Annotated in this window: 40 protein-coding genes; 20 read left to right on the top strand and 20 right to left on the bottom strand. The window is 41.3% G+C overall.

Annotated elements, in window-relative coordinates:
- Nucleotides 1-48: 48 nt before the first annotated feature.
- Complete coding sequence (speA, locus tag VB732_RS19880) at nucleotides 49-2,067, bottom strand: biosynthetic arginine decarboxylase (protein WP_323232625.1); 2,019 nt, start codon at nucleotides 2,065-2,067, stop codon at nucleotides 49-51.
- 238 nt (nucleotides 2,068-2,305) lie between these two features.
- Here speA and ndk point away from each other — a divergent pair, with 238 nt between their 5' ends.
- A complete protein-coding gene (ndk, locus tag VB732_RS19885; RefSeq protein ID WP_323232626.1) occupies nucleotides 2,306-2,755 on the top strand; it encodes a nucleoside-diphosphate kinase in 450 nt (149 codons plus the stop codon).
- Nucleotides 2,756-2,929: 174 nt separating this feature from the next.
- On the opposite strand, the gene VB732_RS19890 is transcribed toward ndk, so the two are convergent.
- Together VB732_RS19890 and VB732_RS19895 are read right to left on the bottom strand one after the other, a co-directional pair.
- Nucleotides 2,930-3,652: a TerC family protein gene (locus VB732_RS19890; protein WP_323232627.1), complete on the bottom strand. Its 723-nt coding sequence runs from the start codon at nucleotides 3,650-3,652 to the stop codon at nucleotides 2,930-2,932.
- A gap of 291 nt (nucleotides 3,653-3,943) precedes the next feature.
- Nucleotides 3,944-4,069 carry a hypothetical protein gene (locus VB732_RS19895; RefSeq protein ID WP_323232628.1) on the bottom strand — a complete coding sequence of 42 codons (126 nt, stop codon included), beginning with the start codon at nucleotides 4,067-4,069 and terminating at the stop codon, nucleotides 3,944-3,946.
- Between the two features lie 161 nt (nucleotides 4,070-4,230).
- Here VB732_RS19895 and VB732_RS19900 point away from each other — a divergent pair, with 161 nt between their 5' ends.
- The 5 genes from VB732_RS19900 to VB732_RS19920 all read left to right on the top strand — a co-directional run bounded on the left by VB732_RS19900 (nucleotide 4,231) and on the right by VB732_RS19920 (nucleotide 8,771).
- Nucleotides 4,231-4,797, top strand: coding sequence for a ferric reductase-like transmembrane domain-containing protein (locus tag VB732_RS19900; RefSeq protein ID WP_323232629.1), 567 nt, complete (start codon nucleotides 4,231-4,233; stop codon nucleotides 4,795-4,797).
- Between the two features lie 126 nt (nucleotides 4,798-4,923).
- Entirely contained in the window at nucleotides 4,924-5,997 is a 1,074-nt protein-coding gene (locus VB732_RS19905; protein ID WP_323232630.1) for a WD40 repeat domain-containing protein, read from the top strand.
- A gap of 119 nt (nucleotides 5,998-6,116) precedes the next feature.
- The gene (locus VB732_RS19910) at nucleotides 6,117-7,733 is read left to right on the top strand and encodes a vanadium-dependent haloperoxidase (protein WP_323232631.1); all 1,617 of its coding nucleotides are present in this window, start codon (nucleotides 6,117-6,119) and stop codon (nucleotides 7,731-7,733) included.
- Between the two features lie 616 nt (nucleotides 7,734-8,349).
- Nucleotides 8,350-8,586, top strand: coding sequence for a DUF433 domain-containing protein (locus VB732_RS19915; protein ID WP_323232632.1), 237 nt, complete (start codon nucleotides 8,350-8,352; stop codon nucleotides 8,584-8,586).
- Complete coding sequence (locus tag VB732_RS19920; RefSeq protein WP_323232633.1) at nucleotides 8,583-8,771, top strand: hypothetical protein; 189 nt, start codon at nucleotides 8,583-8,585, stop codon at nucleotides 8,769-8,771. Before VB732_RS19915 ends, VB732_RS19920 begins: the two co-directional genes overlap by 4 nt.
- Nucleotides 8,772-8,777: 6 nt before the next feature.
- On the opposite strand, the gene VB732_RS19925 is transcribed toward VB732_RS19920, so the two are convergent.
- Genes VB732_RS19925 through VB732_RS19940 form a run of 4 tightly spaced genes read right to left on the bottom strand, consistent with a single transcriptional unit; the run spans nucleotide 8,778 to nucleotide 13,478 of the window.
- Entirely contained in the window at nucleotides 8,778-10,193 is a 1,416-nt protein-coding gene (locus VB732_RS19925) for an EH signature domain-containing protein (RefSeq protein ID WP_323232634.1), read from the bottom strand.
- Between the two features lie 13 nt (nucleotides 10,194-10,206).
- Nucleotides 10,207-10,857 carry an OmpA family protein gene (locus VB732_RS19930; RefSeq protein WP_323232635.1) on the bottom strand — a complete coding sequence of 217 codons (651 nt, stop codon included), beginning with the start codon at nucleotides 10,855-10,857 and terminating at the stop codon, nucleotides 10,207-10,209.
- The gene (locus tag VB732_RS19935) at nucleotides 10,850-13,141 is read right to left on the bottom strand and encodes a hypothetical protein (RefSeq protein ID WP_323232636.1); all 2,292 of its coding nucleotides are present in this window, start codon (nucleotides 13,139-13,141) and stop codon (nucleotides 10,850-10,852) included. The genes VB732_RS19930 and VB732_RS19935 overlap by 8 nt, the downstream gene beginning before the upstream one ends.
- 25 nt (nucleotides 13,142-13,166) lie before the next feature.
- Nucleotides 13,167-13,478, bottom strand: coding sequence for a hypothetical protein (locus VB732_RS19940; protein WP_323232667.1), 312 nt, complete (start codon nucleotides 13,476-13,478; stop codon nucleotides 13,167-13,169).
- A gap of 277 nt (nucleotides 13,479-13,755) precedes the next feature.
- Here VB732_RS19940 and VB732_RS36000 point away from each other — a divergent pair, with 277 nt between their 5' ends.
- On the top strand, nucleotides 13,756-13,851 hold the full coding sequence (locus tag VB732_RS36000; RefSeq protein WP_416235759.1) for a DUF6888 family protein: 96 nt from the start codon (nucleotides 13,756-13,758) through the stop codon (nucleotides 13,849-13,851).
- A 78-nt stretch (nucleotides 13,852-13,929) separates the two neighbouring features.
- Nucleotides 13,930-14,055 (top strand): DUF6887 family protein, encoded by a 126-nt coding sequence (locus tag VB732_RS19945; protein WP_323232637.1) that lies wholly within the window; start codon nucleotides 13,930-13,932, stop codon nucleotides 14,053-14,055.
- Between the two features lie 13 nt (nucleotides 14,056-14,068).
- Here the strand turns inward: VB732_RS19945 and VB732_RS19950 are convergent, their stop codons facing one another.
- The gene (locus VB732_RS19950; protein ID WP_323232638.1) at nucleotides 14,069-14,950 is read right to left on the bottom strand and encodes a hypothetical protein; all 882 of its coding nucleotides are present in this window, start codon (nucleotides 14,948-14,950) and stop codon (nucleotides 14,069-14,071) included.
- A gap of 303 nt (nucleotides 14,951-15,253) precedes the next feature.
- On the opposite strand from VB732_RS19950, the gene mnmA reads away from it, so the two are divergent.
- Nucleotides 15,254-16,309, top strand: a complete 1,056-nt coding sequence (gene mnmA, locus VB732_RS19955; RefSeq protein ID WP_323232639.1) for a tRNA 2-thiouridine(34) synthase MnmA — start codon at nucleotides 15,254-15,256, stop codon at nucleotides 16,307-16,309.
- A 188-nt stretch (nucleotides 16,310-16,497) separates the two neighbouring features.
- Here the strand turns inward: mnmA and VB732_RS19960 are convergent, their stop codons facing one another.
- From VB732_RS19960 to VB732_RS19975, 4 genes are read right to left on the bottom strand one after another with little or no spacing between them, the layout of a single operon-like run.
- Nucleotides 16,498-17,766: an MFS transporter gene (locus tag VB732_RS19960; RefSeq protein ID WP_323232640.1), complete on the bottom strand. Its 1,269-nt coding sequence runs from the start codon at nucleotides 17,764-17,766 to the stop codon at nucleotides 16,498-16,500.
- Nucleotides 17,732-18,205, bottom strand: a complete 474-nt coding sequence (locus tag VB732_RS19965; RefSeq protein WP_012410989.1) for a MarR family winged helix-turn-helix transcriptional regulator — start codon at nucleotides 18,203-18,205, stop codon at nucleotides 17,732-17,734. Before VB732_RS19965 ends, VB732_RS19960 begins: the two co-directional genes overlap by 35 nt.
- A 19-nt stretch (nucleotides 18,206-18,224) precedes the next feature.
- On the bottom strand, nucleotides 18,225-19,079 hold the full coding sequence (locus tag VB732_RS19970) for an ABC transporter permease (RefSeq protein WP_323232641.1): 855 nt from the start codon (nucleotides 19,077-19,079) through the stop codon (nucleotides 18,225-18,227).
- Nucleotides 19,036-19,887: an ABC transporter ATP-binding protein gene (locus VB732_RS19975; protein ID WP_323232642.1), complete on the bottom strand. Its 852-nt coding sequence runs from the start codon at nucleotides 19,885-19,887 to the stop codon at nucleotides 19,036-19,038. Before VB732_RS19975 ends, VB732_RS19970 begins: the two co-directional genes overlap by 44 nt.
- A 468-nt stretch (nucleotides 19,888-20,355) precedes the next feature.
- Here VB732_RS19975 and VB732_RS19980 point away from each other — a divergent pair, with 468 nt between their 5' ends.
- The gene (locus VB732_RS19980) at nucleotides 20,356-22,365 is read left to right on the top strand and encodes a hypothetical protein (RefSeq protein WP_323232643.1); all 2,010 of its coding nucleotides are present in this window, start codon (nucleotides 20,356-20,358) and stop codon (nucleotides 22,363-22,365) included.
- Between the two features lie 364 nt (nucleotides 22,366-22,729).
- The gene (locus tag VB732_RS19985) at nucleotides 22,730-23,155 is read left to right on the top strand and encodes a hypothetical protein (RefSeq protein WP_323232644.1); all 426 of its coding nucleotides are present in this window, start codon (nucleotides 22,730-22,732) and stop codon (nucleotides 23,153-23,155) included.
- On the opposite strand, the gene coaBC is transcribed toward VB732_RS19985, so the two are convergent.
- From coaBC to VB732_RS20000, 3 genes are all read right to left on the bottom strand, one after another.
- Nucleotides 23,148-24,353: a bifunctional phosphopantothenoylcysteine decarboxylase/phosphopantothenate--cysteine ligase CoaBC gene (gene coaBC / locus VB732_RS19990; protein ID WP_323232645.1), complete on the bottom strand. Its 1,206-nt coding sequence runs from the start codon at nucleotides 24,351-24,353 to the stop codon at nucleotides 23,148-23,150. The genes VB732_RS19985 and coaBC overlap by 8 nt on opposite strands.
- Nucleotides 24,354-24,465: 112 nt before the next feature.
- A complete protein-coding gene (locus VB732_RS19995) occupies nucleotides 24,466-24,678 on the bottom strand; it encodes a DUF2555 domain-containing protein (RefSeq protein WP_323232646.1) in 213 nt (70 codons plus the stop codon).
- A gap of 154 nt (nucleotides 24,679-24,832) precedes the next feature.
- Nucleotides 24,833-25,438 carry an alpha/beta hydrolase gene (locus tag VB732_RS20000; RefSeq protein ID WP_323232668.1) on the bottom strand — a complete coding sequence of 202 codons (606 nt, stop codon included), beginning with the start codon at nucleotides 25,436-25,438 and terminating at the stop codon, nucleotides 24,833-24,835.
- A gap of 180 nt (nucleotides 25,439-25,618) precedes the next feature.
- On the opposite strand from VB732_RS20000, the gene VB732_RS20005 reads away from it, so the two are divergent.
- Entirely contained in the window at nucleotides 25,619-26,338 is a 720-nt protein-coding gene (locus VB732_RS20005) for a DUF4079 domain-containing protein (RefSeq protein WP_323232647.1), read from the top strand.
- A gap of 291 nt (nucleotides 26,339-26,629) precedes the next feature.
- Here VB732_RS20005 and VB732_RS20010 read toward each other — a convergent pair whose 3' ends face one another.
- Nucleotides 26,630-27,043, bottom strand: coding sequence for a hypothetical protein (locus tag VB732_RS20010; RefSeq protein ID WP_323232648.1), 414 nt, complete (start codon nucleotides 27,041-27,043; stop codon nucleotides 26,630-26,632).
- 45 nt (nucleotides 27,044-27,088) lie between these two features.
- Nucleotides 27,089-27,664: a bifunctional adenosylcobinamide kinase/adenosylcobinamide-phosphate guanylyltransferase gene (cobU, locus tag VB732_RS20015; RefSeq protein WP_323232649.1), complete on the bottom strand. Its 576-nt coding sequence runs from the start codon at nucleotides 27,662-27,664 to the stop codon at nucleotides 27,089-27,091.
- 238 nt (nucleotides 27,665-27,902) lie between these two features.
- Between cobU and VB732_RS20020 the strand changes: the two genes are divergently transcribed.
- The 5 genes from VB732_RS20020 to hpsU all read left to right on the top strand — a co-directional run bounded on the left by VB732_RS20020 (nucleotide 27,903) and on the right by hpsU (nucleotide 31,562).
- Nucleotides 27,903-28,025, top strand: a complete 123-nt coding sequence (locus tag VB732_RS20020) for a hypothetical protein (RefSeq protein WP_323232650.1) — start codon at nucleotides 27,903-27,905, stop codon at nucleotides 28,023-28,025.
- A gap of 15 nt (nucleotides 28,026-28,040) precedes the next feature.
- Nucleotides 28,041-28,838, top strand: coding sequence for a hypothetical protein (locus VB732_RS20025; protein WP_323232651.1), 798 nt, complete (start codon nucleotides 28,041-28,043; stop codon nucleotides 28,836-28,838).
- 182 nt (nucleotides 28,839-29,020) lie between these two features.
- Complete coding sequence (locus tag VB732_RS20030) at nucleotides 29,021-29,953, top strand: glycosyltransferase (RefSeq protein WP_323232652.1); 933 nt, start codon at nucleotides 29,021-29,023, stop codon at nucleotides 29,951-29,953.
- Nucleotides 29,954-30,006: 53 nt separating this feature from the next.
- The gene (locus VB732_RS20035; RefSeq protein WP_323232653.1) at nucleotides 30,007-30,963 is read left to right on the top strand and encodes a glycosyltransferase family 2 protein; all 957 of its coding nucleotides are present in this window, start codon (nucleotides 30,007-30,009) and stop codon (nucleotides 30,961-30,963) included.
- A gap of 17 nt (nucleotides 30,964-30,980) precedes the next feature.
- Nucleotides 30,981-31,562: a hormogonium polysaccharide biosynthesis acetyltransferase HpsU gene (hpsU, locus tag VB732_RS20040; protein WP_323232654.1), complete on the top strand. Its 582-nt coding sequence runs from the start codon at nucleotides 30,981-30,983 to the stop codon at nucleotides 31,560-31,562.
- Nucleotides 31,563-31,910: 348 nt separating this feature from the next.
- Here the strand turns inward: hpsU and VB732_RS20045 are convergent, their stop codons facing one another.
- The 3 genes from VB732_RS20045 to VB732_RS20060 all read right to left on the bottom strand — a co-directional run bounded on the left by VB732_RS20045 (nucleotide 31,911) and on the right by VB732_RS20060 (nucleotide 35,716).
- Nucleotides 31,911-32,603 carry a manganese catalase family protein gene (locus VB732_RS20045; RefSeq protein WP_323232655.1) on the bottom strand — a complete coding sequence of 231 codons (693 nt, stop codon included), beginning with the start codon at nucleotides 32,601-32,603 and terminating at the stop codon, nucleotides 31,911-31,913.
- A gap of 969 nt (nucleotides 32,604-33,572) precedes the next feature.
- Entirely contained in the window at nucleotides 33,573-34,955 is a 1,383-nt protein-coding gene (gene hemN / locus VB732_RS20055) for an oxygen-independent coproporphyrinogen III oxidase (RefSeq protein ID WP_323232656.1), read from the bottom strand.
- A gap of 83 nt (nucleotides 34,956-35,038) precedes the next feature.
- Nucleotides 35,039-35,716, bottom strand: coding sequence for a heme oxygenase (biliverdin-producing) (locus VB732_RS20060; protein WP_323232657.1), 678 nt, complete (start codon nucleotides 35,714-35,716; stop codon nucleotides 35,039-35,041).
- Nucleotides 35,717-36,627: 911 nt separating this feature from the next.
- Here VB732_RS20060 and VB732_RS20065 point away from each other — a divergent pair.
- The 3 genes from VB732_RS20065 to VB732_RS20075 all read left to right on the top strand — a co-directional run bounded on the left by VB732_RS20065 (nucleotide 36,628) and on the right by VB732_RS20075 (nucleotide 40,523).
- Nucleotides 36,628-37,335 (top strand): hypothetical protein, encoded by a 708-nt coding sequence (locus VB732_RS20065; protein ID WP_323232658.1) that lies wholly within the window; start codon nucleotides 36,628-36,630, stop codon nucleotides 37,333-37,335.
- 677 nt (nucleotides 37,336-38,012) lie between these two features.
- A complete protein-coding gene (locus VB732_RS20070; protein WP_323232659.1) occupies nucleotides 38,013-40,250 on the top strand; it encodes a DUF1796 family putative cysteine peptidase in 2,238 nt (745 codons plus the stop codon).
- A 33-nt stretch (nucleotides 40,251-40,283) separates the two neighbouring features.
- Entirely contained in the window at nucleotides 40,284-40,523 is a 240-nt protein-coding gene (locus tag VB732_RS20075; RefSeq protein ID WP_323232660.1) for a hypothetical protein, read from the top strand.
- Nucleotides 40,524-40,710 lie beyond the last annotated feature (187 nt).

The following is a 40,710-nucleotide window of genomic DNA, read 5'->3' on the forward strand; positions in this document are numbered from 1 at the left end:
CCCAATTCCCAATTCCCAATTCCCAATTCCCAATTCCCAATTCCCAATCTAACTATTTAGATAAGTGTATCTTCTGAGGCTCTGCTCGTAGGTTTGCAGTAATCGCTGAGATTCTGCTAGGGTGATTCGCTTTTCTTCTAACGCTTTTTCGCAACGCTGGCGAATGTTTTCCACCATGTCTTCGGAGTCATACTGAACGTAGCTTACTACTTCGCTCATGGTGTCACCTTTAACAACGTGTTCAATCTGGTAGCCTTTGGGGGTTAATTGGATGTGAACGGCGTTAGTGTCGCCAAATAAGTTGTGCAAATTGCCCATGATTTCTTGGTAAGCTCCATTCAAGAACATCCCCAAATAATAGGGTTCTCCGGGCTTGTAGGTGTGCAACTCTAAAACAGATTTGACATCGCGCAGGTCAATAAAACGATCGATTTTACCATCACTATCACAGGTAAGGTCTGCTAAAATCCCTCGGCGGATTGGTTCTTCATCCAAGCGGTGGATTGGCATGATTGGGAATAGCTGGTCAATTGCCCAGCAATCTGGTGCTGATTGAAACACTGACATATTAACGTAGTAGATGGAAGCCATGATTTTTTCAAGGTCTTCTAGTTCATCAGGTACGTATTCTTGCTGCCTAGTGATGTTAAGTATTTTTTGGCAACAAGCCCAATATAGTCGTTCGGCCTTGGCTCGTTCTCTCAGGCGCAAAATTCCTAAGTTGAAGCGGCTGATGGCTTCTTCTTTGAATTGGGCAGCATCGTGGTAGAACTCTTGGTAGTTCTCTTGGTTGATGGATTGGTAAGTTTCCCAAAGGTAATTAATTATTGGCGATTCTCCCTCTTGTGGAGGTTCTGGTGAATCGAGAGGGACATCGCTGGTACTAAGAACATCAAAAATCAGCACCGACTGATGGGAAGCGATCGCTCGTCCACTTTCGCTAATCAGTGTTGGTACGGCAATCTGCCGCTCTGCACAGGTATCTTTTAACTCTGCCACGATATCGTTAGCATAGTTTTGCATGTTGTAATTTTTCGATGCATAAAAGTTGGTTTGGGAGCCATCATAATCTACGCCCAAGCCGCCACCAACATCAAGGTATTTCATATCCGCTCCCAGCATTGCCAATTCCACATAAATGCGGCTGGCTTCTTGGATGGCATCTTTAATCACATTAATGGCAGAGATTTGTGAGCCGATGTGGAAGTGCATCAGCTGCAAAGAATCGAGCAGGTTAGCATCCCGTAACTTGTCAACAGCCTCGATCACTTCAGGCATTGTCAAACCAAATTTAGCGCGATCGCCACTAGAGGTTCCCCAACGTCCCATACCTTGGGTACTGAGTTTGGCACGAACCCCTAATATCGGTTTAATACCTAACTGGCGATTGGCATCAATCACCAAATCAACCTCTTCAATCTGTTCTATGACGATGATTGGTGTTTGCCCTAGCCTTTGGGCTAACATTGCCGTTTCGATATATTCTCGGTCTTTGTAGCCATTGCAAACTAACAACGCTCCTGGTGTATCGAGGACAGCCAGAGCAATCATTAATTCTGGCTTGGAACCAGCTTCTAAACCAAATTGATGGGGTTTGCCAAATTTGACTAAATCCTCAATCAAATGCCGTTCTTGGTTGCACTTGACAGGAAACACGCCACGGTAGACACCAGGGTAGTTGTAGCGAGCGATCGCTTTGGCAAAACAAGCATTCAACCGCTCAATCCGGTCTTCCAAAATATCGGAAAAGCGAATCAACATAGGAAGTCCCAAGTTACGTTGTTTCATGGCGTTGACCAATTCAAACAAGTCAAGAGATCCCCCGCGATCGCCCTTTGGTGACACGGTGACATGACCAGCAGCGCTAATGGAAAAATAGGGTTGTCCCCAACCTTCAATACGGTACAACGCTTCGCTATCCTCAATTTTCCAGGAGCGAGGTAAAGTTCCTGCGGGAGTACTAGGTGGTAAAAGTTTCTTTTGTTTATGATTTTTCACTTCAGATTTTTGTCCATTGGACGGTACTTGTACCACCTCGTCAGGTGTAGCAGTTGACTCAGCACCCATTTCTTCCTAACCTCTGTTTTTCGCCCACGACTTAACAATTTAACGCATTCATTTGGGAACGTATATGCACCCAGGGATAATTTCTGAGATAAACTCTGATTGGTCATTAGTCATTAGTCATTGGTCATTGGTCATTGGTCATTGGTCATTGGTCATTAGTGCAAAATCCTTAGACTCAGGACAAATGACAATTGACAATTGACAAAATAAAAACTTTATTAAGCTTTGGGAGATCGTAATGGAACGTACATTCTTAGCAATTAAGCCTGACGGAGTACAACGGGGATTAGTGGGGGAAATTATCCGTCGCTTTGAAACTAAAGGTTTTACCCTAGTTGGTTTAAAGTTCTTGAAAGTCAGTAAGGAACTGGCTGAACAACACTATGGTGTTCACCGGCAACGTCCCTTTTTTGCCAGTCTAGTGGAATTTATCACTTCTAGCCCAGTGGTGGCGATGGTATGGGAAGGTGATGGCGTTGTTGCATCTGCCAGAAAGATTATTGGTGCGACGAACCCCTTAACAGCAGAGCCGGGAACAATTCGCGGTGATTTTGGCATAAATATTGGTCGCAACCTGATCCACGGTTCTGATGCTCCAGAAACCGCGAAGCAGGAAATAGCCCTATGGTTTAAAGATGAAGAATTAGTCAGTTGGCAACCACACATAACACCTTGGTTGCACGAGTAAAATATTAGGGGATTGGGGATTGGGGATTAGGAATTGGGAATTGGGAATTGAGAATTGGGAATTGGGTATGGATCAATAAATCAATAGTTCTTCCCCTGCTCCCTGCTCCCTGCTCCCTGCTCCCTGCTCCCTGCTCCCTGCTCCCTGCTCCCTGCCCCCTGCCCCCTGCTCTTGTTACTTAGATACTTCGCTCTTTTCTGGTTCTAATTGGGGCACTTCAGCGCTAACACGCTTGGAAAATCCCCAACCTAAAATCAGGAAGATAGCAGTAATCATGATCCATTCAGGTGGAACTAAATTATCGTTCACCACTTTTAAAAATAAGCGCAAGCCCACAAAAGCTACAGTTACATAGCCTGCGTCTTCTAAGTTTTCGTATTCGTCTAGCCAACGGATAAACAATCCCGCCATGAATCGCAGCGTGATAATACCAATTGTTGCACCCGTCAGCACAAGCCATTTTTCTTGAGAAACTGCGATCGCAGTTGTCACGCTATCCAAAGAAAATGCCAAATCTGTAAATGCAATCACAGGTATGGCTTGCAACAATGAATTAAAACGCGGCCCGTGATGGTGATCGTCCTTAGATTCTTCCGAGGTAAAGTGTTGAAATACCAACCACAGCAGATAAGCAGCGCCCAATAATTCAAATTGCCAGAATTGTTGTACCCAAGTGGCAGTGAGAATCAGGGAGATTCGCAGTACATAAGCAACGACTAAACCAAAGTTTAAAGCTCTACGCTCAAGTTCTTTGTCTTCCAGCCCGCGAGCAATCGCAGCCAGAGCGATCGCATTGTCGGCAGATAACAGCGCCTCTAAAAGCACCAGGATCAGCAGAACTATAAGGGCTTCAAGGCTGAAATGAAAGTCGAGGTAATCAAAAATTCGGTCTAGCATTCCGGGTTTCTCAAGCAGAAAAAATTAAAATTTGACAAGAACAGAGATTTGTATATTAAAAAGCGCAAAAAATTGTCTCTTTAATTCAGCTTAACGTGCTTATGGTGCATTTTAAAGAGGGTCGGATCGATGCTATCACAGTGGAATTAGGGTAATTTACGTATAAGCCAATACATCCGAAGTTTTAACATCTAGCTTAGTGCGATCGCAATAGTCCATGTTATGCAAAGCATTTCCGGTTCGTCTAGCCTCTTCATTAGAAGAAAGGTAGGTTACAAATATTAGACATTTTCAGAAATTAAATCCATAACTCTTGTAGAGAAGTAGCAGTGCTACGTCTTTATATTCCTTTTGACCAGATGCCTTTTTCTCGTAAGTAATTTTAGCAATAGTTGTAATTTCTTTTGACAATTGCATAAATTTTGAATTAGCCTCTGATAAATATATAGGCTTGCCTTTAACTTTACGGACTAAAATGCCTAGCTCATCTGCTAACTTCTGATGATGAGCGGAAGTTTCGCTTCACTATTTATACCTGTAGTTTCTATTGTCAAAAATCTTATTTTTAGGGATTGATTATGATTTCAATGGATGAACCATCCCTAGCTAATATTCTAGGATTTCTCGCATTGGCTAGTTATATAGCCACACTAATTCCCACGACTTTTAGAATTGTTCTTCCTCAAACTAAAGAGACTGGAATTCCCCAATTGCTACTAAAACACCGCCGGAACATTGGTCTTATAGCTTTCTTTTTAGCATTGGGTCATGGGTTCCTAATGGTTCAAAAGAGAAACTTTGATTTTTTTGACATCAATACATTTTGGATATATATCCAGGGTGTAAGCACTTTCATTATTTTTACACTCCTTTCTATAACTTCTAATAATTGGAGTGTAAAAAAGCTGAAAAAGAATTGGAAACAATTACATAAGCTTACTTATGTAGCTATGATCATTTTGATTTGGCATATCTGGGATAAAATGTCAGATCATTGGACATATTTAACACCAATTAGCCTTGTTGCTACTATCCTAATCACGGTTTTGTTTATCATCCGGCTTCGGATTGAACATCAGGATAAGCAACAAAGAAACGCCAAGAAATTAACTCAGCCAGATTTAGCAGGACAAAACAACAGATAGTTCCATTATTACAACATGGCAGAAGTAAATAATGAATTGAAAAAGCTAAAACAGGCTTCAATTTCTTCTGCCTGCTGTTTTCTCATACTATTTGTCGCTTAAATTGTGTCAATGGAGAGTCCCTCTGTGGTGTCAAATCCAATTATTAATAAAATTACAGCAGTAGTGGCAATTACGTCTACAGCAACCTTGGCTGGGTTTAGCTCTTATCGTTTACTATTACCATTCCAGATGGCCACGCCTGGGGCTATGTCCTTGCCAATGATTCAACCTTATCAAACCCTCAAAGGGCATTCAGTCTGGATTTATGCGATCGCTATCAGTCCAGATGGTAATACTTTGGCTAGTGGTAGCTATGATGGCACAATCAAGATTTGGAATTTACCCACTGGTAAGTTACTCCACACTTTTAAAGGTCATGCTGATGCAGTTGTATCCTTAGCAATTAGCAGCGATCGCCGTGTACTCGCTAGTGGCAGTTGGGATAATCGAATTAAACTGTGGAATCTGGAAACAGGAACTCTCATCCGTACCCTTGAAGGGCATAAAGACGATGTAGAAGCGATCGCTATAAGTCCCAACGGAAAATCACTTGCTAGTAGCAGTGCTGACAATACGATTAAGCTCTGGAATTTAGACACAGGCAAAGAACTCTTTACACTCCAGAATGTGGGCTGGGTAAAGTCTGTTGCTTTTAGCCCCGATAGCCAGAAGTTAGCCAGTGGTGGCAGAGATAACTCCATCAGAATTTGGCAGCTAAATACTGGCAATGCGGCACTAATACAGACTCTTACAGGGCATTCCCAAGGAGTATCTTCTGTTGCCTTCAGCCCTGATGGACAAACCCTCGCCAGTGGCAGTATGGATAAAACCATCAAACTGTGGGGGCTAGGCGATGGCAAATTGTTGCACACTTTAGCAGGTCATTCTCAATCTGTATGGTCTGTTGCCTTTAGTCCTAATGGACAAACCTTAGCCAGTGGTAGTTATGACAGAACAATCAAGCTCTGGGATTTACCTAGTGGCAAACTCTTTGCCAACTTTGCAGGACATAGCAAATCTGTATGGTCTGTAGCCTTCAGTCCTAACGGGAAAACCCTAGTAAGTGGCAGTAGTGACGAAACCATCAAACTTTGGTCTGTACCTAGCGATACCACTAAAGTTTCCAGGTTGGACTTCGGGAAAAACTCGTCTACGTAAAAACCGCTTTTTTATTTAGAAAAATCTGCCAGCTTTTCCGTAATCTTCAAACTGTAATCAGTAGATATATGTGTGACCAACACATACTAATTTCACTAAATTCACAAAAGGAATCTATTATGAATAAAGAGCGTCCTTCTCGCCAAGAATGCCAAGAACTTGGCCCTGAAAACAACAAACAACGTCGGAGATCATCTCGATCAATTCGTCGTGAAGCAGCACAAATTGCCTTTAATCGTGGTGCAGCCGATCATGTTTGCAATGGTGAACAACAAGACTATCGCGGCGCAGATGGAAATCCTAATTATATTGCCAATTTCTCTAAAGGTTTGCCTCATAATGAACTTGGAGAAGTTAAGCCAGAAGCTTACAAATCTCTACTCAAAGCCCTTGAAAGCGGCAAACCGGGTGACTTTGAAGCTATTAAGCTAGGTCTTGGTCACAAATCGACCAATCCTCAAGCAGGTTTAGGTTTTGATTTAGAAGGCCCCGACGGACATGCATTAGCTATTCCTCCAGCACCTCGTATCGACTCAGCCGAAAACTCTGGGGAAATGGTGGAACTTTACTGGATGGCACTGTTGCGAGATATCAATTTCACTGATTACACAAATAATCCTTTGATAGCGGAAGCGGCAGCAGATTTGTCCAAATTGTCTGACTTTCGCGGGGCAAAAGTTGGTGGATGTGTCACACCAGCTACCATTTTCCGAGGTATTCATGCAGGTGACTTAGTAGGCCCTTATATCTCCCAGTTCTTGCTCAAGGATATTCCTTACGGTTCCCTAACGATTTCTCAAAAGCAAAAAACTGTACAGTCAAATATCAATTATTTGACTGATTACGAAAGTTGGTTGAATATCCAAAATGGTGGCAAAGCCAAAGAAGATGCTTTTGATAGCACACCCCGCCATATCCGTAATCTGCGAGATATCGGTGAATATGTCCACGTTGATGCTCTCTACGAAGCTTACCTCAACGCCTGTTTGATTCTATTAGACCCGAAAGCGAAAGCTCCTGTAGATGAAGGAAACCCTTACAAAAATTCTAAAACTCAAATGGGGTTTGGGACTTTTGGCGATCCTCATGTTCTTAGTTTGGTGACTGAGGTAGCAACCAGAGCGCTAAAAGCTGTATGGTTCCAAAAGTGGTATGTACATCGCCGCCTACGTCCTGAAGCATTTGGTGGACTAATTCATAATCAACTGACTGGCCAAGCAAAATATCCAATTAATGATGAAGTTTTCCGCAGCAGCGCCCTCGAAAAAGTTCACAGCCGCTACGGTACTTATTTGTTACCAATAGCATTCCCAGAAGGTTCTCCCACCCACCCCGCCTACGGTGCTGGACACGCTACTGTTGCGGGTGCTTGCGTTACTATTCTAAAAGCTTGGTTTGATGAGTCTTGGGTGATTCCTAAACCAGTAGTTCCTAATGCTGAAGGTACGGAACTAGTTAAATATGATGGCGCTGATGTAGGCCAAATGACGGTTGGTGGAGAGTTAAATAAGGTTGCTGCCAATATTTCCATCGCTCGTAATGGTGCTGGTGTTCACTGGCGCAGTGATTACACGGAGTCTGTGAAACTGGGTGAGCAGATAGCAATTGGCCTGCTGCAAGAACAGTCACTTACCTATAACGAAGACTTTTTCTTTAATCTGACTAAATTTGATGGTCAGAAAATCAAAATTTCTCGTGATGAAGTGAAACACCTTATGGAAGAAAAGGACGATTAGTCATTAGTGACTATAGGCTTCTTAAGCTGTGACGCATTCAAACTGTGTATTAGACATATCCAGAAATTAATCTTGTTTTGTCACTTTTGGAAAACAATAATCGAAGCCAGATTCCGAAAAGTTGATTCAATCAAAATTCCAGGCTTTATTTTCTAATAGTAAATAAAAAATCTACCTAAAAAATAGAAAGTCAAGCTCCGAAAAGCTTTTAGGGTTTGAATTATACCAGAGTGACAAGACAGGATTAATGATGCGTTATTTAAAACCTTTGTAGAGACATCTAAGTATTATTGTAATTCTGATTGGGCGAACTTCTGATTTTTTACAAACTTTTGTACTTGTGTCATCATTGTAATTGTCTCCCAGAATGGGGTTTTACAGAAAGGCGATGTCTACGACGGGCTATAAGCCTACGCAGATTCTTGGCAGAGGGCGATCGCCTTTCTTATTTGTGCATTAAAGTATAATTTAATACATCTAAAGCTCTGAATTAAGAATAAATTAAAAATCAAAAGTATTTATTTGTAGCTACAATTATTTTTCTACTGTCGTTATTTAGCATCTAGAATTAAAATATGAGAACAAAAATATCGTAATAATTTATGAATATTTCTTTATGAATGACACACTTCTACAACGCATCACTCATAATCCAAATATCTGCCACGGTAAACCCTGCATTCGAGGACTTCGTTATCCAGTTGAGTTTATTTTGGAACTGCTCAGTTCTGGCATGACTACTGAGGAAATATTGGCAGATTATGACGATTTAGAATCTAAAGATGTTTTGGCTGTCTTGTTGTTTGCCGCTCGACTCAGCCAAGTCAAAAGCATTCATCGAATCGCCTCATGAAATTTCTTGTCGATGCTCAGTTAGCAGTTCGTCTTGCCCGTTTTCTCAAAACTTCAGGTTATGACAACCATAAAGATGATTATTTGATATTTTATCGCCCAATTGCAGATGGGATTGAAGTTGTACGGATAGTGACTGGCTATCGTGATTTAGAGACGCTGTTTTTAGATAATGATTTAAGTTAATAATTTTCACTCTATTAAAAAACAAATCTTCTTACAGTAGGCTTTAGCTTCCCGTTCTAGATAATCAATTTCTGTTTTCCATCGCTCAAGCTTGTTTTCTCGCTCTCGTAATTTCTTTGCTGTAGGGTTTCTGGAAGGCTGGGTATTTGGATTAGGCAGAATTCCATAATTTTTAAGCCAAGTGGGGGTAAATTCCTGCACCTGCCAAAGAAAGACATGATCGTGCTTATCGCCACCCAGACAGCGAATCCGTTTGACTGAAAGTGTTGATTCACCAAAAAGGATTTGCTCATTTGTGGAATTTTTCGGAAACAGGCGCGTCTCACCACCTCTTCCACGAAAGAACTCGACTACAAACCACTCACCAAAATCGAATATACACACCTCTGTCGGGTCGCTACCATCATCCTCTAATAAATCAACATCACCTTGGATTTGATACCCTATGGCAATTTGTGATGTCTTGGGTAACAAGATACGAAGTCGTTCAAAGCGGTTACTGTAATTAGCCCAAAAATCCCTGCGACTACATAGCCGATTTGACTCGAAGTTTTCTAAATCCAGCTTGTTCAATATGAGATTTACTAACTTTTGGAAATCACCATAATTGATACCTCCAATCCAATCTCGAAGTCTTTGCCTTGCTGGATCTGAAAGTTTATACCAATTTTCACCATTTCTATAGTTATGTCTCAACCAATCAACCAGTAAAGAATGATTGTTTGCTATATCATTGGAAACATTAGTTAGTAAATGATTAACAGCTTTTATTTGCTGACTATCTGACATTTCGTCCAAACAACTTAACAACCATTTTACTTGCTGCCGATTTGGGGAACAAATTGTAGTAAAACAGGGAGTTATTTCTTCTATAAATCTGCTGAATATTGGAATCCAAATAGGTAAATCTTCTTTGATTATGTTTAGCAATTCAGTTCTATTAATACGCTGTTCACAAGCAATTTTTGCTAATTCTATACCTGCTTGTGTACTGCGAAACGCCAGAATAATTTGAACTGGTAGCAGGTGACTAACTAAGTCAGAATGAGCAAAGATATCAAAAGATTCAACTAAAGACTTTGCTAACGCCTGTTCTTGCTGATCGCCATAATAAAGAGCTAAACGCCACAATAGCTGATGTTGTAGCCATGAGTTATAAATTGCTACCTTCCAAATGGCTGCTGATGTTTTCCTGGATCGGTCAATATTTTGCTGATCCCACTGTGCTTTAGTATGAATGCAATAAACCCAGTCCAACTTACTTACTTGATCAGCTTTACCCTGTTCAATAGCTTCCAATATTTTATCAACACTTGGTATTGATATTGTTGCATCTGGTAAGTTACTTGCAAGCTGAATAAGTTGATTAGGACTACACTTGGGAATTTCAGGTAGGGAAGGAATAGAAAACTTAGAATTCAAAGTTTTAGCTCCTTTAAAGAGAGGTGTTGCTGATATTTTTCTTTAACTCATCACTGCGAAACTGAAAGCGAAAAACTACCTTGCGATCGCCTGGATTATCACGTTTTTTGTCAGATTCAATTTCTCCACGACCAGCAGCTAAGATTTTCTGGCTTAAAGGTGCTTTGGTAGAGAAATTCATATCATAAAAAATGTAGTTGTAAACTGATGATGATCGCAACAAGCTTAGTTGTAAATTAGTTTTATCGTCTCCATCTGAGCTAGTGTGACCTTCTATAACTACGCGGCTAATTTCCTGCTCAAATTCTGGTTTTGAGAAAATAACCCCACTGTAAACAGGGATAAAGCGGCGTAGAAAAGCTTTACCTTCTGGTTTAAGTTCTGTACTTCCCTTAGCAAAAAGAATTGATTCTTGGATACTGACATCCCCAGTTTCTGGGTTGACTTTAACATTGATATTGTTGCTTTTCATCTGTCCCACAACGTTACCAATTACTACCCGTTTCGGTACATCCTTTTGTGCAAGCTGGAGTAGGGCAGTGATAAATAGCAAAGCAAAAAACATTAGTAACCCAGACATCAGATCGCCAATAGACAGATAGATACTAGAGTCATCATCCTCTATAATCTCTGCATCAATTCCACCTCTGATAAAATCATCCATGATTGCTTACACCATTACCAAATTGGCGGTTATCATGTGCAGCAACTAAAACTCTTGCTGTCTCTAGCAAACCTCCGCAAACTCTAGCCATAGAAGTATCTGCTTGTTGGAAAAAGCTTTCCTGTAAGTCAACAGTCCTTTGCATAGAACTTTCAAGGTGACTCTGCCAAGACTCAAGACTATTGTGAAATGTTTTATTCAAACTTATGTATGAATTATCTACTATTTGCACTTGCTGTCCAATTCCGCTTGCAAGCTTTTCTAGTTGAATTAGTCGTTGTGCATCGTTTAATCCAGCCGCAATAACTAATTTGTTAATTTGTTCGACAGATACCTGAATTTTAGTCATGCTTTCGTCTACTTCTTGAGTCAATTTACTACGTCTTTCAAATTCCTCTCGGAAGACTTGATCAAGATTGTTCACAATCCCCGATAATCCATCTCGTTGTTTGCCTAGCGTCCCCTCAAGTAAGTTGTTTTGTTGTTGAAAGAATGTCTGTAAATTTGTTTGATATTCTTCCCTAAACCTTGTCAAATCATCTTCTACTGTATGGCGAGTCGCTGTGAGTGTCGCATCAATATTTACTAAAGTAGCCAGAAGATTATCCTTCGCATCATTCATCAACCCAGAAGCTTGATTACCCACTGTTTGTAGAGTATTAGTTTGCTCATGAAAGGTTCTATTTGCTTGGGTGAGAATTTGGATAATTCCAGTCTGAGTAGCTTTAAGCATCTGCTGTTCTACTGCTGCGCGTTCTTGTAGCGCTGTTTGAAGTTCCTCTCGAATTCCCCGGAAGGTAGCAGCAGCTTGTACTGCACTTGCTTCAAATGCACTTCGCTGGGCTGTCATTCCTTCGATACTTTGAGCTACACCTCGATTAATTTCGTGAGATGTTTGTTGTATAACTCCTGTAGTTTCAGTTTGGAATTGACTCAAAGTTTGTCCCATATTGTTAGCAAATCCTTGAAGCATCTGCTGTTCTACTATTGCCCGTTCTTGTAGCGCTGTCTGAAGTTCCTCTCGAATTCCTCGGAAGGTAGCAGCAGCTTGCACTGCACTTGTTTCAAAAGCACTTCGCTGGGCTGTCATTCCCTGGATACTTTGGTTGACGGCTCTATTAATTTCGTCGGCTGTTTGTTGTAAAACACCTTTTGTATCTGTTTGAAATTGATTGAGAGTGTCTCCCAAATTCTTAGCAAATCCTTGGAGTTCTAACAAAGTCTCTTTTTGAAATTTCTCAATTGTCAGGATGGAATTTGCCAAACTTTGAGAGATACCACCGAGTTCCTTATGCAGGGTCAACACTGCGGTGGAAGCTTGTTGGGTTAACTCTGCACTTTTATCTAGTCGATCTGCAATCGGTTCGAGTACCTGAACTCGCATATCCTTAATGAGTTCTTCTAAAACCCTCTGTCCCTGATTTTCTTGGAGTTCTCGAAGTTGTTGCTGCTCTTTGAAAATTGCTCGCAGCGCTGGTAAAATAGCAGTTTGAACTTGCTCTCCTACAGATTGACCAATAGCATGGGCTGACAATTGGTTTAAGCCTGCGAATTGTTCTACAATACTCCTACCTACAGCTTGACCAATGCCTTCTGCATTTAGCTGCTTTAACCCAGTCAAGTTTTTTGCTACAAGACTAAGTGCTTCAGCTACTTCACGGTTGTCGTTCTCTGCGGTTTTTAAAGTTGCGATCGCCTTCAATTTCTGACGCAAACTATCACGCCGTTTCTGCCGTAGCGAATCACACCCAAACAAAACTAGAGTAAACAAGCTACCACAACCAAGCCCCATCAGAGAAGTGGAAAAGGCTGTTTTCATTCCTACCAGTAGTTCTTTGCTGGCAGCCATGAGTTCTTTCGTATCTTCTGTAGATAAATTGATTCCTTGGAGTCCCTGTTGTATACCATAAAAGGTTCCTAAAACGCCGATGGCAGTACACAAGGTTGTCACGAAGCGTAGGGAACTACGAGGTATGGCGTGGGCTAAGATAGATGGATACTTTATGAGTATGAAATTACCATCTTTTTGCCTGAATCTACTAGAGTCATCAGTTCCTAAATGATCTTTTAACCATTGGCGAACTTCATTTGAAAGCTTTACATTTTTACCATTTTTCAAATTACTCAAAAATTTAATAGAGGCTCCAGTTGTGCCACACTCTGAGCGCCAATACTGCAATAATGTGAAAAACTCGACAATAATTGCAACTACTAATACAAAAGCAATTGTCCAATGAAAAGGTTCGTTATCCCAAATAATGTTCCAAACTTTTGCTATTTCCACACTGCACCCCTCTTATTTCTCTTGGTTATATCTTTTTGAATTTCTCTAATTCTTTGTCCGCAAAAACATCTTGAGCTATCCGCATTGGAAGATGTTCTGCATAAAGGCGATTTCCTATAGCTTGTCGGAGACATAAGCTGTAAAGTGCTTCACCTTCTGATTCTTTATCCTCAATCAAATAAACCTGTTCTGGTGCATAGTTTCGCAACAAACGCACTTGCAAACAGGTTTTTAAATCCCGTAAAGAAATAGATAGGGGTGAATCTTCTCCAAATAATTCACTAGCCACTTTCCAAGCGTGGTTAACTGCCACAATCTCGTTAACCAATTTCTCCACTGAGGGGTACAATAATTTTGCAGTTTCACTAATCAATGCTTTTGACCTACCTGCTTAAGCTTCAATAGGTCTATGTTTCCCAAAATGGAAACTTATTTAACTTTTTTGCTAAAGTTATATTGATAAAAGTAATTTTTGATGCCAAATTGCTCTTTGGACGTTGAAAAAGTGCATAAATTAACCTTTTCGCAACGCCATTCCTATTTAATAGACGATGCGTTAATAACGCACCCTACAAATTGATAAATTCTTACTGGTATTTCGCTAAATATGCTAAATGAAACCAACGAATGAACAAGCAATTGAATTATTTAAAATGTGTCAGGATTTAACTCAGATTTACCTACCAATTTACTTGGTGAGATTAGATTAACGGACAACACGCATTTACATTCTGGCTGAACAGAGCTTTGAAAGTAGAAATATTGCCAAATGGGAGGGTAAGATATTTATGACTAAGGCAAATTTTCAAGGGATGACTAAACAAGAGTTGAGAGCTTATGTGTTGCAACATCGAGACGCTCAAGAAGCTTTTTATGCATTAACGGACAAACTTAGAAAAGAACCACTGCATTGAATGACTTTTCGCTTCATTTACCGTAGTAAACCCTAGCATTACGGTAGCCTATATTTCGCAGGTATTTATTCCATTCCTCAGCTTGAAATCGATTAGCGAAAGGCCCTACTGCTACGTGTGGCCCTCGTGGTTGCGCCCTTTCGGTAACTCCGCCAGATCGTCCTAAATCTTGACTAAATCGGGCTAGATTCTGCCTAACTTGTGAGCCGATCGCAGATAACTGTTCTTGAGTGGTAGGAATAGCGACATAATATCTAGAGGCTTGCTTAGGAGGATTTATATTACTGCGATAGCCTGCAAAGCTTCTATCACTTACATCTATCTCCTGTCCGTTAGCAAAGCTGAGAATCCGGGCGTTATATATGCCCCGTGACTGTAACTCATTTACCCGTTGTTGGGCGTTAGATACTCTGTTAAAAACACCTGACTGAATAACATTTCGTCCCTGGTACTGGCGAATGTAAGCACTGGGTTCAATTTGACGGATTGCTTGTAGCGTCTGAAAATCACTACTATCTACATAAACTAAGTAGCGCTCAAAGTTCTGGTCATATTGACTAAACTGTGAAGGCTGAAAATTCTGCTCAAACTGATTGTTTTGTACTGGTTGAGAAGGCTGAAAATCTTGCTCAAACTGATTATTTTGTAACGGTTGGGAAGGCTGAAAATCCTGCTCAAACTGATTACTTTGTGCTGGTTGTAACTGCGGTGATGGCTGTTGACCAAAGGGAATTGGCGGTGGCGGTAAAGTTTCACCTGTTTGAGCCAATAGCAGGTTATTGTGGATTTGTGCTTGTGCTGGGATAGAGTCGAGAATCAGCACTAACCATCCTCCCACTAGTAAGGGAAGAAGTTTGATAGTGAGTTTGCAACCTTCAGAACTTCGGCGCAGCATTTTAAATGGGATAAATTGACTTGGTATTCCTCTCAACATAGTACTTAGAAAGTAGTCAAAGTATTTTTAGATAATTTCCATCAGGAACTAATTAGTTCACCGTTGTAGCAACTATATAGCGTTAACGTAAAATTAGATCATCTCTATGGCAAAAAATACATCCTTCAGAGGGAATAGGGAACAGGGAACAGGGGAAACCCACGGCTTAAAAGTCGTGACTTAAAAACCGAAGTGCTTTGGTAGTAAGGCTTTCAAGAGTGTGTGCTACAATTGGACAACCACGCATATCGTGTCGTGCTTTGTATGAAAAAAGTCGTCGTTGGTCTTTCTGGTGGCGTTGACAGTTCCACCGCCGCAGCTATCCTGCACCATCAGGGCTATGAAGTGATTGGTTTGACTCTTTGGCTAATGAAAGGCAAAGGTCAATGTTGCTCTGAAGGTATGATCGACGCGGCTGATCTCTGTGAACAACTGGGTGTTCCCCATGAAGTCGTGGATATTCGGGATGTCTTTCAAACCCATATTATCGATTATTTAGTGACTGGTTACAGCGCTGGGATCACGCCTTTGCCTTGCTCTCAGTGCAATAAAACGGTAAAGTTTGGGCCAATGGTGCAGTATGCTCGTGAACAATTGGGTTGCGATCGCATTGCCACTGGTCATTATGCCCGAATTAGCTATGACGAAGCAACTGGACGTTACCAGTTATTAAGGGCTGTTGACCGCAACAAAGACCAGTCATACTTTCTCTATGATTTGTCTCAAGATTTACTTGCAGCAACTATATTTCCTTTGGGGGAACTAGAAAAAACCGATACGCGCCGCATTGCGGCTGAATACGGACTGAAAACTGCTGATAAGCCAGAAAGTCAAGACTTGTGCTTAGTGGAAAGTAATGGTTCCATGCGGGCATTTTTGGATAAATATTTAGCCCCCAAAACAGGCGATATTGTCGATACCACAGGCAAAATTTTGGGACAACATGATGGTGTTCATAACTACACCATTGGCCAGCGCAAAGGCTTGGGAATTGCTGCTGCCGAACCTCTGTATGTGATTGAATTAGATGCGGCAAATAATAAAGTGGTAGTAGGCGATCGCACCAAGGTAACTCAGCCAGAATGCACTGTAAATCGGGTAAACTGGGTTTCTATTGCTGAACCATCTACCCCAATTCGTGCCGAAGTGCAAATTCGCTATCGTTCAACGCCTACACCAGTGACGGTGATTCCGTTGGAAAACTCGCGCGTGCGTTTGGTGTTTGATGAACCCCAATTCAGCATCACTCCTGGACAAGCGGCGGTGTGGTATGACGGGGAAAAAGTGTTAGGTGGCGGAATAATTGAGCAGTTTAGTTAAAAACCATATTTTTCGTAAGGGCACAGCATTGCTGTGCCCCTACAGCATGGTCTATGTACGTAGTTTACCGCCGTAGGCATCGCAGGATAATTAAAAAAAGCCTGAAATAGCCTATTTTAGGTAATGCATATCATGATGTATTTGTACAGTGCGTAAGTCGTATTATCTATGGAAAATAATAAGTATTTCTATTTATATTCCTGTAAAGCTCCTAATTTACGGATTCCTGGCCAAATCGTTGCGGTAGCAATTACCACTAAAATTGTACCAATTCCACCACCCACAACAGAAATAACTGGGCCGAACAAAGCAGCAGTCAAACCTGATTCGAAGCCGCCTAATTCATTCGAGGCGCTAATAAACACGCTATTAATAGCAGCAACCCGACCGCGTAAATGATCCGGTGTTCTGATTTGAACTAATGTATGGCGAATTACAACGCTAATAGTATCTAATGCGCCACCAAGGGTCAGCATCAACATAGACAGCCAAAAGGAACGAGAAAGTCCAAAGATAATTGTGACAACCCCAAAGCCAACTACTGACCACAATAAGGCCGGGCCTGCTTTGCGTAACGGTGGTAAATACGCGAGGGTAATAGCCATAGTCAAAGCACCGATGGAGTTTGCTGCTTGGAGATATCCCAACTCCACAGGCCCTACGTGTAAAATATCTTTGGCAAAAATCGGGAGGAGAGCGATCGCACCACCCAACAATACTGCAAACATATCTAATGTAATCGCTGCTAAAATCAACTGATTCTGCCAAACAAATTTAGCACCAGCAGCAAGTGCTTGGAGTGAGATTGGCTCAGTTGAGCGAATAACTTTTTGCTCTTTAATCGCCAGCGTTAAAATAAAACACAGCAATGCTGCGATCGCTGCTAATACATAAACTCCCGTAGCATTTCCTAACAGCGCAATCCCAAATCCCCCGAAGGCTGGGCCAATGACTGAGGCTAACTGAAAGCTACTACTATTCCAGGTGGCTGCATTCGTAAACGCACTGACAGGTATTAATTGCCACATCAGAGCATCACTGGCAGGTTTAAGAAATGCCCTCGCTACACCCGTTAATACTAAGCAGGCGTAAATTAGAAATATTGCACCCTGAGTATAGGAAAGTACCCCTAAAGCTAGGGAGGAGAGGGCTAACAGTATCACCGAGAGTAACATGGTCACTTTGCGATCGCGGCGATCGGCAACATCTCCGGCAATTAAGGTGAGAATAATCATCGGTAAGACTTGCGCCAGTCCCACACCACCTAAAGCGATCGCTGAGTTAGTCCGTTCATAGAGTTCCCAGCCAATCGCTACAGTTTGCATTTGCGACCCCACGAACAGCACTAGCCGTCCAATGGTAAATAGCCGATAGTCTCGAAACTTAAAGGCTGCAAAGGGATCGTGTTGTGCAACCTCAAAGTTATGGGGCTTTGAGTTCTGTTTTCTCGAAGACATTTTTTAGTAGAGTTAAGCCTTCTTCAATGTTGGAAATTTGGTCTTCTGAAAGACCTTTCAGTAAATCAGTAATATGAGCGCGAGTTTGATCTTGGGATTGCTTAAGATGGTGTTTTCCATCTTCAGTTAAATTGAGCAGCACCCGCCGCCGCTCTTGAGGATGAGCAATCCGTTTCACAAAGTCGCGTTGTACCAAGCGTTCTATGGTTGCTGATGCTGTGGCAGAAGTGACACCTAAATGCTCTGCTAAGTCAGATAATGAAGCACCAGGATTCCGGTTGATAAATGCTAGCGATCGCAACTGAGGTATAGATAAAAAGGCGGCACTATGGGCACGCATATCCGCTCGGATAAACCGCATCACTAATGGAACTGTTTCCATTACTCTAGCGGCACATTCTTCGGAAGTTGCACCTTGATTAGGTTTATCCAAGGTCATGGGCTTGTTGTTCTCCTAGTTACATGGCCACCCGTGGATAAAGTTTTCCACCAAGGATGGCCAAAATTATTAATGTGAATAAGAGAATTGTACAATCCAGACCAAAGCCATAGATGCTAGTGCCATTCAACAGCATAGTGCTACGTAAGCCGTCAACCAGATAAGTCAACGGATTAAAATGAGAAATCAACTTTAACCAACTGGGCATCAACGAAATTGGATAGATGGCATTGCTAGCAAAAAATAACGGCATGGTTAACAATTGTCCAATACCCGTCATCCTTTCTCGACTTTTCACCAAACAGCCAATAATTAGTGAAAAAATACAAAATGTTCCCGCCCCCAGTATGACTAGGAGTAATACTTGGAAAATAGCTAGGGGATGAAGATTTAGTTTGACACCTAATAAAAATGCTAATCCGTAAATGAATATTACCTGAGATAAGCACCTCACCCCACACGCCAAAGCTTTGCCCAACACCATCGCCACGCGAGGCGTAGGACTAGCTAAAAATTTATGAACAATCCCTAAATCTCGCTCCCAGATTAGCGTCATCCCACCACTAAAAATTGCCACAAACAAAATACTTTGAGCCAAAATACCAGCAGAAATAAAGTCTAAATAGGGTAAGTTCCCTGTAGGAATCGCGCGAGTTCGGGCGAAAACTTGCCCGAAAATTAGCAACCATAAGGCTGGTTGCACAGCCCGAACAACTAAATCCGTGGGATCGTGGCGGAGTTTACGGATTTCTAATTCTGCGATCGCCAGGGTTTTTGTAACTAGCTCTTTTATTGCAGAGATCAAATCTACTCGGACAGTGGGTGGTGCTTTAACCCAACCGTTGAGCAGTACGTCTGGTTCTTGCTGTGTCACGGTAGTTGACTCCTGATGTTAACTGGTCGCCTGTATAGTGAATAAAGACATCATCCAAAGTTGCATTTGGGTTATCTAAAGAAGCTTTTAAGTCGCTTGGTGTACCTGTGGTAACGACTTCACCTTGTTGCATAATTGCTACTCGGTTACATAAGCTATCTGCTTCTTCTAAAAAGTGGGTTGTTAAAAATATAGTTGTGCTGTAATCAGCACAGAGTTGTAGTACAAGCTGCCATACTTGAGTTCGAGCGATGGGATCTAGTCCAACAGTCGGCTCATCAAGAAACAAAATTTGGGGTTGATGGAGAACTGATATGCCGATTTCCAGTTTGCGGATCATCCCACCAGAGTAGTTGCGTACCAAGCGTTTCGCCGCATCTTGCAAACCCATGTATTCTAAAATTTCATAGATACGGCGATCGCGTCCTTTGGCAGGTATTCCATACAGCTTGGCGAAGATTAAAAGATTTTCGTAACCCGTGAGGCTACCATCAGCAGACAGCGCCTGGGGTACATACCCGATAGCCCGTCTCACAGGATTAGATTGACGAGCCACATCATAGCCAGCTAAAGTTGCTTTCCCTGTACTGATAGGCAGTAAGGTTGTCAACATCTTAAGAACTGTACTTTTCCCTGCTCCATTGGGGCCAAGCAGTCCAAATACTTCACCCTGTTCCACAGATATGCTCAGGTTATTAACTGCGGTTAACTTTCCAAAACGGCGTGTGAGTCCCTGAGTTTCAAGGATTAGCGGTTTTGGTTCGCTAGGAGGTTCTGACCGATTTATTTTTGTCGTCAGTATAGTCACAATTTTGATGCACTTTTATCAATTAGTTAAACTAACTATTAGTTTGTCAATATATCTGTCTGAAGTCAATAGACTTGTACAAAAATCTGAATCAGACAGGACTTACGCAAAAAAAAATACCCTAAACCTTGATTTTCCGGTAAGGGCAATTAATGTAGGAGTACTCCAAGTAAAAAAATGCTCGCAATGACGGGTTTTGGATCATTCATTTTTTGGAACACTCTAGATGCAAAGCGGCTACTCTGCGAGTTCTTTAACGCAGGGACTCCAAAGAATAAATTATTCCCAAAAAAACAATAGTCTTGGCGAAAACAAGAGTGACATTCACCTCTAGCCTAAGTATAGTTTTTTCTTTTTAATACAGCATTCACTGGATAAATGCTGTACAAAACTCTAACCTAAGCGCCTCTAATCTCTCTTCTTCAAAATATTATGCTTTAGCTATCCATATCCAATAGTGAACAAGTTATGCAATTACGCACAATCCTTATTTCCGTTTCTGTGCTGCTTTTGGTTGGCTTTTTAGGCTTTGAGTTAGAACTGAGTTTACCAGGAAGACCACCTTCCATTAACAACACTTATACGCCATTGACAAAATCGCCTCCGACAGGAATTGGTTCTTATGATGTGTTGGGTTACGTAATCAGTAAAGATCAAGGGGACAAATGGCTACAAACACCAAAAGGGCGTGAAGCCCTTTCACCTGATCAGGGTGCAGTTGCGGTGACAGAAGAACTCATCGATTTAGGTCGAAACGCTTTTTATCAGGAAACCTTTGGTAACGAATATTTGTTTACAGATGTTGTTGGTATCTTAGATGGGCCTGTCAATGTAGGTAGTATTGCCAAAGCTGTTTTAGCGCTTAAAGGTCAATCGACAACCAACCTACAAATTCCATTGGATAAAGATATCACTGTGGGGAATCGCACTTTCAAAGCTGGCACAGTCATTAACACTGGTTTAGATGTCCCCAAAGGTTCCCTCTTTCCTTTGGGTATTATCACCCATATTAAAAATGCTCAAGTCAGAGCAGGTATTACCTGTGCAGTCTGCCATACAACTGTCAGTAAGAAGACTGGACGCATTCTCGAAGGTGCAGTTAATACAGATATTAATCTCGGCCCATTACTAGCATTTGCAAGCAACAGTGCTGCGCTTTTTCGCCAGACACAAGTCAACCCAACCACAATTAATCTAGGTCAGCATACTTTTGTTAATAATAAGGGAGAAACTGCATATCTCCCAGATGCAAAACAACTAGAAGATGAAGTTGATGCAGCCATGCTCTCCTGGCCTCCTGGCAACTTTGTTTCCAACGGCGACCTCGAAAATAACTCAGCGCAAATTCCCTCTTCATATACCCACGAAACCTTCCCCTACGCTTGGAGTGGCGTTGCTTCTATTGGTTGGTTTCATGGTTTGACTACTTTAAATAATGCAGTTTTCGGTTTGAATGCCGACCCTACTACTACCGCAGACGCGAGTGAAAAGGTTTTTGGCATCAGTAAAGAAGTCTATTTGGGAACAATATTACAAAATTCATCCAATCCTCAGTTTCGGCTACCTGAAGGTGCAAAACCATCAGAATTTTTTAATAAGGTAGATCCCACACCCGGAGAACCCGGTCTTAATAGCGTCATTAAAATGCCTGAATATCCCAAAGGTACGCTGTTTATGCAAAATGGATTAATGGCAAATACCCCTGGTTTACCTGTAGCTGCTCAATTGAATGGTATGTCCGCCTTCCAAAATACCTTGGCCCCACCTCCCCATGAAGCAGCTGATTTAGAAACATTAAAACGTGGTGCAGCAATTTTTACCAAAGCAAATTGTTTCCAATGCCATAGCGATCGCTACTTTACTAACCATAAAATAATTCCGGTCAAAGAAGTAGGAACGCAGCCCAAGCGAGCGCCTGCATCAACTAAATTTGCTAAAGAATTTGTAACACCTGATACCTATCCTTCTAATGTACCTGTACCCTTGCCCCCAAACCCACCAGTTTTAAAAATACCGACTGATATTACCCCACAGGAAGATATTGAGCTTGCTTATGCTCTCAGTGACCCGGATGGTGGTTATAAAGTACAACATCTAATTGGGTTATATCTCACTGCACCTTACCTGCATGATGGCGGAGTGGCTGCTAGTACTGAGGCTCTCAAACAAGATGAAAATGGACGCTTCATCATCAATAAACCCGATGAATTAGGTATGGCAGGAACCCTAGTACAAGGTATTGAACCTGACCCAGAATCCAGCTTACGAGTCTTACTTGACCGGAATTTGCGTTCTGCTGTGGTTGCAGCAAACCGAGCCAATCCTAGATTGCAACAGTCGAATGTGGAAGGTAACGGTCATGCTTATTGGGTAGATGAAAAGGCTGGTTTTTCTACAGCCGACCAAACAGATTTAATTAAATTTTTGTTATCCATCGACGATGATCCAGCTGTGTTACCTGATGCATCGCACAGTTGAAATTTATCATTTTTTTTGGCGTTGCTGAATATGGGATGATTTAGCCCAATTTTGAACGAATTTTCAATGGTTTCAACCGCCAATTCATCCCGCATTTCATTTATGCAACGCCAGAAATTAAAAGGATTTTTGCGTCAGTTTTGGGATATTTTTTTTTGGAACTCGCTTATCGTTGTCTCACCATCTGCAATGCTGTTTGCATTTATGTCATGAAACATGGGAAATTAGTAGAATCGGCCACTCATGAATAATTAACTGGAGAAATCCGGCATTTATGCTAGTCTCTGACGTGTACAATCAGGTTTAAGAGAATTTACCCGTCTTTTTTCTGTCTCAATTACGAATTACGAATTACGAATTATTTATGTTTTTTGGCAATAATCAACCAGAATCGGGTGATAACAAGTGGCGTAGCCAGTTGGATAAATTTGTAAAAGCAAATCAGCAGGAATTGGCGGCGCTGTTTTGGGGATTGTGGTTAGCAAATGGTGAGAGTCAGGGTACTGTTGGTATTGATTTGCAACCAACGCCGCATTTTGTTTATTGTCCGAAAGAGCAGATAGAGAATTTAAATATTAGAGTTGAAAATCGACTTCAGGAAATTTTGGGAATTGTTGAAAATCATAAACCGGAAGTGGAAGTTGTGATGATTGGCATTGGGAAGGGTGAAATTAAGTTGATTCAGTTTGCACCGGAACCGGCACCACCGATTTGTTTTGAGCAAGCTGGGAAAGATGTAGATGGATTATTAGAACTTTTAGAACAGCGCATGAATGAAACTTTTAATTGATCACAAAATCAAATAAATGATGAGCCATTTCTAATTTAGAACAAGGTGCAATTTCTACCTGATTTCCTTGAATATCTAAAAATATCGCTTGATTATTATCGCTCCCAAAACCACTATTAGGTTGGTCTATAGGATTGGCAACAATAGCATCTAGTTTTTTACTCTGTAATTTTTCTAATGCAGGCTTGACAATATCACCACTTTGTGCTGCAAAACCAATTAATGTCTGATGTGGCTGTTTAAGTTTTGCTAATTGGGCGACTATATCCGCTACTGGTTCTAGGGCTAAGGCTTGGGGGAGCGATCGCTTGGGCAATTTTTCTGTACTATAATCTCGTGGCTTCACATCTGCCACGGCTGCTGACATGACAATAAAATCAGCGTTGGGTAAACGTTCCACCATAGCGTGCTGCATTTGCTCGGCACTAATTACGGGAATTGCTCGCACTCCTAATGGTACATCCCAACTAGCTGGGCCATGTACTAGGGTGACGTTTGCCCCTCTGTGAAGTGCGGCTTGTGCTAAAGCTAACCCCATTTTACCTGTAGAAGGATTACCTATAAACCTTACTGGGTCAAGAAACTCTCGCGTTCCTCCAGCACTAATCAACACTCGTTTCCCAGCTAAATCTCGTTTGCCTTGAGTGTGTAACAACGATTGGATGTGAGTCAAAATTTCTGGAGGTTCTGCTAATCTACCAGCACCGATGCGATCGCACGCTAATAAACCCGATCCTGTATTCATCCCATGATATCGGCTATCTATTAATAGCTGTTGCCAATTTCGCTGCACCGATACCTGTTCCCACATATCCGTATTCATTGCCGGTGCTAACAGCACGGGACAAGTAGAAGCGAGTACAGTATTTGTGAGTAAATTATCCGCCATCCCGTAGGCTAACTTTGCTAATGTATTAGCCGTCAAGGGGGCTATTACCATAACATCTGCCCATTCACCCAACTCAATATGTAACGGACGAGAGTGAGTTGGTTGCCAAAAATCATCATCTGTGTAGGCGGGATGACGAGATAGGGTGGCTATTGTCAGAGGTGTAATAAATTTTTGTGCTGAACGGGTGAGGATAACTCGGACTTCCACCCCAGTTTTATACAGCGTCGAAACCAATTCACAAACTTTGTAGGCGGCGATACCGCCACCTACAGCTATTAGAACCCTTTCCAACTTTGGATTAGTCATAGTAAAAAGTTAGGAGTAAGTAGTAACTTAGAAGAAAGTAATTACGAATATTAATTTCCAACTCCTAACTTTTGTAGAGACGCGATTAATCGCGTCTCTACCTAACTCTCAACTAAGCTTCATCGTAGGGTTCCAAGTCTAAGAGGTAGATATAGGGTTCGACTAACTCTGGACGCTGAAATGCGATCGCTCGCAATAGATGCCAATCATTTAAACCATCAAAAGCATTACTATAATTATCCAGATCCAGACGTGCAGCTAATTCTTCTACTTCTGCCGCAGTAATGGCAGCAATTTCTTTCCTGGAAATGCTTAGAGTTGTCATAATGCTAGCCCCTCCCTTATGCAGCACTCGCCTTCAGCATGGGTTAAGTTGCGCTGAACGCAGCCACCCTATATATATTACTCATTAGAAGGCATAGATTTCGTGAAAATTTTCAGCATTTATACCAGAATTTATAAAAAATTCGTAATTCTGACTAGCCAATTACATTGACAACGAAATTCCGTAGCACCTCTAACGTTTGTGGATTTATTTCATGCCCCATATCAAATTCGTGGTATTCTACGCCCACTCCTAGAGATTTTAAAGTTTCTCGCGCCTTCAAAGCAGCTTGCAGTGGGACAACTTCATCATATTTACCGTGGCTGATTAAAGTCGGTGGAATCCCTTTTTGATTTGCCATTATTGCGTCGGGGTGTAAATACCCACTCATGACAGCTAAACCTGCTAGGGGCAATTTTGAGCCAACATCTAAAGTCATTGCTCCGCCTTGAGAAAATCCACTTAAAATGGTGCGTGACAAAGGTATACCAGTGCTGCTTTCTAAAGATTGCAAAAAATCTATTAGTTGTTGCCGACTTTGTGTCAATCCTTCATACATATTTTCTACTCGTAGGTCATACCACGCTCTTCCTATAGGAGAATAGGGATAAGGATAAGGCGCATTGGGCAAGACAAACTCGTAATTGGGTAAGTTAAGCAAGGGTAACAAAGATGCCACATCCTCAGCATTAGCTCCCCAACCATGCAAAGTGACAATTAAGCCTGCGGGGGGTTGAGAAGTTTCTCTTTTAACAGTGATAGCTTGTAAAGACAGAGGTTTACTCCTAAAATTTTACTCTTCTAAATAGATCCTATAGGAATCCGGTTTGATTCCTGAAATTCTGTTTTAATAAACATTCAACAGATTCTTATCTTAAATTAATTTAAGCGAAGCTACGATGCTTTAAATTGTCTTTTGAGATTAATTTAAAGGTGTGATATGGAAATAGCAGATTTTCTCGGTCTTTTACATCCAGCGATCGCAATTATATTTGTGTTTCCAATCATCGGGACAGTAGTTAATTTTGCTTGGCAAACACGCCAACGCAGATTGCAAATTTTAGCTGGGGGTAAGAGCAAAATTCCCCCAGTGGTGGGTACAGAACATAAACAGTTAGGTGACAGGCTCACAAGCGCAGTTGTCGGATTAACTTTAATTGGATTAAGCTATCCTATTGGCAAAAATCTTATTAAAAATCAATTGTGGAATAAAACACCCTTTCAAGTTGTTTTTATCCTATTAATATTGGCTGCTACTATCGCCTCTTTAATATTTCTCTATCGGGCAAAGCAGCGACTTTGGCGGGCAGTTTTTGCCACTCTAAGCGGTGCAGGTTTAGTAATATTAGGCTGTCAAGATGGAGTATTTCGCCGTACCAATGAGTGGTATTGGTCACATTATTATATTGGTATTACCGCAGCCCTGCTAATGATTTTTTCATTAGCGATTGTTCCAGATATTTATAAAGATAAATCTAATCGCTGGCGGATCGTCCATACGATTTTAAACTGCATTGCTTTGTTACTATTTGTTGGACAAGGTATGACAGGAACACGAGATTTATTAGAAATTCCCTTAAGTTGGCAAGAACCCTATATTTATCAGTGTGATTTTGCTAATAAAACTTGTCCAACGCCAAATTCTCAACCACCAAAGTAAACTCAGGAATCTCTATTGAAGAAGAATTCAGAAGTCAGAATTCAGGAGTCAGAATAAAGAGCGTGGGGGATTCTGGCCCGTCACTGAATTGTTGCACCATTAAATCTTCTCTTTCAGAGACGCTGCGCGAACGATTTAGTAGGGGTGCAAAAACGCCCTTGATTCATCCGCTCTTTCGTTCAAAATTCATTCTGTTAGCGGTAGCGGGGGTTTAGCCCATTCTGACTCCTGACTCCTGAATTCTGTTCGATAAATCAATTATCCAATTTCTCCATATAGTAAAGACTTATATCATGTCCGACTAAGGCGATCGCGAATTGCTTTAAGTTGGTTTTGAGTCTTAATTGGCTCTCGCGGTGCTGGCAGTTCTGTATTGGGCCAGTTGGGCAAACTATTACAGGGACATAACAATGCCGGCATCCCGACATTTCGCGCAGCTACTGGCATATTACAACGACCACAAGGAACCATATCCCATGCTGGTGTCAACAGTTCAGCAATGGTTTCTTGCGTACCCTCTAGGTAACAATCACCTGATTCTGGCGAGAGGATTTTCTGCCAGCACTCTTCAAATTCTTCACTATAGCGATCGCTATCTAGCACCGATTTAGGTAAAATGCTTGCCTTACCGTTGCCCGTAATCACTCTCTTACCCAACTGAAACCAGTAGGCAAGGTATCCTTTAACTTCTTCTTTGGTTGCCATAAGACAATTTTAGATTTTAGATTTTGGATTAATTTAAATTAATAGTTAAGAATCTTGACTTCTGAATACTCCAGCATCCTCTGTGTTTGGCAATGGTGAACCAAGAACACTGAGATTGAGAACATGACCAGCAGTAACTAAATAAACAGTTTCGCTAAGGGCAGCTAGCTGGCGCACTAAAGAACCCAAGCGATCGCGGAATGCCCTCCCAAGGGGATAAGCTGGTATCACACCCCAACCCACCTCTTCTGCTACAAACAGCATATCAGCAGCAACCAGATCCACCGTCTCTAATAACTCTACAACGATATTTTTCCAACTAGATTCGTCCTCCTCTAAGAGATTAGCAACCCAAGTTCCTAAAGAATCAACTAAAAGGCAGGTATAGGGTTTGGCATCAGCCAGAGTAGCAGACAGTTCTACAGGTACAGATAGAGTTGCCCAGTCTTGAGGACGGCGTTGTTGGTGTTCTAAAATGCGTTGATGCCATTCTTGATCATCTGGGTTATCGGTGGCTGTTGCTACGTAAACAACTGCTTTCCCTGACTGCATAGCCAGAGTTTCCGCCCATTCACTTTTACCAGATCGGGCTGGCCCTGTTACTAAGATGATTTTACCCAAAGTTGTTTTTTGAGTATTTTAACAAAAGAGGCAGGAAGAATATCGCCGTCTATCTTTTCTACCAATATGCCTACGGTTGCAATTCATCACCGCAGTTTTTTACTGCATTGACGAGATTTTTGGTTTCAAATAACTTTTAAGAGATAAAATTAGCACCAGCACCACTCAAAATTTTTATATTCATAATTCTGTTTCTAGTTAGGATTGACAGCCCACCGCAAACAGGACTATCGTCATCATGCAGCAGGTAAAAACCCTTTCTAATTACGAATTACGAATTAGATTGGTGTTACAAATGGCTAGAGCCGAAAATCCCAACGACCCCATTTTTAATTATTCAACACCATTGGGGACAGCATAAATTTAGGATGTCTTTATGAACGCAGGCTTAAAACGCATAGAAGCAACTCTACATGATTTAGGGAATCGCGGCACTGCCTCTGCCGCCGAAGCAGGTGATTCGACAACAAAACGGCCTTTCTCCTTTAGAATCAGTGTCGGAGCCAACGAATCCGCAGAAAGTACACAAACTCCATCCTCTCAGGAAGAACAAACAGTTGACACTGAGAGAGATTATCCTGCTGAACAAGATTTTTTTCCTCACCATGATTCTGTGCAGACCTTTCAAACAGAAGAGAATGGTGGCAAAACACCCAGCCTACCCAAGTTAAAAACTCCGACCTTTAGTAACCATCGCCACGGAGCAAATCCAGCATTGGCGATGAATTTATTGCAAGAAATTCAGGAAACTGTCGCTGGTTGGCAAATAGAACTGCAAAATATTTTAAAACAAATTCAGGATATTTACTTAGAAGGGCCAATTGTCAATGGCTGGTTAGAATCCAATCCCAGTGAACCAGAAGCCGGAGGAACCGCAACACTGCGCCATGCAGAAGTTGACCGCCTGATGAATTACGTAGAAGAAATTTGTACTACTGGTGGGAAAGTATCTTATAAATCATCGATTAACGGCTACCGTCTCTGTGGTGTGGACGATGCTGGTAAAGTCTGGTCACGTCCATGTCCAGCAGATCAGGTTCCTAATGTTAGTATGGCGATCGCACGTTACCAAAAGTTACGTCAACTGTTGGGGCGCAAGCAATCTTTAGAAACCCGCCTGAGTCAACTGGCCCAAACACTTGTAGTTTTACACAGTCATATTCAACAAACGTGAAGTTTTAAAGATTATTTCCGAAGAAACTCGGTTGGTGGGTCGGTAATTTTTGGTTTAGATTAACTCTCAACAGGCGTGCGTTGGATTTAAGATTTTTATCTAAAATCGCTCGACTGAGCGACTTGCCTTGAGCGGAGCCGAAAGGAGCCGAAGTCCCAAATCTCAAATCCAAAATAAAATCTATGCCAGACACCCAAATTTCTGCCATTATCTGTACCCACAATCGAGATACCTATTTAGGGGCTGCAATTGATAGTCTTTTAGCACAGGATTTTGCTGCTGACTTTGAAATTGTGATAGTTGATAACGGATCTAGCGATCGCACCCGTGAAGTGGTAGAACAAAGGGCCCACAATCCGCGCCTGAAGTATGTATTTGAACCCACTATCGGTTTATCTGTCGCCCGCAACACAGGCGCAAAAGTAGCTACTGGTGATATTCTTGCTTATTTGGATGACGATGCTGTTGCGAGCAAGGGCTGGCTACAAGTTTTATATTTTGCCTATTACAATAATTCTAAACTAGCGATCGCAGGTGGCAAAGTCACTCTCTTATGGCCCCCAGGAATTCAACCACCACGGTGGCTATCTCCAGGGTTAGCTGCAAATTTGGGTGCATACGACTTAGGTGATACCAACATTTACATCGAGCAACCTGGCTTAACGCCCAGAGGCTTAAATTACTCCATCCGCCGCAGTTTCCTAGAAGAAATTGGCGGTTTTGATATTCATCTCGGTCGAGTGGGGAAAAATCTATTATCAAATGAAGAACTGCAAATGACCGAATTTGCCCTACAGCGTGGTTGGCAAGTCGCTTATCTTCCCGAAGCGCTGGTTGCTCACAATGTTGCGCCAGAACGCCTCCAACGCACCTGGTTTTTAAACCGAGGTTGGTGGCAAGGTATCAGTGAATGCTATCGAGAACAACTCGCTGGTAAAGCTGGAATCGCTCAATTGCAGCGAGGTGGCGAACGGTTTGTGCGTGGCTTGTATAAAGCATTGCAATATTTTTCTGATCCGGCAGAACGGTTTGACAAACTTGTATATGCTTATGGTCAGATTGGCTACTTAAATGCTGCTATTCAAGGTCTTTTATTCACATCAAATAAGAAATAAAGAAGAATCGAGAATTCAGAATTCAGAATGCTTTACTCCTAACTCCTAAATATATGTCATCTAAAATACCAGTTTCAGTCCTAATCCCAGCAAAAAACGAACAAGCAAATTTACCAGCCTGCCTTGCTAGCCTTAGCAGAGCAGATGAAATATTTGTAGTAGATTCCCAAAGTACCGATAACAGCATTGAAATTGCGAAAAGTCACGGTGTAAATGTCGTGCAATTCAACTTCAATGGACGCTGGCCCAAAAAGAAAAATTGGTCTTTAGATAATCTCCCTTTCCGTAACGAATGGGTGCTAATTGTAGATTGCGATGAGCGCATCACCCCCGAACTTTGGGAAGAAATTGACCAAGCAATCCAAAATGAGGAATATACAGGCTATTACCTTAACCGCCGCGTATTTTTCTTAGGAAAATGGATTCGTTATGGTGGGAAATATCCTGATTGGAATCTTCGTTTATTTCAGCATAAAAAAGGTCGCTACGAAAATCTACACACAGAAGATATTCCTAATACTGGTGACAACGAAGTTCACGAGCATGTGATTTTGCAGGGCAAAGTTGGGTATCTCAAAAATGATATGCTCCACGAAGACTTCCGCGACCTTTACCATTGGTTAGAACGTCATAACCGCTATTCCAATTGGGAAGCCAGCGTTTATTTTAATACTCTCACAGGTAAAGATGATAGCGGCACTATCGGCGCGAATCTCTTTGGCGATGCAGTGCAACGCAAGCGCTTTTTGAAAAAAGTCTGGGTACACCTGCCATTTAAACCCTTTTTACGGTTTGTTTTATTTTATATAATTCAACGCGGTTTTTTAGACGGCAAAGCCGGATATATTTATGCACGTTTGCTGAGTCAATATGAATATCAAATTGGCGTTAAACTTTACGAATTACGTAATTGTGGTGGTCATTTAAATACTGCAACTACCCCAAAGGCAGAAGCAGGGGAGCAGGAGAGCAGAGGAGCAGAGGTAAAGCTATTGACTATTGACTCATAACTAATGACCAATGACCAATGACAAATGACCAACCTTTCGTAGATTTACGTAAATATGACCAATCTTGGTTTGATCGGGGACGGCCAAGTTGGTATGTTTTGTTATGGTGGCTTGTACAAGCGATCGCATTTCCCCTGACTCCTCAACCGTTAAATATTCTGCGTTGTGCTTTGCTACGACTATTTGGCGCTCATATTGGGCAAGGTGTATTAATTCGACCCACCGCCCGTTTTACCTATCCTTGGAAAGTTACCATTGGCAACTACAGCTGGGTTGGAGATAACGTAGTTTTTTACAGCCTCGATCAGATAAACATCGGTGAACACTGCGTAGTTTCTCAAAAAAGTTACCTGTGTACTGGTAGTCACGATATCCAAGATCCTGCTTTTGGGTTAAAAACAGCGAGTATCACTATTAATAATGGTGCATGGGTAGCGGCAGATTGTTTTATTGGGCCGGGAGTGCAAATTGGGGCTAATGCTGTGATTGGCGCTCGTAGTACTGTTTTGACTAATATGCCTTCTGGACAGGTTTGTTGGGGAAGCCCTTGTCATCCAAAAACGAATCGGATAAAACTTGATCCCTCTACAAACCCGTGATTTCATAGATAAACACAGAAAGGTAGCACAGCTAGCTGTGCTACCTTACGTTTTCTAATTTTCTAGATGGTATCGAACAGAATTCAGGAGTCAGGAGTCAGAATGGGCTAAACGCCCCGCTACCGCTAACAGAATGAATTCTGTATGACTGGCGGATGAATAACCGGGTTTAAGACCCCCACCAAATCTATGATTTGGTGGGGGTCTTAAACCTGCGCCGGTCTGAATCCCCGACTGATTTATTCTGACTCCTGAATTCTGACTTCTGAATTCTTCTTCATCCTGCAATTCCTCTGTTTGCAACAACGAAGTTTGGTAAATAGAGGAATTGCGGAAGTCTACATGGAATTAAGAGTGGCTTTCTAGCGGATTAGCAATGTATTTGAATGTAGGCTCAGAATTCCAAGGGCCACGCTCATCTTTACCATTACCATCTGTAGATAGGTTGTAGTAGAGAGCAACAGTTTCATCTGGTTTAATATTACCAAAGAATGGATCTGTCAGCTTACCTAGCGAATCTAGAGCTTTCATAAACATCTGGGTATGAGAAATTTCTCGTGTTAACAGATGAACTAAAGTTTCTTGAGTTCCTTTGTCAGTCGCTAACTTAATCAACTCTTCGTAAGTTTGACGAGCGCCAGCTTCTGCTGCAACGTTAGCTCTTAAATCACGGACTACATCTCCACCTTCATTCAAGTAACTTGCAGTCCAAGCATTACCCTGACTATCTAGGAAATGAGGCCCAAACCCTCTAACTGCAAACAGGGTACTCTTATAAGCCTCTGTTTGATCCGTATTCTTAGTATGAGCTTCAATGAGTTTACCAACCATTTCTAAATGGCTGAATTCCTCAATTGCAATGTCTTGGAGCATATCTTTAATTCCAGCATTTTCAACATGGAATGATTGAACCCAATATTGCAAGGCTGCACTAAGCTCTCCAGTAGCTCCGCCAAACTGCTCTAGAAGCAATTGGGCAAACCGAGGGTTTGGTTCAGTAACGTTAACTGCGTGAATAGGCTCTTTTTTGTGAAAAAACATAGATTTACACTTCCAAAAAATATGATGTTACAGAAGAAATTGAATGGTCTTTTAGAGTTTTTTCAGAGAGCCAATTTGATGTTTGATAGCTTCTCAAACTATTGAACTAGAAGACCTGTTAGTGTTGATAACTGACAATCGGTGATTAGACATTGCTGGTTCTTCTGATTAATCCTCATAGATAAATAGCAGCAATTGCGTCAAGCAGAGCTACTAAAATGCCAGGAAGAGTTAAACCAGCGCCAGCCACAGTAATTTGTAGATATCCTGTTCGCAATAGGGTAAACAGATTTCCACCGACAAAAGTGCCAATGATACCTAAAATGTGGACAGGATTCCACCACCTTGATGGACAGAATAAATAGCTTTAGCGATCGCTTACGGCGGGCGGATACCCTATCGCACCTGCCAAAAGCCCTAAAGCTACCCAAGCAATAATGCTCATAACTGCCTCAACAATCTCACTTGTATTTAAGTTATCAACTCTGATTTACAATTCTTTCTACCAGATGGGATAAATGCTAAATCCAAAAGTTAGACAAAAGGTTTACACCCAAATTTAGATAGGAATTGCAATTTGACGTTTATGCTATAGAATGGTCAAAAATCGTAAGTTTATTATTGAATTTCTAATCTCTAGGCTTTATTTTTTACAGAAATAATTATTGGCGAGAACACAATTTTCGATTTACTAAGAAAATCAGCAATAGGTATTTCGTTATATCTCTCTAAAGATATAATTATTTGATCTACCTTCTTGGTGATGCACAAAAATATTTATCAATCTAGTTTTACCATCCCCATAAAAATCTATTTTTTTATATAATCAATATTCAAAATTCTTTTTAAGAGGTAATCAGAATTAAAGCCCCCCCAATTTATCGGGGGGTTGAGGGGATCGATAACGTTTTGCTACCGACGAAAGGACTTTTGAAACATCCTCTAAGGAGGGTTAATGAGGCGACTATTTTAAATAGCACGAGAGAATTTTGTCTCTTGCATTTTTGTGTGGGTATCAAATATAACAGCAATATTTCTGACTAGTAATCTACCGATGTCTGTAATCTGGATCTGATTTTTTGATAAGCTGACTAGACCATCGGCTTCTAATGGTTTTAACGCCTCTAGTTCATCAGGAAAATATTCATCAAAATTGATCTGATATTTGTTTTCAATATCCTGCTTATGCAACTGAAAGTGAGACATAATACCCATGATTACATCCCGCCTAATAATATCATTTTGAGTCAGCTTAACACCCTTGCTAACAGGTAAATTACCCGATGCAATTGTTTGATAATAATCCTTTAATTCTTTGTGGTTTTGAGCATAAGCATCTTCTAGCATACTTATGGATGTAGAACCAAAGCCAAATAATTCTGTTTCTGCGTGGGTAGTGTAACCCTGAAAATTGCGTTTGAGAGTGCCATTCCGTTGAGCGATCGCTAGTTCATCATTAGTTTTTGCAAAGTGATCCATCCCAATAAATAGATATTGGTTACTCGTCAATTCTTCAATAGTCATTTTTAGAATATCTAACTTTTCCTCGGCTGGGGGTAGCGCCTCTTGAGGAATATTTTTTTGTGTAGGTTTGAGCCACGGTACATAGGCAAAGTTAAAAACAACAATTCGGTCAGGATCTAACTCAATTGTTTTTTTCAGCGTTTCTTGAAATGTCTCGCGGGTTTGATAAGGTAAACCATAAATTAGGTCTACATTCACACTTTCAAACTTAGCTTCTTTGACCCAACTCATAACATCAAAGAGCATTTCTTCTGGCTGAACACGATTCACAGCTACTTGAACTTGGTGATTAAAATCCTGAATGCCGAAACTAATGCGGTTGAACCCAATCTCTCTCAGAAAGAAAATGTAATTTTTATCGATATAGCGAGGATTAATTTCAATTGAAATTTCTGCTTGTGGGTCGATGTTGAAATAACGATTGATGTTTTTCCATAAAAATTCTACTTGGTGATGATCCAAGTAATTAGGAGTGCCGCCTCCCCAATGGATTTGCAGCACTTTTCTATTTGGATCGATTAAAGCTGCGGTGTTTTTAATGTCTTGAACCAAAGACTCCACGTAAGGTTTAGCAATATTCTTGTTGTTGGAAATTACCGTATTGCAGCCGCAGAAGTAGCAAGCACTTTGGCAAAAAGGGATGTGGAAATACAAACTCATAGGAGTTTGGCGTTGATTAGATGCTGCGATCGCGGCCTTAAAATCATATTCAGTGAATGTTTCGCTTAACTCTGTAGCGGGCGGGTAACTAGTGTATCTAGGTGCGCGAGTATCGTACTTTTGAATCAGATCCAGATCAAACTTGACACCAGGTAATAGAAAAACCATTGAGTTGCTTTCCAATGAATGAGGGGAGTAGGGAGTGGGGAGTGGGGGAGGCAGAGGAAGCAGAGGAGGAGAATGACTAATGACTAATTAGTTAGACTATTAAACAAGACTTGGCCGAGTGCTTTAATTAAACTTCCTTCTAACTCTTGAGCCATTTGCAAATTGAACCCAAAGGCATTATTAGCTTCTGCAACAATCCGTTCTGTTGTTATATCATCAACGGATAATGCATTTAATGCCTGACGATACTTATCCTTAAATGCTTTTTTATCAGGAATTTGCTCAAAATTGTAAAATGACGTGCCTTCATAACCAGAAAGTTTCAGGGCTGAATGAGCAACTTTTTGTAGCATTTGACCCCCAGAAAGATCGCCCATGTAGCGAGTGTAAGCATGACCTAACAATAAGGCTGGTTCACTAACAGAAATTTCCCGAATGCGGTCAATGTACTTTTGGGTAGCGGATGAGGGTGTTATTTGCTCTCGCCAATTATCCCCATAATAAAATACCATGTCTTTTTCGAGGGAGGATTGACGATTAAGTTCAGGAAAGTAAGTTGCACTAATTACAGGATGGTCTATATTGCTATGTAATGCTGCTTCTAGTTCGCTGTAGACGTAATACAAGTTGCTTAAAAATTTGGCGAAGCAGTCTTTATCCACAACTCCTTGCACAAAACATTTCATGAATGCCACATTTTCTGCTGATGTGTGGGCTTGTTGAGTTCCAGAACGCAGTTTGATGGCGAGATTGCTACTCATTGTTGCTTCCTTCATGTTCAAGCGCAAGGTTTCACGGCAGTCACCGACTCAGGATGCCTACCAGTGCCAGCTACAAGATTGTTATTCTAGGTTTAGAGAGGATCTGCATCAGTCCATCCAGCAAGTACCACTGCTAATGTAGATCCAGGTATTTTTATTTCTCCTAAGATTATTTAACTATTAATTTATATATAACTATAAAGATATTAGTATTTATTTATGTTTTTCTGATACTCATGTTCAGGTACATTTCAGTTGAGTAGTAACAAAACTGATTGTGGAATTGGCATGACGGTGGCAGAAGGCGATCGCTAAGTTATGCTGTAGGATGGCAACTCGATTTTTGTATTATTAGTAACTGCGATCGCAGTTGATAATTCACTGTTCGCTATTAAAACTGGCTATTATTTATCGCAGCTTTTCTCAGTAAATTTGTGGCACACCAGGCGAAAAGTAGAAATGCGTTAAATTCAATTTCTGAGTCGATTAGCAGTAATCGGCAGAGATAGTTTTTAATCCTAAAGCGGGCAAAGATAAGGAGGAACATCAATTAATCCAACATGCTTGGGTTAAGCATTCTTTTCTCTTCTCTTTGTTTCCTCTGCGGTTTGTTAAAAATTTGACTTTGATAGAGAGGTTTAGCCTTAACTGAACCGTATTGTTGATTAATGTGTAACTAATGCGAAATTTCCTGTTAGTTATCAAGCAAATTACTTTTGTAAACAAACATTACAAAGTTACAAGCTTTGCATAAATGAAAGATGTAACGCTGTCGAGTATTTATGCGAGCGGCTTTAAGATGATTTCTTAGCTTGCGACACAACCCTGATTTTGTATAACCACCACCTATAAAGGTAGCGGTAATTATTACATTATCTGAGATACAACTTATATTTTACGGAGAGATTATTATGGTATTACTTTCAACATTTGAATTACTTGTGAAGCCAATTGCTCCTACAGATAACTTAGGTGGCTTACCCCCAGCAGTTGCAAAAAAACTAGAAAAAGCTGCTCGGAGAGTTGTTCAAGGTTACTTTTTAACCATTGCTAATACTACTAATTCTGCTGCATCATTGGTGTTGGACTTTATAGCAACAACGCCCAATTTAAATCTAGTTGATACAGTGATATTCCGTGATATTTTAGGTACTAATGATTCTTCTGATTTGATCCCAGTTGCAGGCGATCCTAAAAGATTTACTTCCACTATAACTGTTCCTGCTCACGATACAGCCTTATTTAGCTTACTACCCGATCTTCAAAATTTAGACCTTTTTACAGGAACAAAAAGTTTAGAAATTCGCGGATATGTGAAGCTATCTAGAAGGCTTTCTTTTGGCTCAAATTATGAACTGTTAGTTACTCCTGAACATCGAGGAACTTTCTTACCGAACAATTTAGATGATTCAATACTTGATTTTGATCAAATCGCCTATACTCTTCCTGTTGCTAGCGGTGGGAGCTTAGTGACTTTACCAGGATTTACACTTCCGATTGGCACTATTGAGTCATCTTCTCAACCAAGCGAATCTAATTTAACGAGCAATAGAGGAGACCTATTGAGCTTAATGGCAAATCGCATTGCCGAACTAGAAGATCGCTTGACAAATGTTTAATTATAGATAAAACGTTTAGGAGCTAAATACCCCGATGTACAGTGACAAATAAAGAGTCACTGTATTTTCGACCTCGATTGACGACACAGAAATTGCATGAAGCTTTTTCGGCAATTTACTCACAAAGTAAACGCCCTACTCTATAATCCAATACGGTTCACTGAAGGGTTATTTGTGTAGATGATTGATCTTTCAAGACGCGATAAATCGCCGTCTCTACAAGTGTTTTAGGCTTATCTGAACTGTATTGCTGTATATCCATACCAAAAAACGATCGCCTTCCTTAAATCAAAAAGGGCGATCGTTTTTCTCATTTATTAAGTCTTGGTTAAGTGGAGTAGATAGCGTTCACCCTACGTACTGACGTATTTCAATGCTATTGGAGGAAAAATTTAACTCAATCTTATCCTTTTGTTGATTTATTCTTAGTTGTGCAAAGACTTTTAATACACTATATTCTATTTGTATAACTATAAAATCTTTTATAAAAATCCAATTTAATCCTTAAAAACCTTTATTGGGTATAGCTTTTGTTTATTTGAATCTGATATTCAGTGTACTTAACAAGATGGATACCGGATTCTGAAAAATTCTATGTGAAATTGTCAAAGTAGATTTAAATCTTTTATTTTAGCCTGACTGTTTGGTATCGTACTCACTAATTCAGGATAATCTCTATGTATCGATTCCAGATCAGTGCATACACGCAAACGGGTGAATCCATCGGTCTGGTCGGTTCTACTCCAGGGTTGGGACAGTGGGATATCAAGAAATGTGTTCAGTTGCGTACAAGTGGCGATCGCTATCCTCTATGGTGGACAGATATTGATATTCAAGAGTCAGGTCGCCAGAAAGTTGAATACAAGTATGTGCGTCTCGATGCCAACGGTAACGCAATATGGGAGAGCTTACTAGATACAAACCGATGGATACCGATTGATTCTAAAGATCATTCCAGCACAATTATTGTGGATGATGGTGCATTCGGTTATTTACAGCCTTACCCTTTTGGATATATTGAGAAATCAACTGTCAAGATGCCTCTGGAAGAAAGGGCTGAAAGACTCAAAATTGCGGTCATTGGCAGTTCCGTCGCATTAGGTCATAAAGCTTGGTTTTTGAAAGGTTGGGTCTGGTTGTTAGCACAGGCTTTAGAGCAAAAATATGGGCATCAACTGGTAAATGTATCGGAAGTGGGGGCGAATGTTAGCAGAACGATCGCTCGATTTGGCTTAGTTGTCACCCCACAACAACCGGATATCGTGATTATTGCTTTATCTCTGGGCAACGAGGGATTAGCCTACTGTCCCCCACACGAACGGCGAGCAGTACAACGGCGGTTTGAAAGTGGGTTGCAGCAGTTGGTGAAAATGACGCGCGATATCGGCGCAATTCCGATTCTGGGCGGTGTTTATCCTAATGGTGACTATTCTCTGGAGCATTACTGGTTGCTCCAAGACACACACAAGCGGATGCTTCGTTGGGACGTAACTGTACTAGATTGGTTGACAGCCGTGGATGATGGACAAGGACGATGGAAAACGGGGACATCCTTCGATCCGGCTCACCCGAACACGGTCGGTCATAGGCTTATGTATGAACAGATTGACCAGCACCTATTCGACTTCGACAAAGACAAATTGGCAAAAGAAAAACAACGCTTCCAGCAACCGAATGAGTTTCCCATCTACTCTGAGAATGCTGGTTTTGTTGTCTCTGTTTGTATCGAAGAGAAGGGTTTACGGATCGTTAATCCATCACAATACAGTTACACCATCGCTCCCTATTGGCAAGAACTACAAACTGCACTGCAAGGTAAGGCTGGATTGATATCAGGTATTTACATTGCGAAGAATACCAAAACGGGGACGCTGCCTTTCTTGACTGTAGAAGATGGCGCGATCGCAACCACAATAAATATCCCCCCTGGTGCAGATTTAGAATATAGCGCAGCCTTCAATCTTTTCTCGCCAAACAACTCGCAAGTTTTGTTCTATGACGGACATTTGGGGATTTTGCAAGCGGACGAACGCCACCTTTGGATAATCAACGAATCAGACAACGAGTACAACATCCAGCCGATGTGGACAGAGGTTTGTAACGCCCTTAAAGCCATGCCATCGGGTGTCTATGAAGATCCGCTTTATCCCGACATTCCCTTTCGTACCATGATGATTAGCAAAGATGGGCTAGAAAGCCGGGTGAAAGCACCACCTAAATCTGCGGTGTTTTTCCAATATAAATGCAAATTATCGGATATCAGCCGTGTCGCCATTCTTCCCCTTGGCGATCGCTGTGCTGTCCGCATGATGCTATATAAAATGGAGTACGATGGCCCCGCTTTTCCGTTTGATTTAACACGCACAACTAATATTGCAGATGTTGCGGATGCGATCGAAAACGGTTTTTATGATATGTGGAATCCTGCCTTCCTACACTACAGCCCAGATGCAGGCAGAATTTACCATAGTAAATGGTCGGGTCTATCCTTTGCCCATGAAGTTGAAGAAACAGACGATCCAAGCAGAGATATGTCTTCCGTCCATGAACGGATGCGTGTTCGATACACGGCGCGTTCTGAAAGGTTTTGGTACGCACTGCGACACTGCGATAAAGTGCTTTTCGTTCGTACAGGAAATAGCGATCGCGGTGGTGTGATTGATCTGGTCAAAAAGTTAGAAAAACAATGTCAGGGGAAGCCATTTCATCTCTTACTTCTTTCTCCCCAAAGCGATAACGAATTTTTAGACCTTCCCAATGTCCTGCACTATAATGTCGAGTTTAACCCCGATCGCATGTATGACGATTTAGGACACTGGATGTATTGCACAGACGTGATGCGAGGAATTCTGGAATCCCTTGGGGTGTCTAGCAAAAATCTCTTTTGGTGTCCGCCCAAAACACCGAAAGGGTGAGAAATTAGTTGTTCACGTTAACCAAAAACAGACATGGAAAGAGAAATTAAAGATTCAGATGGAATTACATGGACTTGTATTCAAGCATTTTCAGGTCTTTCTGATAGCTCAAAAGCTCAAGATGCAGCTGAGGTTGAAGGAGAACCAGATACTTACTGGGTTGTCTGTACTCCTAGTGGTGGCGCACAGTCTGTAAGGCTGAAGTTAAAAGGCAAATGGGAAGAAGAATACTCTGATGAAGTTTTACTCAAGGAAATTAGAAAGCAGCAATAATTGGCATTGTTGATTAATGGGATCAATTTTGGCGGGTTTTGCAAGTTAGAACCCGCATTTTTAGACAGGACTTACGCGAAAATTGCCGAAAAGCTTAATTTATCGTTCGCGTAGCGTGCCGCAGGCATACCGCCAAGATGCCAAGAACGCCAAGAATTCGTAGAGTGTGCGTAAGTCCTATTATATT

Source organism: Nostoc sp. UHCC 0252 (assembly GCF_034931145.1).
Classification (GTDB): domain Bacteria; phylum Cyanobacteriota; class Cyanobacteriia; order Cyanobacteriales; family Nostocaceae; genus Nostoc.

Coding starts and splice junctions, on each gene's coding strand:
- VB732_RS19915 (WP_323232632.1), top strand. CDS start 8,350: ATGAATGACACACTTCTACAACGCATCACTCATAATCCAAATATCTGC.
- speA (WP_323232625.1), bottom strand. CDS start 2,067: ATGGGTGCTGAGTCAACTGCTACACCTGACGAGGTGGTACAAGTACCG.
- VB732_RS19995 (WP_323232646.1), bottom strand. CDS start 24,678: ATGACAACTCTAAGCATTTCCAGGAAAGAAATTGCTGCCATTACTGCG.
- VB732_RS20020 (WP_323232650.1), top strand. CDS start 27,903: ATGCAGCAGGTAAAAACCCTTTCTAATTACGAATTACGAATTAGATTG.
- VB732_RS19890 (WP_323232627.1), bottom strand. CDS start 3,652: ATGCTAGACCGAATTTTTGATTACCTCGACTTTCATTTCAGCCTTGAA.
- VB732_RS19945 (WP_323232637.1), top strand. CDS start 13,930: ATGACTAAGGCAAATTTTCAAGGGATGACTAAACAAGAGTTGAGAGCT.
- hpsU (WP_323232654.1), top strand. CDS start 30,981: ATGACAAATGACCAACCTTTCGTAGATTTACGTAAATATGACCAATCT.
- VB732_RS19960 (WP_323232640.1), bottom strand. CDS start 17,766: ATGTCTTCGAGAAAACAGAACTCAAAGCCCCATAACTTTGAGGTTGCA.
- VB732_RS20045 (WP_323232655.1), bottom strand. CDS start 32,603: ATGTTTTTTCACAAAAAAGAGCCTATTCACGCAGTTAACGTTACTGAA.
- VB732_RS36000 (WP_416235759.1), top strand. CDS start 13,756: ATGAAACCAACGAATGAACAAGCAATTGAATTATTTAAAATGTGTCAG.
- VB732_RS19920 (WP_323232633.1), top strand. CDS start 8,583: ATGAAATTTCTTGTCGATGCTCAGTTAGCAGTTCGTCTTGCCCGTTTT.
- VB732_RS20030 (WP_323232652.1), top strand. CDS start 29,021: ATGCCAGACACCCAAATTTCTGCCATTATCTGTACCCACAATCGAGAT.
- VB732_RS19900 (WP_323232629.1), top strand. CDS start 4,231: ATGATTTCAATGGATGAACCATCCCTAGCTAATATTCTAGGATTTCTC.
- mnmA (WP_323232639.1), top strand. CDS start 15,254: ATGAAAAAAGTCGTCGTTGGTCTTTCTGGTGGCGTTGACAGTTCCACC.
- VB732_RS20010 (WP_323232648.1), bottom strand. CDS start 27,043: ATGGCAACCAAAGAAGAAGTTAAAGGATACCTTGCCTACTGGTTTCAG.
- VB732_RS19950 (WP_323232638.1), bottom strand. CDS start 14,950: ATGCTGCGCCGAAGTTCTGAAGGTTGCAAACTCACTATCAAACTTCTT.
- VB732_RS20065 (WP_323232658.1), top strand. CDS start 36,628: ATGGTATTACTTTCAACATTTGAATTACTTGTGAAGCCAATTGCTCCT.
- hemN (WP_323232656.1), bottom strand. CDS start 34,955: ATGGTTTTTCTATTACCTGGTGTCAAGTTTGATCTGGATCTGATTCAA.
- VB732_RS20025 (WP_323232651.1), top strand. CDS start 28,041: ATGAACGCAGGCTTAAAACGCATAGAAGCAACTCTACATGATTTAGGG.
- coaBC (WP_323232645.1), bottom strand. CDS start 24,353: ATGACTAATCCAAAGTTGGAAAGGGTTCTAATAGCTGTAGGTGGCGGT.
- VB732_RS19930 (WP_323232635.1), bottom strand. CDS start 10,857: ATGGATGATTTTATCAGAGGTGGAATTGATGCAGAGATTATAGAGGAT.
- ndk (WP_323232626.1), top strand. CDS start 2,306: ATGGAACGTACATTCTTAGCAATTAAGCCTGACGGAGTACAACGGGGA.
- VB732_RS20005 (WP_323232647.1), top strand. CDS start 25,619: ATGGAAATAGCAGATTTTCTCGGTCTTTTACATCCAGCGATCGCAATT.
- VB732_RS20060 (WP_323232657.1), bottom strand. CDS start 35,716: ATGAGTAGCAATCTCGCCATCAAACTGCGTTCTGGAACTCAACAAGCC.
- VB732_RS19985 (WP_323232644.1), top strand. CDS start 22,730: ATGTTTTTTGGCAATAATCAACCAGAATCGGGTGATAACAAGTGGCGT.
- VB732_RS20070 (WP_323232659.1), top strand. CDS start 38,013: ATGTATCGATTCCAGATCAGTGCATACACGCAAACGGGTGAATCCATC.
- VB732_RS19980 (WP_323232643.1), top strand. CDS start 20,356: ATGCAATTACGCACAATCCTTATTTCCGTTTCTGTGCTGCTTTTGGTT.
- VB732_RS20035 (WP_323232653.1), top strand. CDS start 30,007: ATGTCATCTAAAATACCAGTTTCAGTCCTAATCCCAGCAAAAAACGAA.
- VB732_RS20075 (WP_323232660.1), top strand. CDS start 40,284: ATGGAAAGAGAAATTAAAGATTCAGATGGAATTACATGGACTTGTATT.
- VB732_RS19965 (WP_012410989.1), bottom strand. CDS start 18,205: ATGACCTTGGATAAACCTAATCAAGGTGCAACTTCCGAAGAATGTGCC.
- VB732_RS19910 (WP_323232631.1), top strand. CDS start 6,117: ATGAATAAAGAGCGTCCTTCTCGCCAAGAATGCCAAGAACTTGGCCCT.
- VB732_RS19895 (WP_323232628.1), bottom strand. CDS start 4,069: ATGCAATTGTCAAAAGAAATTACAACTATTGCTAAAATTACTTACGAG.